The sequence below is a fragment of the Marinobacter zhejiangensis genome (assembly GCF_900114775.1).
Taxonomy (GTDB): Bacteria; Pseudomonadota; Gammaproteobacteria; order Pseudomonadales; family Oleiphilaceae; genus Marinobacter; species Marinobacter zhejiangensis.
On record NZ_FOUE01000005.1, the window covers coordinates 1 to 57,671 of the forward strand.

A 57,671-nucleotide genomic window follows, 5' to 3' on the forward strand; every position below is an offset into this window, starting at 1 on the left:
CGTTCAATCTGAGCCATGATCAAACTCTTCAGTTTAAATCATACAGAAGCCGAAGCTTCTAAATCTGCTCAAGACAAAACTCAATGTTCGACGAGTCACTGTCTTGGTATTTCATGTCCGAAATACCTCAGCCAGCGCCCACACGAATTACTTAGTTAACTTTTTAAAGAGCGTTTGAGCCGTTGCTCAATCAAGGCCGCGTATTCTACAGCGAACCGCTACCTTGTCAACCGTTTATTTTCAGTCGTTTTCGTGACCCGAAAACTGCCGAAACCAACCGGCTTCCTCGTTCAAGGAGGCGCGCATTCTACAGCAACCCGACCCCTTGTCAACCGCTGATTTTGAAGATTTCGAAAACTCAAAATTCTCAATACTTTCAGCCAGTTGCCTTTCGATTTCCAACCCGCCTCAGCGGCTTGTCCCTCGAAAGAGACGCGCATTCTACAGACCTCAGCGAGGCCGTCAACCGGGAATTTGAAATAAATCCGAAACACTTCGGTTTCCACCTACCCCAGACACCAAAACAGGGTGAAATCGATCAAATTCCACCCTGTTTATCAGTATAGCTCAGACCTGGGGCGAGGACCCCCGCTTAACTTTTCTAAAAAGAGCCCGAACAGGGCCGGAAAGCGCATAAAGCAGGAAGCCACTAAATAATACGGTACCCGGATCCAGCGCAATAACCACAAAAGCCAGAACAACAACGAGAATAGCCGCAAATGGTACCCGCCCCCGAAGATCAAGATCCTTGAAGCTGCGGTAAAGCACGTTACTCACCATCAATACCCCAGTACCACCCACCACCAACAATGTTAGTCCGGTCAACCAGGATGCCGGCTCCACGCCATTGAAGCACCACACCAATCCAGCCACGCAAGCTGCAGCAGCGGGGCTAGGCAAACCAACAAAAAACTTCTTGTCCACCGAGCCAATCTGGGTATTGAAGCGCGCCAAACGCAACGCGGCGCCAGCCACATAGATAAAGGTGACCGCCCAACCAACCTGGTCCAATCCGTTCAATGACCAGAAAAAGGCAACCAGCCCGGGAGCCACACCGAACGCAACCATGTCCGCCAGACTGTCATACTCTTCCCCGAACTTGCTCTGGGTGTTGGTCATGCGCGCAACGCGGCCATCCAACCCATCAAGGATCATCGACACAAAAATGGCAATGGCCGCATTATCAAACACACCATTTGCAGCAGACACAATCGCGTAGAAACCTGAAAACAGCGAAGCCGTCGTTAATGCGTTAGGCAGAAGATAGATTCCCTTGCGTCGCACAGGCGCCCCTCCAACCAACTCTTCCTCAACCACTTCTCCGTCGCTATGCTCATGCCCCTCTTCCACAGCATCAGCGCCCGCGACAATTTGTGTTTCAGCTGTTTCTTTATCGGTCATCATTCCTATAACCCTGAAAAACTTGTGGAAGAAAGTATAAACAAAAACGCGGCCATCATGGGCCGCGTTTTTGTTAACTGCAAGATGAATCAGTTCTTGGACTTGTCTACGATCTTGTTCGCAGAAATCCAGGGCATCATCTCACGCAGTTGCTCGCCTACCTGCTCAATCGGATGCGCAGCGTTGTTGCGACGGGCAGCGGTCATGGACGGGTAGTTGTGAGCACCTTCAGAGATGAACATCTTGGCATATTCACCACTCTGGATGCGCTTGAGGGCATTACGCATAGCGGCACGGGATTCGTCGTTGATCACTTCCGGACCGGTCACGTACTCACCGTACTCCGCGTTGTTGGAGATGGAGTAGTTCATGTTGGCGATACCGCCCTCGTACATCAGGTCAACGATCAGCTTCAGCTCATGCAGACACTCGAAGTACGCCATTTCAGGAGCGTAGCCCGCTTCTACCAGGGTGTCGAAACCGGCTTTTACCAGCTCAACCGCACCACCACACAGAACAGCCTGCTCACCGAACAGGTCGGTTTCGGTTTCGTCTTTGAAAGTCGTTTCAATGATACCGGTACGACCACCGCCCACACCGCTTGCATAGGACAAAGCAACGTTCTTGGCGTTACCGGACGCGTCCTGGAAGATCGCAATCAGGTCAGGAATACCGCCGCCCTTGACGAACTCGGAACGCACTGTGTGACCCGGAGCCTTCGGAGCGATCATGATAACGTCCAGGTCCGCACGGGGAACGATCTGGTTGTAGTGAATCGCAAAGCCGTGTGCAAATGCCAGCGTTGCACCCTGCTTCAGGTTTGGCTCGATTTCACCCTTATACAGCTGAGCCTGAAACTCATCCGGAGTAAGAATCATGACAACATCAGCCGCGGCAACGGCAGCCGGTACATCAGTAACCTTCAGGCCATGAGCTTCAGCTTTGGCAATGGAAGAAGAACCCGGACGCAGACCAACGGTCACGTCAACACCGGAATCTTTCAGGTTACAAGCATGCGCATGCCCCTGTGAACCGTAACCGATAACGGCAACTTTCTTGCCCTGGATGATGGAAAGATCGCAATCCTTATCGTAATAAACCTGCATGATAAACCTCTATGTAATATTGGCCCGCGGGCCAGTGATCATAACAAAATCTGTCAAACTGCTCAGATGCTCAGGATCTTCTCGCCACGCGCGATGCCTGATACCCCGGAACGCACCACTTCGAGAACTCCCGCCGTGCCCACAGCCTGGATAAAGCCATCAAGCTTTTCGCTGTCACCAGCCAACTGGATGGTATAGACCGAACTGGTCACATCCACGATCTGGCCACGGAAAATATCCACCGTGCGCTTGATCTCCGCGCGCTGGGAACCCGTGGCCTTCAGCTTGACCAGCATCAGCTCTCGTTCGATGTGGGAACCCTCGGTCAGATCCACCAGCTTGACAACTTCAATCAATTTATTGAGCTGCTTGGTGATCTGCTCGATAACCTTATCCGACCCTGTCGTAGTGACGGTCAGGCGAGACAGCGTCTCATCCTCGGTCGGCGCTACCGTGAGCGTTTCAATGTTGTAGTTACGCTGGGAGAACAGTCCAACAACCCGAGACAGCGCGCCCGGCTCGTTTTCCAGCAGTACAGAAATGATTCGACGCATGGTGATCAGACCCTCTCCGTCTTGCTGAGCCACATATCCTTCATCGAGCCCCGGGCAACCTGCATCGGGTATACGTGCTCAAAGCGATCAACGTAGATATCAAGGAACACCAGCTTGTCTTTCATCGCCAGGGCTTCTTTCAGTTTTGGTTCCAGATCTTCACGCTTTTCAATCCGGATTCCGACATGACCGTAAGCTTCCGCCAGCTTGATGAAGTCAGGGAGCGACTCCATGTAAGACTGGGAGTGACGGGACTCGTAGTTCATGTCCTGCCACTGCTTCACCATGCCCAGAGCCTGGTTGTTCAGGTTAACAATCTTCACCGGAAGGTCGTACTGCTTGCAGGTGGACAGCTCCTGAATATTCATCTGGATACTGCCTTCGCCAGTCACACACAGCACTTCCGCATCGGGATGCGTCAGCTTGACACCCATGGCTGCCGGCAGACCAAAGCCCATCGTCCCCAGCCCGCCAGAGTTGATCCAGCGATTAGGCTTGTCAAACTTGTAGTACTGAGCCGCAAACATCTGATGCTGGCCAACGTCGGAAGCAACATAGGCTTCACCATTCGTCAGGCGCCACAGGGCCTCGATGACCTCCTGAGGCTTGATGGCATCAGAGCTGGTTTCGTAGCGCATACCGTGGAATGCACGCCATTCTTCGATCTGCTTCCACCAGGCCGACAGCGCTTCCGCATCCGGCTTTTCCTTGGACTCTTTGACCAAGGCAATCATTTCCTTGAGAACCGCATCAACCGGGCCCACGATGGGCACATCGGCTTCAATGGTTTTGGAAATTGAGGCAGGATCAATATCGATGTGTACGATACGAGCACCCGGACAGAACTTCTCGGTCGCGTTAGTGACCCGGTCATCAAAGCGGGCACCCACACAGAGAATCAGGTCCGAATGGTGCATTGCCATATTGGACTCGTAGGTCCCGTGCATACCCAGCCAGCCAAGGTGCTGCTTGTCAGTTGCAGGGTAGCAACCAATCCCCATCAAGGTATTGGTAATGGGATAACCCAGCATCCGGGTCAGCTCTATCAGCTGATCAGAAGCCTGCCCCAGAATGACTCCACCACCGGCGTAGATCATTGGTCGCTTGGCCGCCAGCAGCATGTCCACGGCCTTTTTGATCTGGCCTGCATGGCCTCGCACGGCAGGATTGTAGGAGCGCAGTTTTACCTTTTTGGGGTAGGAATATTCATAGCGCTCGTTCGGCGTGGTCATATCCTTGGGAATATCCACGACGACAGGTCCTGGGCGACCGGTGGCAGCAATGTAATAGGCCTTGCGAATTACCTCCGGAATTTCTTCCGGGTGACGGACGCTGAGGTTGTGTTTTACAACGGGGCGGGAGACACCGATCATATCGGTCTCCTGGAATGCATCTTCACCGATCAGGGTCGATGCAACCTGGCCACACAGCACTACCATGGGAATGGAATCCATGAACGCTGTTGCAATGCCAGTAATCGTGTTGGTGGCTCCAGGACCCGAGGTCACCAGTACGGTACCTGGTTTTCCGGTCGCACGGGCATAACCATCGGCCATATGGACCGCGGCCTGCTCATGACGAACCAGGATATGCTTGACTTTGTCCTGCCTAAACAGCGCATCATAAATATGCAGCGCTGCACCACCCGGATAGCCGTAAATGTATTCAATGCCTTCATCCTGAAGGGACCGAATCAGCATGTCGGCGCCAGACAATAACTCCACGTTTTCTACCCTCTGCTACGAGTGAATGTTCCGGGAAGCAGTCCCGGTTGCCTGGGGGTCTGGTTATCAGGCTTCTTTTGAAAGCTGCTACAGACGTTCCGCCACACCGACTGACGAGAGGTTATCTCCTGGCCCGCCGCGCTCCTGAGGGTTGCGGAGAGCGGCCAATCAACGGGTTGCGGTATCGCAACAACCGTTCCGCGCCCACGACGCATAGTGTTCGGTGTGGTAATAAAAGGGGGATACTTGCACGGGATTGCCTGCCGTATTAACCCCTGTTTTCAGGCAATCGGTAATTCTGACAGCGCGAAACTCCCTGTCAATAGCGGCGCGCAACAGATTTAGCCGGCAAGGCTCCGAATCTCTGCCATACTTTGTCCGTTATGTGACATAGAAAATTGCGTCATAGCGCCAAAAACCTTCACAATAGCCCCAAATAGAGCATTCCATAAAAGGCATGTAAGTGCCTGCAATCAACCGGCGAATAAAGAGTATTGGCATGAAAAGCAGATCACTTATTTTGGCCCTCGCCGTCACTTTGGCGCCTGGGTTTGCAGTTGGCGAATCTGTCTACAAATGGACTGATGAAAATGGTGTCACACACTTTGGCGACAGGCAGCCCGTTGGCGCCCGCGCTGAGTCTGTCAACGTCAGGACCGGCAGAGGCTCCAACCCTCAAGCGGGAGAGCCAAGTCCACAGGAGAGTGTTGAAGCACTGGAGGGCAGGCAACAGGATGAAGCGGAACGACAACGCGTAGCCGCCGTCGAGGAAGCCAGACAAAAACAACGAGCCGCCAATTGTGAGGCTGCGAATACAAACCTTCGCATTCTCAATTCAACAAGCCGGATTCGTGTCGAAGAGGACGGCGAAGCCCGGTACCTCACCCCCGCCGAGATCGAGGAAAAGAGGAACAGCTTTCAGCAGATTGCTGACGAGAGCTGCTCCCCGGAAACTACCACGCAGTGATACTTGTCTAGCCCTGAAACAGGATTACACCTATTCCAGGGCTAGATTACCTCCTTTAGCCTTTACCAAACACCAGCTCGTGCTCTTTCACCGTCGCCCGAATGGTATCCCCCGGCACAAACTCGCCTTTCAACAACCTTTGTGCCAGCGGGTTTTCAATCATCCGCTGAATGGCACGTTTGAGTGGCCGGGCACCATACACCGGGTCATAGCCCACCTCAGCCAGTAGATCCAGAGCAGCGTCGTCCAGTACCAACGCCATGTCCTGATCTTTGAGGCGTCGGTTAAGCAACTCGATCTGAACCTTGGCAATTCCGTGGATCTGTTCACCGCCCAGCGGGTGGAAGACGACAACCTCATCGACACGGTTAATGAATTCCGGCCGGAAATGCGTACCAACCACCTCCATCACCGCAGCCTTCATTGTCTCGTAATTCTCGTCGCCCGCCTGCTGCTGGATAATGTCCGAGCCAAGGTTGGAGGTCATAACGATCACCGTATTCCGGAAATCCACCGTCCGCCCCTGACCGTCAGTCAACCGGCCATCGTCCAGTACTTGCAGCAGGATATTGAAGACGTCTGGATGCGCTTTCTCTACCTCGTCCAGCAACAGCACCGAGTATGGCCTGCGGCGCACCGCTTCCGTGAGGTAACCGCCTTCCTCATAGCCCACATAGCCAGGAGGCGCCCCGATCAGTCGGGCCACGGAGTGCTTCTCCATGAACTCTGACATATCGATGCGAACCATGGCGTCCTCGGTATCAAACAGGAACGAGGCGAGGGCTTTGCACAGCTCTGTCTTACCCACACCGGTCGGGCCAAGGAACAGGAAGGAGCCGTTAGGGCGATTGGGGTCCGACAAACCGGCACGGGAACGACGAACCGCATTGGATACGGCCTCAACTGCCTCGCCTTGCCCAATCACCCGCTGATGCAATGCCTCTTCCATCCGCATCAGCTTGTCCCGCTCACCTTCAAGCATTTTGGACACCGGAATTCCGGTCCACTTGGAAACCACTTCCGCAATCTCTTCGTCCGTCACCCGGTTACGCAGCAGCTTCATCTCCATCATTTCTGCCTGGCTGGCCATATCCAACTGACGTTCCAACTCCGGAATCCGGCCATACTGGAGTTCCGACATCTCCGCCAGGTTACCGGCCCGGCGCGCATTCTCCAGGTCAATCCGTGCCTGCTCCAGCTGGCTCTTGATTTTCTGGGAACCATGGAGGGCCGCCTTTTCGGTGTTCCAGACCTCTTCAAGATCAGCGTATTCCCGCTCAACACCGTTGATCACGCCCTTCAATTCTTCCAGGCGTTTCCTGGAGGCCTCATCGGTTTCCTTCTTCAAGGCCTCCCGCTCGATCTTGAGCTGGATCAGCCTGCGCTCCAAGCGATCAAGAGCCTCCGGTTTCGAGTCCATTTCCATGCGGATCTGGCTCGCAGCCTCATCCACCAGATCAATGGCCTTGTCGGGCAACTGACGGTCAGTGATATAGCGATGCGACAGCTTGGCCGCAGCGATGATCGCTCCGTCCGTCACCTCTACTCCATGGTGAACTTCGTATCGCTCTTTGAGCCCCCGCAGAATCGCAATCGTATCTTCTTCGCTGGGTTCGGAAACCAGCACCTTCTGGAAGCGACGTTCCAGCGCGGCATCTTTTTCGATGTTTTCCCGGTATTCATCCAGGGTGGTCGCCCCAACACAGTGGAGCTCTCCCCGGGCCAGTGCAGGCTTAAGCATGTTGCCGGCATCCATGGAACCCTCGGCTTTACCCGCACCAACCATCGTGTGCAACTCATCGACAAACAGGATGATCTGCCCTTCCTGCTTGGCCAGCTCATTGAGCACAGCTTTCAGCCGTTCCTCGAACTCACCCCGGAATTTGGCGCCAGCGATAAGCGCCCCCATGTCCAAAGACAACACCCGCTTGCCACGAAGGCCATCCGGCACCTCTCCGTTGACGATCCGCTGGGCCAGACCTTCAACAATGGCCGTTTTACCCACGCCCGGCTCACCGATCAGGACCGGGTTGTTCTTCCGCCGACGTTGCAGCACCTGAATCGTCCGGCGAATTTCGTCATCCCGCCCGATGACAGGATCAAGCTTTCCGGCTTCCGCACGTTCCGTCAGATCAATGGTGTACTTACCCAGCGCCTGTCGATTCTCTTCTGCCGAGGCGTCGCTAACGGACTCGCCTCCACGAACATCGTCAATAGCCTTTTCCAGGGCCGCTTTATCAAGGCCCTGCTCCCGCAACACACGCCCTAAGGTTCCGCGATCCTCCAGCGCCGCGAGCAGTACAAGCTCACTTGAAATAAACTGGTCCTGCCGTTGCTGGGCAAGTTTATCGGCGATATTGAACAGGCGCCCCATGTCGTTAGACATGGACACATCTCCGGCAGAGCCTTTGACTTCCGGAAGGTTCTCAATTTCGCGAGATACCGCCTGACGCAGTCGCCCCGGTTCCGCACCGGCCTGCTTCAGCAAGGGTTTGATCGAACTGCCGTCCTGGTCAAGCAAAGCCTGCATCAAGTGAAGCGGCTCAATAAAGTTGTGATCTTTGCCAACTGCAATGGACTGGGCATCTGCAAGCGCGGTTTGCAACCGACTGGTCAGTTTGTCAATTCTCATGATGTGGTTGTCCCCAATTAGATAGGCGCAGTCGTGTAAATCCACAAACAACAATCACAAACTGCTAGTTACTTTGACAGTAAATGTAGGGGCAATGATCAGGACTTCAAGGAGGAAACAGCGAAAACTGTCATTTTTTTGACGGACATCAGGTTAACCAGATGAAACTGGCCATCCGCCCAGTGACACCATCCCGTCGGTAGGAATAAAAGCGGTCGGACTCACGGTAGGTACAGATGCCACCACCATAGATGTCCCTGACACCCGCACCGGTCAACCGTTGCCGAGCGAGTAGATAAAGATCGGCTAAATAATGGCCCGGCCTGGAGCTTGAGGCAAAGGCCTGGTCTGCTGCGGTATCGACAGCCATGAACGCCTCGCGAACCTCCTCCCCGACTTCAAAGGCTTGCGGCCCAATGGCTGGCCCAAGCCACGCCATTAACCCCTCAGGGCCACAGGCGAACGTGTCCAGAGTCCGCTCCAGAACCCCCGCACAAAGGCCACGCCAACCCGCGTGGGCCGCCCCAACCTGGCTGCCGTCACGAGCACAGAACAACACCGGTAAACAGTCTGCGGTAAGCACGGTACAGACAACACCCTGGTGACGGGTTACGCTCGCATCCGCCTTGGGCGCTCCCTTTTTTTGTTCGCTGACGGCTTGCTCACTAACTGTCGGTGCCCTGGCGACAGAAACGCCATGCACCTGCTCAAGCCAGCAAAACGATTCTGGGGACACACCCGCCCACTGAGCCAGTCTGCGCCGATTTTCTGTCACATGTTCCAAATCATCCTGAACATGGTCACCCAGATTCAGGCTTTGCCATGGACCAACACTGGCACCACCCACTCGGGTACTGCAACCAGCCCGCACAGATGTCGGCGCGGGCCAGTCAGGGACGATGATATCCAGCTCAGAACTCACGCTGTTCCAACTCATCACGATGCTTCCGCAACGCCGCCAGCAGGTTCACCATATCCTCGGGCAGCTCGGTCTCCCAGCTCATTTCCTCTCCGGTCGCCGGGTGCATCAAGGTCAGCTTGCGAGCGTGCAACGCCTGGCGGTGGAACCGGGACAGCACTTCCCGAAGCTCCTCCGTCGCACCTTTCGGCAGGCGAAACCGTCCTCCATAGAGAGGATCGCCAACCAGCGGGTGCTTCACGTGTGTCATATGAACCCGGATCTGGTGGGTACGGCCGCTCTCCAGCTTGCAACGCACGTGGGTGTGCGCCTCAAAGCGCTCAATCAGCCGATAGTGGGTGACCGCCGGTTTGCCTGACGCCACCACCGCCATTTTCTTACGCTCCTGGGGGTGGCGGCCAATAGGCGCATCTACAACGCCACCGCCGGTCAGGGTTCCTACCACAACAGCTTCGTACTCCCGCCCCATGGTCCGGGTCTGCAGCTGGTCCACCAGCGAGGTGTGGGCAATCAGGCTCCGCGCCACCACCATGATGCCGGAGGTTTCTTTATCCAGCCGGTGAACGATGCCAGCCCTGGGCAGGTTTTCCACTTCAGGTGCGTAATGCAGCAGCGCATTGACCAAGGTGCCATCCGCATGTCCGGCCGCAGGGTGAACCACCAGTCCTGCCGGCTTGTTCAGAACAATCAGATGTTCGTCCTCATAGACAATATCCAGCGCTATAGACTCGGCTTGCCAGGTAACCTGGACTTCTGGCTCAGCATTCAGCTCCAGCCGGTCATCCAGCATCACCTTGTCCCGCGGTTTGCGCACTTCACCGTTGACCGTCAAAGCGCCACTCTTGATCCAGCTCTGGAGTCGGGAACGGGAGTGTTCGGGCATGAGTGAAGCAGCCGCCTGATCCAATCGGCGGTCGCTCAGTTCTGGGGGGATCACATAAGACTCGGTAATTCGATTTTCGGCGGTCATTCAGGGCCCGGTGTCGTCGATAAGTATTACAAAAATCAATCAAGGGAGGCTGGCCACTAAACAAGCGGAAGCATCCCCGCTACAATGGCCAGCCAATCAGTATCCAATCATTATACGGGATTCCGGCATGAGATCAGTTTTTCGCGTATTTGTACTGACCACCCTGGTTATTCTGGTCAGCGCCTGCGCCTCAACCCAACAGGAAGAAGTGCTGCCGGAAGAGGCCTACTATCAGCAGGCCCGGGATGCCATGAACTCAGGCAATTTCAACGAAGCCGAACGTAACCTGGACTTCCTTGAGACCTACTACCCGTTTGGCCGTTATGCGGAACAGGCGCAGCTCGACCTGATTTACGCCCGCTATCAGAACCTGGACCTTGAAGGCGCACGCGCCGCCGCCGACCGATTCCTCCGGCTGAACCCCCAAAGCAGTCACGCAGACTACGCACTGTACCTGCGAGGTCTGGCGTCCTATAACCTGGACATTGGCCTTGCCAGCCGCTTTTTCCCGATTGATACCAGCGCCCGCGATCCCGGCGAACAACGCCAGGCGTTCCGGGACTTTTCTACCCTGCTGAACCGCTACCCGGACAGCGAGTACGCTGCCGATGCCCGCCAGCGAATGATCGCGATCCGCAACCGCATGGCCAATCTGGAACTGGAAGCCGCCCGCTACTACATCAAGCGAGAAGCCTACCTGGCCGCTAACAACCGTGCTCGCTATATCTTTGAGAATTACTCATCAACACCGGCTGCCGAAGACGCGCTGATCATCATGGTCGAGACCTACCGCTTCCTGGGCATGGATGATGCGTCAAACGACGCCATTCAACTGCTTGCCATCAACTACCCGGACAGTGATGCGTTTGATGCCAATATGAAGTTTCAGCCTCACGTCCTGGAGCGACAAAACCGCTCGCTGCTGAACGTGGTTACCTTCGGGCTCTTCGGAAACGAGTAGACTGGATGGGGCTCCTCCTCAGGGAGCCCCGCCGGGACTTATTTACCAATCTTCCATTTATTGGTGATCGGATAACGTCGGTCCTTACCGAAGCCCCGCTCAGTTATGCGCACACCAATCGGTGCCTGACGACGCTTGTATTCGTTGATATCCACCAGTCTCACCGTACGCTCCACGTCCGCCCGCTCAAACCCCTCAGCAACAATCGCCTCTGCGCTGAAATCCCGCTCAACATAAAGGTTGAGAATCTGGTCCAGGGTATCGTAATCCGGCAGGCTGTCCTGATCCTTCTGGTCCGGCGCCAGCTCAGCCGAAGGTGGCCGCGTGATCACTCGCTCAGGAATAACCTGGGACAGCGTATTGCGATAGCGCGCCAACTGGAACACCAGGGTCTTGGGAACATCTTTCAGGACATCAAAACCACCAGCCATATCGCCATACAGCGTGGAGTACCCCACCGCCATTTCGCTTTTGTTGCCAGTGGTTAGAACCAAGGCGCCAAACTTGTTAGACAGTGACATCAGCAGCACGCCCCGCAGGCGGGCTTGCAGGTTTTCTTCAGTCGTATCCGGCTGGGTGCCAGAGAACGGCTTTTCGAGTGTCGCCATAAACGATTCGTACATGGGCTCGATGGAGAATACGTCGTACTGAACACCAAGCGCCCTGGCTTCAGCTTCAGCATCTTCCAGACTCATGCTGGAGGTGTACTTGAACGGCATCATTACCGCCCGAACCCGGTCTGCCCCGAGCGCATCAACTGCAACCGCCAGGGTCACCGCCGAGTCAATGCCGCCAGACAAGCCCAACACGACAGATTTGAAACCGTTTTTGTTGGTGTAATCCCGAACGCCAAGCACGAGCGCCTTATAAACGCTCTCCTCCAGGGTCAGTGGTTCTGGTCGCTGCTGGGAGACCGGCTGGCAATGGTGTTCGTACAGGAAGTCGACACAATACAACCCCTCTTCAAACCGGGGGGCCTCCATCGCCAGGTTACCGGAGTGGTCGTAAACCATGGAGCCACCATCAAACACCAGTTCGTCCTGACCGCCAACCAGATTGGTGTAGACAATAGCCACCTGATTCTCGGCTGACTTACGTTCAAGCAACGCCTTGCGACGTTCCTGCTTATCAGTATCAAACGGAGAAGCATTCAGGTTGATGATCAGTCTCGCCCCCGCGGCAGCGGCCTGCTCGACCGGTCCATCGTTCCAGATATCCTCGCAAACCGTGAGCCCTACCGGCACGCCACAGAGGTTGAATACGCAGCTGTCCTGCCCTGCAGAGAAATAGCGCTTCTCATCGAACACCTGGTAGTTCGGGCGAAACTGCTTGCAATACGTTTGGGTGATTTCCCCCGATTCCAGCACCAACGCGGCGTTATACAACAGGCCATTGCGACGAACCGGCGCCCCAAACACGATCGCAACCGGCAGGTTCGCCTGACGGAGAGTATCCAGGGATTCCTGGATACGGACATCCAGACTGGGGCGTAGCAGCAGGTCTTCCGGTGGATAGCCCGTCAGACAGAGTTCAGGAAACACCACGACATCAGCCTGATGCTGTGTGTGCGCCTGCCTTGCCGAGTCGATAACCAGCTGGGTATTCCCGGGAATATCCCCAACCAGAAAATCAATCTGAGCCATGACTACCCGTAGACTGGTAGCAGTGGTGCCTACGGGGTTCTGCCCTTGGGCGCGAGACATACGTTGCTCCTGTAACTCATTGCCGGTAAAAGGCTATTATAAACCCTACAGAGCCGCCGAAGAACCAACGACAACCATGCCCAATAACCAACCTGCATTTCTAACAACTTCGGGCACCCCCCAACCGAACCAGTCAACCCGCCTGTTCCGTATCTACAACCACTATCGTCTCGCAATCTGCATGATGCTGGTTGGCCTGCTTCTGGTAGACCCGGGGGACCTGGGCATTCAATTTCGAGCGCCTGAACTGTTCCAGATCGGCGTCTTCGCCTACCTGTCGCTAAACGTCTTCATTGCGCTGTTGCTGTTTGCGGGAATAAAACCACAACCACGGCATGTCATCGTCTCCATATCCCTGGACATCGCCTTCCTGCACGGCTTTGTGTACTGCACATCGGGCATCGAAAGCGGTCTTGCAAACCTGGTGATCATAGCGGTAGCCGCCGGCAACATTCTCACCCCCAGTCGCATTGGCACACTCTACGCAGCCCTCGCTGCCATAGGCTCGCTGCTACTGGCAGCCTGGAGCGTGCTGGTTCTGGACGACAAGGCAGATGCCATCGTTCGGGCTGGGACTCTGGGCATCCTTTACTTCGCCGCCGCGTTTATCCTGCAGTCGATCACCCGAAGGATGACCCGAAGTGAGGCCCTGGCCAGCTCACGAGCCCAAAGCATCCAACAGCTGGAGCAGATCAACCAACAAATCATTCAACGTATGCGGACTGGCATACTGGTAGTGGACCGCTTCGGAAATATCCGATTGGTTAACGCGGCCGCCGAAGAACTGCTATTCGGCATCCCCGGCGGCGCACTCGCCAAGCGCTCCCCCAAAGGTCAAGCCCTGCCCCGCCTTTTACGCCAGCGCCTTGAGGACTGGCTAAAAGCTCCAGAACTACGCACAGCTCCGTTTCAGGCGAGCCCTACGGCACCACTGGTCCAGGTCAACTTCACCCCTCTCGACCAAGAACACGGGGAGCTGATCCTGGTGTTTGTCGAAGATCTGGGCAAAGTCACTCAGCAAGCCCAGCAAATGAAGCTTGCAGCACTCGGCCGCCTCACCGCGGGTATTGCCCATGAGATTCGCAACCCGTTGGGCGCGATCAGCCATGCTGCCCAGCTGATGGAGGAGTCTGACAACCTCGGCCCCGGCGATCAGAAGATGCTGGACATCATTCACCGGCACTCCAAACGGGTCAACGGCATCATCGAGAACGTTCTGGACCTTTCCCGGCGCCGGGAAGCAAGCAGCGAACTGATTGACATCAAAACCTGGCTGCCGGAGTTTCTGGATAATTATCGGCATACAGCTCGTGATGACTCCAGCCCGACACCCAATATTCAGCTGGGTGTAGACGACAACCTGCCAGCGGCACGTTTTGACCCCAGCCAGATCGAACAAGTCATGGTCAATTTGTGCGACAACGGTCTTCGCTACAGCTTTCAAACTGTGGGCGAAGCGACGTTGCAAATTCACGCCGGCATTACCAGTGACGGTGAACGGGCATTTATTGATATTCGAGATCAAGGCCCCGGCATTCAGAAAGAGAATCACGGTGCGGTTTTTGAGCCGTTTTTCACAACCGATAAAAGCGGCACCGGTCTGGGCCTTTATCTCGCCAGGGAACTGTGCGAGGCTAACCAGGCCCACCTGTCGTTACTGAACGACGATCAGCCAGGGAGCTGTTTTCGCATTACCTTCGCCCACCCGGGGCGGTTGATCTGATGGCACCAACACCACTTGATACGATGGACCCGCAAGACCCCATGACCACACCTACTGCGTTGATTGTCGACGATGAGCCCGATATTCGCGAATTGCTCGACATCACCCTGAGCCGCATGGGCATTGACACTCTGACCGCCCCGGATGTCGCGACTGCGAAACGGCTGTTACAGGGCTCATCCCCCCAACTTTGCCTGACTGACATGAACCTGCCAGACGGCGACGGCATTGAACTGGTCAGCTGGATTCAAACCCACAGCCCTTGCACACCGGTCGCGGTGATAACGGCCTATGGCAGCATGGATACGGCCATACAGGCACTCAAGGCCGGCGCCTTTGATTTCGTCTCCAAGCCAGTGGAGCTCAACCGGTTACGTGAACTGGTCAACAGTGCCCTGAAGCTATCCACAGCGCCAGAAACCCAGGAATCGTCGCCGGACGACCCCGGCTTGTTGCTGGGTAACTCAGCTGAGATTAAGCGGTTACGTAACCAGGTTCGCAAGCTTGCCCGCAGCCAGGCCCCGGTGTTTATCAGCGGCGAGTCCGGCAGTGGTAAAGAGCTGGTCGCCCGTATGATCCACCTTCAAGGCCCTCGAAGCGAAGGCCCGTTCATCGCGGTCAACTGCGGTGCAATCCCATCGGAACTGATGGAAAGCGAATTCTTCGGTCACAAGAAGGGCAGCTTCACCGGCGCCGTCGACAACAAGGATGGCCTATTTCGGTCGGCCAATGGTGGCACCCTGTTCCTGGATGAAGTCGCCGATTTGCCGTTAGCCATGCAGGTTAAGCTTTTGCGAGCCATTCAGGAAAAAGCGGTCCGCCCTGTCGGCGACACCAAGGAAATCCCGGTCGATATCCGGGTACTGAGCGCAACCCACAAGAACCTCCCCGAACTGGTAGCCGAAGGAAGTTTCCGTCAGGATCTGTTTTATCGAATCAACGTCATAGAGCTGATGGTACCGCCACTCAGGCAACGCAAAGACGATGTCGAACTGCTCGCCAACCACATTCTTCAACGGGTTGCTAAAGAGTATGAATGCGACCCTGCGGAGCTAACCCCCGACGCCATCGGACGCCTGCAAAGCTACGACTTCCCCGGTAACGTTCGTGAACTGGAAAACATCCTGGAACGGGCGTACACCCTGTGCGACAACGACGTCATTGCCGGTGGTGATTTGCAGCTGGGCAATGGGCACCAAGGCCACTCAATTTCCATTGATTACGGCAACGATAGCGATGCTCCCATGGAGCTTCCAGATGGCGACATGGACCTTGAAGGTTATTTGGAATCCATCGAAAAACAGGCCATCAATAGGGCACTGGAAGCCACACGTTGGAATAAAACCGCTGCGGCGAAGCGCTTGGGCATCAGTTTTCGGGCCTTGCGGTATAAGTTGAAGAAGTTGGGAATGGAGTAAACTCCACTTCGGCATTAGCTGTTCTGGCGAACGGATTCGTCAGAATTTCAAGGCTGTTGAAAAAGATCATTAACTCACGAAGGATTCAAGGATGAACCATTCGACAACCAGCTCCGGGGTTACCCTGGTGGAGCTGCTTATAGCCATAACCATCATTTCTATTGCAACCACCTTCGCCCTTTCTAATTGGTCGCGCTGGATCAATGATGTTCGTCATCGAGCCCAGATCAATGCCTACGCCGAGCTGTTCAACTACGGGCGTTGGATGGCCGCCAGCCAAAACCGGCTGGTTACATTATGCCCGTTAAACGAGGCAAACCACTGCGAAGACGACTGGAACCGGCCTGTATCGGTATTCCCCGACAGCGATAACAACAAGCAGCCGGACAACGGGACGGTATGGCGTATCCTGGAGGCACCTGCGGAACCATTTACGGTACGCTCTCGAACCGGAGGCCGAGGCTATCTGCAATTCTCCGCCTCTGGAATGGTACATGGAGCATCAGGGGGCCTGGTGCTATGCCCGAAGACTGATAGCTCAGGTGGCAAGATGAGTTATCTCGCAATCAATCGCGGGGGAAGGTTCCGCGCCGAACACGATTTGGATGGAGACCGGCACCTAAGGCTCTCATGGGGCACAGATATTTATTGCGCCCCTTAGCTTTAGCATCAGCAATGCCTGTATAGTCGGCTCGCTATACAGGCATTGCCAAACACCAGTGTACTACTTGCCCCAGCGGTTCTCGCCAGTATCAACCACACCGTCATTGTCAGCATCCCACCAGCGAACCCCAGTAGACGAAAGCTGAAGAACGCCATTCCCCGCTTGCCCACCCTTTGGTGTAGCGCGAATGGTGTACGTCGTGGCATTGGTCGGGGCGACAATTCTCAGGTCATAGTACTTGACGCTACCATCCAAAGGCGCTTCATCCGGGTACGTTGCCGGAGCGCCAGTGTCTGCGCCGCCCGTTGCAGCCCCTTCGTACGTGTTGTTCACGGTGAAGTGTCGCTCCATCGCATTGGCCAACCCCATAAGAGCTCCTTGAGCCTCTGACCGTCGGGTTTTTTGGACATGGTCCTGATAATTTGGATAGGCAATCGCAGCCAAGATTCCAACAATCGTCACGACGATCATTAACTCTATCAAAGTGAAGCCTTTATTCTTCAATGCTCCAACTCCTTTCATTATTCTTCATACCAATAGGTTTCAACGACACCTGTGAGCGTATCAACAGGCATACATTCGGCCCCGACACAAACAATGTCTTTACCATCTACCCTCATACGTTGCGGATCTGGCGGCAACCCCAAGGTAGACAGTGCCACTTCCCGGTCAGGCGTGGTTAGCTCATCAGACTCACCAACGCCATCGTAGTTGATCACCGGCTGACCATCTTTCACGTAGATATGATAGAGCCTTGACTGCCCAGCTGACGGGTAACAGGACGTCAGGTTCGGCGACGGCTCATAGGTTGTGATAAAGGTTTGACCATTGACAGTCTGGCTCGTGGAAAGCACCTTTTCCCCATCTCTCACCAAGCGGATATACCAACCATCTGCAGCCGCCAGAGCCGTCTGGGCTGTTGCTACTTCGGCCGCATTACCCTGCCCAATAAGGTTATCTGTCGTATCGTACAGATCCGACTCGGTGAGCTTGGTATAAAGCACCTGAGTCACATCATTCGGGTCTTTCGGCGATTCGGTGACATCAGCGATACGGATCATATAAATCCGATCATCAATGATCTTGTCCAGCGGATGAGCCTGATATCCAGAACCGATAACCATTCCCAGATAGCGGCTTCCACCAACGTTCAAGCCAAACAGATCCGGAGCGTGGTAGAACCGGCGATTCGAGGCAGCATCATCACCCGCGAGATCGGCGATCACTCCTGCGGTGATCAATGATGAGGCCTGATTACCATTAGTGATGTCAAAACGCCAAATCTGACCGCCCATATCACCAACATAGATTTGGTTGGCTAACCGGTCACCACTCACGTCCAGCACTTTCGGCGCGGACGGAATGCTGAAACGCATGTCGGCGAGCTCCAGGTTCGCACCACTACCAGTGGGACCCGCCCACCATAACAGAGCGCCAGTTGTTGCATCCACGATATAGAGTGCCCGCCCAACAGTATCTGCTGTTCTGACGGTTACGTTGTCTTGCTGGTTATCGTAACCACCGGCAAATATCAGCACGTCTTTTACGGCATTCTGAATCTGTATTTTGGTCTTGACCGGTTTGGACCAGGTTTCTCCCAGCTCTGTAAAATCGCCTGCCCCACCTTGGATCTGCCACAGCATAGTTGGGCTGGTACGGTTCGTTACATCCAGCGCATAGTAGCTTCGCCCACCTCTCCTCATACCACCATAGATATAGACATGGTCACCATCATCGGCATTAATCTGGTTGTCGAAGTTTTCGTCGTGACTCCAACTAACGACAGAACCGTCCATGCCATAAATATGTGAAGTAACGTCATCCTGGTTTGCCAGGAGGCCAGCTTGATTGGCTAATAGCTCCGAAGGAATAAAGGAGAAGTAGGAGGCTCCGGTGCCACCATCAATAGCGTGAATAAACCCTTGGTTATCACCGAAGAAAACTGTCGTATCCGGTGCATCTGCAGTACCTCCAAAGATCACCAGATGGGGCACTGAATGCAGTGGGTCAGCGATATACTTGCGGGCATCGCTTGTTAGTGAGTCCCCGTCCTCATCCTCCACATCCAGCCCACGCGTCCAGTTAATGAGCTTTTGATGCTCTGCATCAGTCATGTTCGCGTTGCCAAACATCGTCTTGGTCAAGTTCGATATGTTGGCCACATCGACGGAGTTGGTGGCAGCCGTGAGGTCAGAATTGCCGCCACTGAAATACGTGTAAACGTTCCTCGTACTGTTGTCGTCAGGCTGTTCATTCGAGGCACCGCCCATGGATACATTCGGGCCATCTGCCTCGTCACTCCAGAAACTTTGCGCTGTCCCTTTGAAGAACCCGGTATTGCTTTCCACCGCAGCCAGATCGTTGGCATCATAGACGATGCCATCAGCACCGAGGCGATAGCGCTTGAGGTTTCCATCCCAACGAGTTGCGACATCCGGTTGAAACACAGAGAAGTACAAAGCATCCAAATGGTTCAAACGGTTAAACGTATTTACAGCGACACCAGGCGCGACAAAGGTGGTATTCACCGCCAGAACCTCACGCACAATGTTTTTGAAGGCCGTCTCTAAAGACTCCGTATTATTGGCTGTATAGTATTCACCACCGCCCAGGCTTGCCGCGCCACTCAGCAAAGTAGCGTCAACTTCCTGGTCAAAGCCAACGGTGTATGTTTTTACCGTGATATTTTCGTTAAAACCTGCATCCATACCTGTTGAATACATATAGCCGGCAATCTCATCCAGACAGTTGCCTGAACAGTTGCCAACCACGCCCTGAATCGTAGTTCGGGACGCACCGTCTTCCTCTTCGTTATACGTACCGGACAACCTCGCATCGTAGGTTGGCGTCCCATCAGTCAACAGGATAACGTTGTTGGACTGGCATTCGTATTGGACTGGGCTGATGTAGTTTCCTTCTTCATCAACCGTACCGGTAACTGGGTTAGTATCGAGAAAAGGAGCGTCTCCCTGGAAATAACGACTGGCCCCAAACAGGGTTTCAGACAGAGGCGTCCATGTCTCGTGATCCAGCGCGTTAACCGCTGCCTTGAAAGCCGTACGGTTGTCATCCACATTAGCAATTGGAACCAGTACTCGCCCACCTTGCCTCTGACGGTCGTCAGTATTAAACGCCATCAGGCCGATGTTAACGCCGGAGAGACTATCCGCCATGCCTGCGGCCACGGACTGCATAATCTGCAGTCGGGTGCGCGTTTCCGACACCCGGTGATCCGTAAACCAATTTACGTAATTTGCGGAATAGATATCCGACCGCCCGATATCTGCCCAGTTAATCTCCTGGCTCGAACTCCCCCACTGCCTAGAATGGTTACGGGCATACTTGTCGGCTGCCCCAGAAGTTTCTCCATGAACCCCACGGTCTGCATAACATTCGAGAATATTACCGGTGTCGTCGTAAAAAGCATTCGCAGTCCGCCAGCGCAAGGTATTGGAGCGATTGGAATTTCTCCACATTGCCATCCGGTATTCGGTTACATAACCTGACTGACTCAATCGGGTGAGAAGGTCACTACATTTATTACGGCTTTTTGCTACTGGTACAAGATAATCGTCCCCGTTCCACCTCTCGATAAAGTAGATGTAATCATCGGAGTAATCGCCGGTGTAGCTCTGGGTATTATCGTAGCTTGAGGTAGTTGTGACCTCAGCATCCATGCTTCCGGAATTGTCCAGAACAAACAGGATATTCGGTCTGATTTCTGTTGCATCTGTATTGAAGAAGATTTCAGTATCGTCAGCCTGCAAAGTTCCGCTTAGTCCGGCAAGGGCCAGCAGCCCGCTATAAGCAACCGATTTCAGTTGATTACTCATCACGTTCGCCCCCTGTTACCTCAAAATAACTCACTTTTTCCACCATGCTGGTATCAGCGTCATAGGTGATGGTTGCCGCTCTTTTACCCAACTCCTGGACCACATCCAAACTCAGTCGACGATTTCCCATAAAAAACTGAATATCCCGAGCTGGCAGTAACCGAGCCTGGGTGCATAGACGCTCACTTTCACAGGCATTGACCTGTACGACTTCACCCGCAGAGTTAAAAACCACTTCGACTCTATCTGCTTCGATAGCCCCCTGTTCCAGAATCATCGGTTCCGGCCCCCGCGGCTCTATCAGAACGCTACCAGCCGGAAGTCCTGCATATAGATGCCCGCTATACACCATCGATACCGCAGAAAAAAACGCAATCAGAAAATGCCTACTCATAATGTTCCCCCTAACTTCAAAATACCTACCTGACGGAGGCACTCCGAAAAATCAGTAGTACTCTATTCCCTTGAAAATGGTTGTGGACGCCCCCGTTGCGTTGATTGTAGACGCGCCACTCAATTCAAAGCGGTACCCTTTCAACAACGTTGTACTCTCACTAGCATCCATGGAACTGCCGCTGGAAACTATAATCTCGCCTAGATAACGAGCCTGGTATGTAGAGGCTATATCAGCCCCACCAATGCTGTAAGTTACTGCATCACTCATTTGGTTCTCGGTGCCCATTGCTTGCTGCAAAAGGCTCAGGTTTCCGCCCATTAGGATGTTGGTCAACACTCCCACCGAGCTTTCTGCCGCCTGGAATGTACGGTTGACGTTCTGTGCATTGGCAGCCATTCGCTCCTGCATCAGGGAGGAGTTCATCCCGGCCACTCCCAGTAGCGTAATAACCAGCAAAACAACCAGACTTACAATCAACACAGCCCCTCGCTGGCGCCGGGCAGCAGTTTCAATGAATCTCTTTGTCACTGTCATGCTTCAATTCTCACTCAGTCTCGGATTCGGTTTCGCAGATTAACCGACGTTTCAAAAGTCTTGCGCACCCTTAAATCACCCGCATGTGTCACGGTGGCGCCAGCAGCTCCGGCCGGCGCAATGTTCTGTCCGGGCAATGCGTAGGTCAGGTTGTCGGCAACGTCTCTCGTCCCCTCAGGGTCGCTGATCAGCAACCCAATTTTTACGGCCACCACATTGGCCATATCCAGTCCCACAGTATCCGCAGGAACAAAGCGGATATTATCGGTGGACAATCGTTCTCCATAGAGAATCTGCATGCTGTCAACGCCCTCAACCAATTCGTCCCTGGTGAAGCTTGCCGCTCCAGTGTTAAGCATGTTGTCGGTTTGGCGGTAAAGCGCGTAAATTGGATTTCCGCGAGTATCGTCCCGACCAGTATCAGCCACGTAGTAAACTGTTGAACTGAAACGCATGATTCTCGCGCTGTCGTTATACAGCTGGCTCAGGCGGTTATCGTTATTTGAGTTCGCCCCATTGGCATGCGCCCATGTGCCAGAAGTCGGCTCACTGGTAATCCGAAACAAGTCAGCGTTTTCGCAATCCGAAATTAGTACGATATCGTTCTGCTCAAACAACCCCAGCTCTCCTTCGACCTGAAGGTTGGCATTTGGAACATTCATATTGCCTGTCAATGAGATGGGCACGGTCTCTCCTCGTTGGACCGCGAGCACATCACTTCCCTGGCGGGCACGGGTTTCAATGGCGGTGTCATCAAACTCCGTGCCATCAGCCCAATTACTGTCGTCTACTTCCCAGCCCCGCAAACCTGACTGAGCAAAATCGAGAGTTGGAGGGAACCGCGCAATGATATTCATCCCGATTGACATTGGGTCCGCGCACCCCTGAAAGCCCACCATGCGGATGTCACGAGCCATAATATCCACGCCAATCCGCCCTGACTCTTGGATACGAGCCAAAGATGTACTCACCCGGGATGTCTTATTAGAGTCCAGATAAACTGTCATCACCCCCAAAATCAGTACCGTACTCAGCGCAAGCGCAACCATCAACTCAACCAGCGACAACCCACGCTGGCCAAACTCCCGAGACAACTCGAGGGTGGCAAATCGACGCTCTCTGATCATGACTGCCCTCATATCCTGAATACCACGTCAAATTGCTGTGTCACTAAAGCCTTGGCACCAGCAGCTTCGTCCCACTGAGTTTCCTGCCAACTCACAGACACGGTGATGTTTCCAGAAGAGTCAGCTCCGATGGTGCCTACACCACTGGGCAGCAAAGCACTTCCATTCCCGATGCCTTGTATTTCCCGCGTCCACTCGGCCTTATCCAGAGTGACGCGGTCTGCGGCTGTGCAGCCGGTCGCGGCTGTCACACACGTCGGCAAAGAGGTAATCGCCCCATTTCCTGCTGTGGAATAGCCCGAATACATACCCACCCGGGCCTGGCCCCGGTTCAAGCGGATTCGATCTGCCATGTCATAGGCCAATATACTCGCCTGAGTACGAAGGTAGGCACTCTGGTTGTTACGCAGACCATCCATCATCAACCCGGCCAAACCCAACAGTCCGACAGCCAGAATGACCAGCGTCACTAAAAGTTCAATCAAACTGAAACCTGCTTGATCATTTCCCGCTCTTTTGCCCAGACTCTTTTTCATTCTCACCTTTCCCCCGCTCCCGTTATGGGCAGGAAACGTTGTTACCAGCATGATTGTTGGGAATTCCATCCCCGTTGGTATCCCGCGCCAGACGCGTCTGACCAGACTCCATAACGACAACATTTCTGGACACTTCAGCGCCACGGCTATCACATAATGTAAATGTGCCTGAAGCCCCTGCACCTAACGAGGGAGGAACGGGTTCCCCATTCCCGAAAAACTGGACATAGTTGGTATTGGTTAGTCCCGACACTCTCAGAGTGTTCCCCCCGCTAATTGGTCCCGCCGTATACAGCACTGCATCACCGTCGCCAGCGTCGACGACCCGGTCGCCATCTATATCAACGAAGATAACCCAGCCCTGCTCCCAATTTGCGGATGCAGCACAGGTCGCTAAATCTGCGGACGGACAGGTTGTAATGACAACATTTGGCCGTTTAGCGGCTTCACTGCGAGCAAAACTCACCAAACTGGTGACCAGGTTGATCTGAGAAGCCATTCTATTGTTCTGAATCATCTGCCGGAACGAAGGCACAGCAAGCGAAACAGCAACAGCAAGAACAAACAGAGCAGTAAGAAGCTCAATAACCGTAAATCCGGCATTTTTTTTGACAGTCAACATAGCCCACTTCCATTCTGACGTATTTGAAGGCTACCCAAGAAATGAGCGCCGAGCCACTGAAGCTGGATGAGCGGCAAAACAAAAGGGACAAACGGCCTTAGAAACAACAAAGCGTGACATTAGTCACGCTTTGTTGTGTTACGAGGAATCAACTCCAAGGGCGGCGATCAGTCGATGGAGACCGCCTCAATCCTCAATTCCTTCGGCATGGAAAACACCACATTCTCCTCACGTCCGGCAACTTCCTGGGGTTCGTCGCCACCCAACTCTTTCAGGCGCTTAACCACATCCGCAACGAGCACTTCCGGCGCGGAGGCTCCGGCGGTAATGCCCACTGCGGTTTTACCGGCTAACCATTCAGGCTCAATCTGTTCGGCATTATCGATGAGGTGAGCGGTGGTTCCCATGCGCTCGGCCAATTCCCGCAGACGGTTGGAGTTGGAGGAGTTGGGAGAGCCCACGACGAGCATCAGATCGCAGTCCCCTGCCAGCTGTTTGACGGCATCCTGGCGATTCTGGGTGGCGTAGCAGATGTCATCCTTTCGCGGGCCCTGAATTTGAGGAAAATGGCGACGGAGTGCATCAATTACCTTAGCGGTGTCGTCCATGGAAAGCGTCGTCTGGGTAACATACGCCAGGCGTGAGGGATCTTTGACCTGCAACTTCGCAACATCCACCTCATCTTCCACCAGGTACATGTCACCACCGCTGCTGTGGTCGTACTGCCCCATAGTGCCTTCCACCTCCGGATGACCGTGATGACCAATCAGCACACACTCCCGGCCATCCCGGCTGTATCGCACAACTTCCATATGGACCTTGGTCACCAGCGGGCAGGTCGCATCAAACACTTTCAAGCCACGTCGGGCGGCCTCATTCTGCACCGCCTGCGACACACCGTGGGCACTGAAAATCACCAGATGGTCATCCGGAACCTCATCCAGCTCATCGACAAAGACAGCGCCACGCTCCCGCAAGTTGTCGACAACAAATTTGTTGTGGACAACTTCATGACGCACATAAATCGGCGCCCCAAAAACATCCAGGGCACGATTAACGATTTCGATGGCTCTATCCACACCGGCACAGAAACCACGGGGGTTGGCGAGACGAATCTGCATTCTGAAGTCCTGCTTTAACGGATCTGGATAGGCAATCAGTGAGTCGGCCCGGCGGGCTCTACATCAATGATCTGCACTTCAAAGATCAGTGTACGCCCGGCCAGCGGGTGGTTGAAGTCGACCGTCACTTCGTCGCCCTCTACTTTACTGACAACACCTGGAAGCTCAGTCTGACGAGCGTCGGCGAACGAAATCATCACACCGGGCTCAAGCACCATGTCCGCGCTGAATTCTGAACGTTTGAAGACCTGTACATTGTTCGGGTTCGACTGACCAAAGCCCTCTTCCGGCGGGATTTCATAGCTCGCCTGCTCACCGGCCTTCATCCCCATCAGATAGGCTTCGAAGCTCTCTGGCAGGTTCTCGTCACCGATACTCAGGCTGGCCGGCTCTTTTTCAAAGGTGGTGTCAACAACCTGGCCATCGTTCAGTTTGAGGGCAAAATGCAGGGTAACGCGAGTTCCCTTGTCCACGGGCAGCTCATTCATTTAGGGTCACTACTCCTTCCGGCATCTTCGGATGGTTTACGAAACATATCGAGGATCAGCATCCCCGCACCAATGGTGATAGCGGTATCGGCCAGGTTAAAGGCAGGGAAATGATAGTCCTGCCAATAGAAGTGCAGAAAGTCTACAACATAGCCGTGAACGACCCTGTCATAGACATTCCCCAGAGCCCCCCCGAGAATCAGGCAGATAGCAATGGCCGTCCAGGTTTCATGGCGCCCCAGTCCACGCAGCCACCCCACCAGCACTACACTCACCACCAGCGCCAGAATCACAAAAAACCAACGCTGCCAGCCCGCTGCATCCGCCAGGAAACTGAACGCCGCACCCGTGTTATGCAACAGGGTGAAGTTGAACAGGGGCATGACCGGCACCGGCACCCCATAGGTCAACGCTGCACTGGCAATCGCCTTCGTTCCCAAATCCAATGCAATCACAAATACCGCCAGCCACAACCAGCGCAACTTTGAGCCTGCAACGCCTTGGTCAGTCATAACAGCATCCATCAGGCGTACGAGCGGGCTTCGCCCGGCCCTTCCACATTGGTCACACAGCGACCACAGAGGTCGGCGTACTGCTCATTCGCACCAACATCTTCACGGTGATGCCAGCAGCGCTCGCACTTGCTGTGCCCGGTGGCCTTAACCTTCACCAGCAAGCCTTCATGGTTTGACTGCTCGGCACCGTCCGCCTCTGACACAGGCTTGACCGTCGCCTCGGAGGTGATCAGCACAAAGCGAAGCTCGTCACCCAGTCGCTTGAGATCCTCAGCCAACTGCCCTTCGCAATACAGGGTCACTTCCGCACTCAGGGAACCCTTGATCTCTCCTCGGGCACGAACGTCCTCCAGGCATTTGTTAACGGCTTCCTTAACGCTGTAGATTTCACGCCAGTAATCACGACCAAACTCTTCCGAATCCGGCAGCGCCGTCAAACCCTCATACCAGGTTTCATAGAACACAGTATCGCCGCGTTCACCCGGCAAATGCTGCCAGATCTCATCCGCGGTAAAGCTGAGGATCGGGGCAATCCAGCGAACCAGCGCTTCTGCCACATGGTACATAGCCGTCTGGCAGGAGCGGCGAGCCAGGCTGTCCGCCTGAGTGGTGTACTGTCGATCCTTGATGATGTCGAGGTAGAAGCCACCCAGGGTTGCCTCACAGAAGCTATAGACCTTCTGGAAGATCCTCAGGAAAGCATAGTTCTGGTAATCCTCGTTCAGCTCCTGCTGCAGTTGCAGGGCACGGTCAACCATCCAGCGATCCAGCGCGATCATATCGTCTGCCGCCACCAGGTGCTCGCTCGGCTCGAAGCCATTGAGGTTGCTCAACAGGAAGCGGGCGGTGTTACGGATTCGGCGATAACCATCAGCGGTCTGCCGCAGGATGTCCTTCGACACCGTCATTTCGCCACTGTAATCCGTCGCGGCGACCCACAGCCGCAGGATGTCCGCACCAAGTTCGTTCATGACTTCCTGAGGCGCAATCACGTTGCCCAGGGACTTGGACATCTTGCGCCCCTGCCCATCGACCGTGAAGCCGTGAGTCAGCACCTGCCGATACGGCGCCACACCGTTCATGGCGATGGAGGTCTTCAGTGACGACTGGAACCAGCCACGGTGCTGGTCCGAACCTTCCAGGTACAGGTCCGCAGGGAACTGCCCCAGTTCCGGGCGAGGCCTCAGAACTGAGTCGTGGGTAACACCGGAGTCAAACCAGACATCCAGGGTATCCAGCACTTTCTCATACTGGTCGGCCTCAGCACCCAGCAGCTCAGCCGCATCAAGGTCGTACCAGGCATCAATACCACCCTTGTCGATTTCTTTGGCCACCGCTTCAATCAGGTTTGCAGTGTCAGGGTGCAGCTCCTGGGTTTCCTTGTGGATGAACAGGGTGATCGGCACCCCCCAGGTCCGCTGACGGGAGATACACCAGTCCGGCGACTGCTCGAACATGGCTTCAATACGATTCTGTCCCCAGGCAGGCACCCAACGCACACCTTTGATGGCTTCCAGGGCATCTGCACGAAGGTTTTCTTTCTCCATGCTGATAAACCACTGCGGCGTAGCCCGGTAGATCAACGGGGTTTTGGTCCGCCAGCAATGGGGATAGCTGTGACGGAACTTTTCAGTGAAGACCAGTTTGCCTTCACGGGTCAGCGCCTCACAGACCGGCTCATCAGCCTTGTAGACGTGAATACCGGCGAACTCTCCGGCAGCAGAGGTGTAGGTACCATCAGCCTGAACAAGATTCAGGGTACCAATACCGTAGTGCTGACCGACCACAAAGTCTTCCATCCCGTGATCCGGCGCGGTATGAACTGCGCCGGTACCCGCATCGGTAGAGACATGATCACCAAGAACCACCGGCACCTGCTTGTCAAAGAACGGATGCCGCAGAGCCACGTGCTCCAGCTCGTTGCCGCGACAGGTCGCCAGTACTTCATAGTTTTCCAGAGACCAGCGCGCCATGATGCCTTCAACCATGTCGGCCGCCAGGATCATTCGCTCTGGGCCATTACCGGCATCCACCTGCACCAGGGCGTAGTCCAGGTCGGCATTCAATGACACCGCCTGGTTGGCTGGGATGGTCCAGGGAGTAGTTGTCCAGATCACGATGGACACATCACCTTCACCGCCTTCGGTGCCAAATACACCCAAGACCTTGTCCTGATCCACAACGGTGAAACGGACATCGATCTGAGTCGAGGTCTTGTCCTGATACTCTACTTCCGCTTCCGCCAGCGCCGACTGACCGACCACACTCCAGTACACCGGCTTGTAGCCGCGCACCAGATGGCCCTTGGCCACAATTTTGCCCAGCGCCCGGACGATGCCAGCTTCAACTTTGGGGTCCATGGTCAGGTAGGGCTTATCCCATTCCCCCATGACACCCAGGCGTATAAAGTCCGCCTTCTGTCCCGCCACCTGCTTTGCCGCGTAATCCCGGCAGGCCTGGCGGAAGGTTTTGTAGTCCACTTTGACCCCGGCCTTACCGATGTCCTGCTCAACCTTATGCTCGATCGGCAACCCGTGGCAGTCCCAACCCGGCACGTAGGGCGCATCGTAGCCCATGAAACTGCGGGACTTCACAATCATGTCCTTGAGAATCTTGTTAACCGCGTGACCGATGTGGATGCTGCCGTTGGCATAGGGAGGGCCATCATGCAGGATAAACTTGTCACGGCCTTCGCGCTGCTTTCGCAGGTTGCCGTAGACATCCAGCTCCTGCCAGCGCTTGAGCATTTCCGGCTCACGGTTGGCCAGGTTGCCGCGCATCGGGAAGGCGGTTTCAGGCAGATTCAGGGTATGCTTGTAGTCGCTCATGGTTACCTGTGGGTACTTTTTACGGTTAAGTACATGTCGATTTAGTACAACTTACGTTAGGTACAACGCACGTGGTTAAGTACTGACGTCTTCAATCGTTGGGTTAGTGTTCAGCCAGCCAAAGTCGGGCGTTGTCAAAATCCCGGGCGATCTGAACTTTCAGGGCATCGACAGACGAAAACTTCTCTTCGTTTCGCAACGGATGGCGGAAGGTCACCCTTATACGCTGGCCATACAGTGTGCCAGCAAAGTCAAACAGGTGCACTTCCAGTGACGGCTGACGACCGTCCACGGTGGGGCGCAAGCCGATATTGGCGACGCCATCACAAACCCGGCCATCGGGAAGGTCCGCCTGGATCACATAGACGCCCTGAAGCGGCGCCAGACGCTTGAGGCGAATATTAGCGGTAGGCGCGCCAATTTCCCGACCAAGCTGCCGCCCATAGGTGACCTTGCCAGCAATGGCATAGGGCCGCCCCAACAGCGCTTCGGCCAAGTCCAGCTGGTTGTGGGTCAACGCCTCCCGGACCGCGGTACTGCTGACCCGCTCGCCAGCCACGGTGATCGTGCGGGTATTCTCAACGGAGAATCCTTTCGCCTCACCGACCCTGTTTAACAGCTCAAAATCGCCGGATCGGTCACAACCGAAACGAAAATCATCACCGACAACCAGGTGGCGTACGTTCAGCCCCTGAACCAGCAAATCATCGATAAAGCCCATCGCCGAGTAACTGCGAAACTGCTCATCAAAGCGAAGGCACAGCACGACATCAATACCGGCATTGAGAAGCAAGCAACACTTCTCACGAAACCCAGTCAGCCGCGGAGGCGCCTGATCACCTTGAAAAAACTCCCGGGGCTGAGGCTCAAACACCATGGCCACCGCGGGCACACCCAACGCACGGGCTTTCTCCCGCACCTGATTAATAATGGCTTGGTGTCCCAAGTGGACACCATCAAAGTTGCCGATGGTTGCCACACAGCCATCGGCCAACGGAGACGCCGCATTCCGAGACAACAATTGCAGGCTGGTCAGCCCTCGAATCAGCCGCATTCAGTGCGCACCCTTGGATCACATGTCTTCCAACAACACCCCACCGGTAGAGCGCTGCGGTTATCAACAGGCCAGCACACAAAGCGGCTGGCGAGAAAACGAGCGATTATAACCTACCTGTGGCGAAAATGTCTTACCCGCACCCCAACCGCCGCCAGCACCAGGAAATAGGCAACCACCCCCGCCCCTACAAGCACAGCCATACTGGCGGCGCGCTCCAGCCCCGCCATCACGAGCCATTCACTCGTTGGCTGGCCTAGCCAAAGAATCACAGTCGCCAGGGCACCATTGGCTGCAGTTAGCTGAAACAGGAACCGCCCCCATCCAGGCTGCCCTTTCCAGGCACCATCCTTCCTTAGTCCACGCCAAAGCAGAAAGGCGTTGAGCCAGGCCGACAGCGACGTCGCAAGCGCCAGGCCCACATGGGCCAGTGGCCAGATCAGCACCAGGTTGAACACCATGTTCGCCACCATGGCGATCACCCCGATTTTTACGGGTGTACGGGTATCCTGGCGGGCAAAGAAACCCGGCGCCAACACCTTGATCAGCATGAACGCCAGCAATCCCATGGAATAGGCACGCAGGCTGCCACCGGCCATCATCACGTCGCGATCAGTGACCTCACCGTAATGGAACAGCGTCGCAATCAACGGCTCAGCCAGCAGTGCGAGCGCCACGGCCGCTGGCACACCGATAAGTAACACAGCCCGTACGGCCCAATCCAACGTATGGGCAAACTGGTCCACCGACTCTGCCGCGTGCTTGCGGGAAAGGCTTGGCAGGATCACGGTCGCAATGGCTATCCCGAACACCCCCAACGGCAACTCAGACAGCCGGTCGGAGTAGTACAGCCACGACACCGACCCCGTTTGCAGCATAGAGGCCAGAACAGTGTCCAGGAGCAGGTTGATCTGACTGACCGACACCCCAAACAGTGCCGGCGCCATCAACTTCAGTATCCGCCGCACACCCTCGTGGCGATAATCCACTTTCGGCCTCGGCAACAGGCCCAGGCGCATCAGGAAGGGCAATTGGAAAAACAGCTGCAGGGCACCCGCGATAAACACCCCCCAGGCTAACGCAAGCACAGGGGATTCCATCAACGGGGACAGGAAAATTGCGGCCCCAATCATCGACAGGTTGAGCAATACTGGCGTAAAGGCCGGCACGGCAAAGCGGTCATAGCTGTTGAGAATCGCGCCGGCAAAGGCGGTCAACGAAATAAGGAGCAAATAAGGAAAGGTGATTCGCAGCATGTCGCTGGCCAGACCGAACTTCACCGGTTCATCAAGAAAGCCTGGCGCAAAGACTGCCGTCAAGGCCGGAGCCCCAACGACGGCGACCAACGTCACCCCGAGCAACACCAAACCGAGCGTCCCGGACACCGCGTTGACCAGCTTCCGAACGTCAGAGACCGAGCCGGTCTCACGGTACGAGGACAGCACCGGAACGAAAGCCTGCGAAAAAGCGCCTTCTGCAAACAGGCGACGCAGGAAATTGGGGATTTTGAAGGCGACGAAAAACGCGTCCGCACCGGCACCCGCACCAAAATAGCGCGCAATCACCATATCCCTGACCAGCCCCAGCACTCGGGACAGCATGGTCATCATGCCAACCACCGCCGATGAGCGAAGCAGACCTGGCGCTTTACGGGCGCTCGGGGGCGATGATTCTGGTTGCGGCGAGTCAGCGCTCATTCAGGTCACGGTCCTTTTACGTACGGTCACGGATCAGCGAACTCTGGAGCAAGCTCTTCGGTTCGCCCCGGCATTTCGGAAATCCACTAAAGACCCCTCTACCCGGATATAACGAGCGGCGAGTTTATCACAGCACCTTCTGAATACGGCATGAATTCAGCGACAGCCTTGACTTTTTGGGGCGTTGGCGGCATAGTTCCGCGTCATTTATTTCGACGCGCTGTTTGTTTGGCGCGCACGCGATTTCTTACAAATCGTTTCAGCAACGAATAGCAGATTTTCAGGAGTTACACGGTGGCAAATTCCCCACAAGCCAAAAAGCGCGCACGTCAGAACGAAAAGAACCGCAAGCATAACGCCAGCCTGCGTTCCATGGCGCGCACTTACCTCAAGAAAGTAAATGCCCAGATCGAAGCCGGCAGCTACGAAGGTGCTCAGGAAGCCCTGAAGACCGCTCAGCCGATCATCGACAGCATGGTCAACAAGGGCATCTTCGCCAAGAACAAGGTTGCTCGCCACAAGAGCCGCCTGAATGCCAAGATCAAGGCCCTGAAAAGCGCCTAATTCTGGCTAGCACAAAAAAACCGGCGAAAGCCGGTTTTTTTGTGCCTACAGGAAACCCGCCGAGCGGCGAAGCGTCAAACAATCACCATATTATCCCGGTGAATGATTTCCTCATCCGAGATATAACCCAGCAACTCCTGAATCCGATCACTGGAACGACCAGCAATCGCTCTCGCCTCATCCGAACCGTAGTTCACCAGGCCACGAGCCACTTCGCGCCCACCCTCATCAACACAAGACACCATCTCACCGCGACGGAACTGACCGCTCACACCCTTAACCCCAACGGGCAACAGGCTGCGTCCGCCCCGGCACAAGACCTTCACCGCCCCCGCATCCAGCGTTAGCACACCACGGGTCTTCAGGTGACTGGCCAACCACTGCTTACGGGCCGCGATACGACCCTGCTCGGGAAGCAGCAGGGTGCCAAGCAATTCCCCACCAACCAGTCGCGACACCACGCCTTCAATTCGCCCACCCACAATCACCGTGAAGGCACCGGACCGAGCCGCCAGACGAGCTGCCCTGACCTTCGTCAGCATGCCACCACGACCCAAAACCCCGGCACCACCAGCAGCCATGACATCCAATTCAGGATCCCCAGCCTTGCGCTCCAGCACCAAGCTTGCATCAGGATTCTTGCGTGGATCTTGATCAAACAACCCCAGCTGATCCGTCAGAATGATCAGACCGTCGGCCTCGATCAGGTTCGCAACCAAGGCCCCCAGCGTGTCGTTATCACCAAAGCGGATTTCGTCGGTCACCACCGTGTCATTCTCATTCACAATGGGAATAACACCGTAATCCAGCAACGTCCGCAGAGTGCTTCGCGCATTCAGGTAACGTTTACGGTCTGACAGATCATCATGAGTCAGAAGAATCTGGGCCGCATGACGCCCATGGCGCCGAAACTGATCCTGCCAAGTCTGCACCAACCCCATCTGCCCCACAGCTGCAGCCGCCTGAAGCTCATGCAGCTGCTCGGGACGACTCCGCCACCCCAGCCGACTCATCCCCTCCGCCACAGAGCCGGAGGAAACCACCACCACCTCAACTCCCGCGGCAATCAGGGCGGAAATCTGGTCTACCCAGCGACCAAGCGCGTCAACATCGAGCCCCTGCCCATCATTCGTCAGCAGGGCACTACCAATCTTGACCACCAGGCGTCGGGCCTGAGACAGCTGGGAACGTTCACTCATGGGGATCTAATTACTCCGGTGCATACACCACTTCGACGTCATAATCGTCTTCATCGTCGTCGAAATCGTCGTCATCATCGTTATTCTTACGTGCCGCCCGACGAGCTGCGCGGTCAGCCTCAATCCGAGCCCGCGCCTCCTCATCCATACGTACTCGACGCGCACGCTCCTGCTCCGCCGCCTCGGGGTCCTGAGCCTCTTCCTCGGCCCGCTGCTCAATCCAGCGCATAACCGCCTGAACCAACGGTTTTGTCCCCTCGCCACTGAGCGCCGAAATACGGAAAACCGGCCCAGTCCAGTTGAGTTCGTCAATAATGGCCTGACAGTGCGCCTCGCGATCCTCTTCAGCCACCATATCGACCTTGTTCAACACCAACCACCGATCACGTCCGGCCAGCGTCTCACTGAACTTTTCCAGCTCATGAGCAATTGCCCTGACGTTGTCGGCCGGCGAGGAGCTGTCATAGGGGGCGACATCGACCAGATGCAACAGCAAACGAGTACGCACCAGATGCTTGAGGAAACGGATTCCGAGACCAGCCCCCTCAGCCGCACCTTCGATCAAACCAGGAATATCCGCAATCACAAAACTCTGGTGCGCCTGAACACTTACTACCCCGAGATTGGGAACCAGGGTGGTAAACGGATAATTCGCCACTTTCGGCTTGGCCGCTGACACCGCACGAATAAAGGTCGACTTACCCGCATTCGGCAAGCCGAGCAGACCCACATCCGCGAGCACTTTCAATTCCAGCCGCAAATTACGAGCTTCACCCTCGGAACCCGGCGAAGTCTGCCGCGGCGCCCGGTTCACCGAAGACTTGAAACGGGTATTCCCAAGTCCGTGAAAGCCCCCCTGGGCCACCTTGAGCTTCTGCCCTTCAGCGGTCAAATCCCCCAGCACCTCGTCGGTATCCATATCGACCACTGTCGTGCCTACAGGCACCGGCAGAAACAGATCCTCGCCCTTGCTACCGGAACAGTTACGACCAGCGCCAGGCTCACCATTCTGCGCCCGGAACTTACGCTGAAAGCGATAGTCGATCAGAGTATTCAGGGAACTGTCGGCTTGCAAATACACCGACCCACCGTCACCACCATCACCCCCATCGGGCCCACCCTTCGGGACGTACTTTTCCCGCCGGAAACTGAGGCAACCATGCCCGCCTTTTCCTGCTTCAACAATGATGGTGGCTTCGTCTACAAATTTCATGCTTCAACCCTTGGCGCTCACTGCGCTCAAACTAAAAAGCCCCGCAGCCTCTAAGAAGCATTGCGGGGCTCCGGATTGCTCTGACAGACCAAATCTTATCAGAGCAATCCCCGGCTCTACAGAACCTGAGATCGCCGCGGCTTAGGCAGCCGGAACGATGCTCACAAACTTACGGTTCTGAGGACCTTTGGTCTCGAACTTGACCTGACCGTCTGCTTTTGCAAACAGTGTGTGGTCTTTGCCCAGGCCTACGTTGCTGCCGGCGTGAAAACGGGTGCCACGCTGACGAACGATGATGCTGCCTGCAGAAACAGTCTCACCACCGAAGCGCTTGACACCAAGTCGTTTAGACTCGGAATCGCGACCGTTACGGGTACTACCTGCTGCCTTTTTATGAGCCATTGCTAGCCTCCTGTTACTGGGACCTGTTTAAGAGCCTTAGCCCTTAATGCCCGTGATCTTGACTTCAGTAAACCACTGACGGTGGCCCTGACGCTTCATGTGATGCTTACGACGACGGAACTTGATGATCTGAACCTTGTCGTGACGACCGTGGCTAACCACTTCAGCGGTAACCTTGGCACCGTCAACAACCGGAGCGCCAACCTGAATGTTGTCGCCATCAGCAATCAGAAGAACGCGGTCGAATTCAACATTGCCACCGGTTTCCACTTCCAGCTTTTCCAGCTTCAGGGTTTCGCCTTCTTTCACACGGTGCTGCTTACCACCGCTAACAATTACTGCGTACATGGATAATCTCCGCTATGGACCCATCCCTGCTCTTATCCACCTGGTTCTAAGGGAAGCGCTCTGGCAACCCTATAGCAGGGAGCGCAGGTTGGGATGAGTTGGGGCGCGAATTGTACGAAAACCGCCCACGTATTACAAGCGCGCCTTCAGCCCATGTTGACACCTACCCCGCCAATACCTAGCATTGCGGCGTCCCGCCTTACTTTTCAACAGACCGGAACCGCCCGCATGACAGCGCAGCGCATTTACGACACCGTCGCGGAAGACTTCAGCCGCGTCAATAAGCTTATTATCCGCCGACTTTCTTCCGATGTCCCTCTGGTCGAGAAAATCGCCCATTACATCATCGAAAGCGGTGGCAAACGACTGCGCCCACTACTGGTTCTGCTCAGCGCCAAAGCATTGGGCTATGACCGGGATGATCATCTGAAACTGGCGGCGGTGATTGAGTTTCTTCATACCGCAACCCTGCTTCACGACGATGTGGTCGATACTTCGGATCTCCGCCGCGGCCGCTCCACCGCAAACGCCAAGTGGGGTAACGCCCCCAGCGTGCTGGTAGGGGATTTCCTCTACGCCCGCGCCTTTGAAATGATGGTTGAACTGAAAAGCCTGCCCATCATGGAGGTTCTGTCCCACGCCACCGCCGTCATTGCCCAGGGTGAAGTACTGCAGCTGATGAACGTTCGCAACCCGGACGTCAGCGAAGCCCAGTATATGGAAGTGATTCACAACAAGACCGCGAAACTGTTTGAGGCCTCGTCCCATGCCGGCGCCCTGCTCTGCGGCGCCGAAGCATCCCAGGAAACAGCGCTGCGCGATTACGGCAAGCATCTGGGCATGGCGTTCCAGCTGGTGGATGATGTCCTGGATTACCGGGGTGATGCTGAGACCATGGGCAAGAACGTTGGCGACGACCTGGCAGAAGGCAAACCAACCCTGCCGCTGATTCACGCCATGGCAAACAGCAGCGAGAAAGAAAGCAGCCTCATCCGCCAGGCAATTCGCAAAGGCGGGCTGGAGCAGCTGGAGCAGATTGTCTCGATTGTCGACCGCTCAGGCGCCCTGGAATACACCATGGACCGCGCACGGGAGGAAGCAACCAAGGCAAAAGACTGCCTTCAGTACCTCCCCTCCAGCCCCTCAAGAGAAGCCCTCGAACTGCTGACAGAGATCGCGGTGGCCCGGGTCAACTGACCCAGGGCCCCTCAATTCCATTCCCCCCGACACCCCAGAACACCGGCACAACACCCCGACTCAAACAAAGTCTGCGCCAAGCGCACCGCGCCCATGGGACGCCATAAAGTCCAGTTCTGGCCCCACAGGTACAATCTGTGTCGGGTTAATGCTTCGCTGACTGACGTAGTAATGCTGCTTGATCTGATCAAGATCGACGGTTTCGGCCACGCCCGGCACTTGGTAGAGGTCGCGAAGGTAGCCAGAGAGGTTCGGGTAGTCCCTGATTTGGCGCCGATTGCATTTGAAGTGACTGTAATAGACAGCGTCGAATCGGACCAAGGTGGTAAACAACCGCCAATCAGCCTCGGTTAGCCGGTTCCCAACCAGGTAGCGCTGCCCGGCAAGGCGCTCGTCCAACCAGTCCATGCATTCAAACAACGCCCCGAACGCCTGCTCATAAGCAGCCTGACTCGTTGCAAATCCGGTGCGATAGACCCCGTTATTTACAGCCTCATAGACACCGCTGTTTACCTCATCAATCTCTTGCTGCAGTTCAGCCGGATAGAAATCCCGGTCACCACGAACACCATCGAGACCGTCAAACGCCTGATTCAGCATGCGAATGATGTCGGCAGACTCATTGTTCACGATAGTCTCAAGCTTCTTGTCCCAAAGCACCGGCACCGTTACCCGGCCACTGTATGTTCGGTCAACCCGGGTATAGAGCTGGTGCAGGTAGCTCAGGCTGTACAGGTCATCACGATAACGGCTATCTGTCGGCACAAACTGCCAGCCCTGTTCGAGCATGTCCGGGTGCACCACCGAGACCGTAATATGCTTGTCCAGCCCCTTCAGGCTGCGGATGATCAGGGTGCGATGAGCCCAGGGGCACGCCATGGAGACATACAGGTGATAGCGTCCAGACTCGGCTTTGAAGCCCCCGCTACTGTCGCCATCTGGCGTGATCCAGCGGCGGTAACGAGATGCCTCACGTTCGAAGCTTCCACCGGTTTTCGCGGTATCGTACCAGCGATCATGCCAACACCCATCTACCAACACCCCCATAACGCTCTCCCCGTCCGGATAATTTCAGACAATTCACCCATTAATGAGAAGACAGAATAACCAGCGGCCTGATACGCTCTCAAACAATCAATTTTGGCCAACATCGTCAGATAAACTGAACATGCACAGCGAAATAACCATTGATGCCCTCAAGGTGCTGGATGCCATTGACCGCAAGGGCAGCTTTGCCGGGGCGGCCAATGAGCTGTTCAGAGTCCCTTCCGCCATCAGTTACACCGTTCAGAAACTGGAAGAGGACCTGAATGTCAGCACTTTCGACCGAAGCGGACACCGCGCCACCCTGACGCCTGCGGGACGATACCTGCTAGAAGAGGGGCGAAGCTTGCTGGAGGCCGCCCGGAACCTCGCTCACACCACACGGCAGGTTGCCCAAGGCTGGGAAACCCGGCTAAAAATTGCAGTCAACTCGTTGGTGCCGTTACAGGCCCTATTCCCGGCCATCAAAGCATTCTACGAACTCGGTGTGCCTGTCGATGTGCAACTGATTGAGGAAGTCTTTGCTGGCACTTGGGATGCCTTGCAAAGCCGTCGTGCCGACCTGGTGGTTGGTGCCGACCAGTTCAGCAAACCCGCCGGCAACTTCACCACCAAGAAACTTGGAAACATGCCGTTTGTTTACGCGGTCGCGCCTGAGCATCCCTTAACCCAGGTACCCCAACCCCTAACCGAAGAAGATATACAGCAGTACCCCGCCGCTGTGGCCGCAGACACATCTCGTCGCCTGCCCGTTGGGACCGCTGGCATTTTTAGCCGGCAAAAAACCCTGACCGTTTCCAACCTTGATCAGAAAATCGCCGTGCAGGAAGCCGGGCTCGGTGTTGGCTGGCTACCGGTAGCCCGCGTACGCACACAACTGGACGACGGTCGACTAATCCCCCTCGAGGTTAAGGACACACGCCAGAACGTCGAGCTCTTCCTCGCCCGCCATAGCGAAGACCGGGGCAAGGCACTCATGTGGTTCTGGGAGTGCCTGGGGGAAGACCCCCATCTGCAAAAGCACATCACCGGCGAATACCCCTGAAGGTGTCGAGAACAACCAATGAACAGCGGCGAATGAGCCAACCGGGGGCCTGCTTCCCCGGTTTATAATGCAGCCAAACAACGCTAACAGGAGCCCATTGATGAGGCAGCTATCGGAGCTGGATGCTTCGTTTCTCTACCTGGAGTCGGTTACCGCCCCCATGCATATCGGCGGAGTCTACCTGTTTGATGCTCGTGACCGCGATGAACCGCTTGCGTTCAGCACTTTTGTGGCCTATTTGCAGAGCCGCCTCCACGTCATCCCTCTTTTTCGGCAAACGCTAAGGGAGATCCCCTTGCGCCTAGGCCTCCCCTATTGGGTGGACGACACAGAATTCAACCTGGATCGTCACCTGGCGTATGTCAGCCTCGGCGGCCAGGGTGAGCAAGATACCCTGCGCGGCCTCGCCGCACGTATTCTTGAGGAACCCCTGAAGCGCGACCGTCCGCTCTGGCACATCACCTTTGTGGACGGATTCCGTTACGATCCGGACGACCCAGCCAGCACCGGTTTCGCCCTTATCATCAAGCTTCACCACGCAGCTATTGATGCCTTCAGCGGCGAGGAGATCATCGGCAAGCTCCTCGAATACAGCCCCGACCCCAGCCCCATCTCTCCCCCCCAGCCCTGGGAGCCCGGACCTGCGCCTTCGGAAGAAAGAGTCTATCTGCAGACTGGCGTCAACCTGGTTCGCAAGCCGTTCCAGATTGCCAACCTGGCGATCAACGCCGCCGAAGCAACAGCGCGGGGTTTGATCCAGAAGCACCTGCACAAACTGCCATTGCCGTTCCCGCTGTTTTCTGCGCCGCATAGCCCTTTTAACCGGCAAATCACAGCAAACAGAAAAATCATCTCTACAACGGTGTCCCTCGCAAGACTCAAGGCGATCAAAGCCAGCCTTGGAGACGTTACACTCAATGACGTGGTGCTGGGGCTTTGCGCCGAGACCCTGCGACGCTATATGGAAAACTGCAATGCCGACGTCACCCGGTCACTGGTTGCCATGACGCCGATTTCTGTCCGCTCCAAGAGCCTGCGGCGCTCTACCGGAAACCAGATGTCTGCCATGCTCCTGAACCTCGCCACCGACGAGGCCGATCCGGCGAAGCGAATCAAGAAGATTCACTGGAACGCAGTTGCCTCCGAGCCTTACCAAGAAGCCATTGCCGCAGATCGCCTTACGGAGTTGCTACCAACCAACCTGCTGGCACTGTCCGCACGACTCTACTCGGAACTCCAGATCGCTCAACGCTACCAGCCCGTGTTCAATGTGCCGATCACCAACGTACCCGGACCTCAGGTTCCCCTATATCTACAAGGCGCGAAACTGAAGTCCCAGTACAATACGGCACCACTGTTTGACAGCATGGGGCTGGTCATCGTCGCGGTCAGCTACCAAGGAAGCCTGACGGTGAACTTTACGTTATGCCCGGATGTGGTTCCGGGTGGGGAGTCGCTAGGCCCGCTCCTGCAGGAGAGTTTGACCAGCATCGAGTCGGCAGCGGCAGAGCTACCATCAGACAGGCAGATAACAGAGACACACAACGAGCCACAACCAACGCTGACAGAAGATGCACTGACTCTGATAGAAGGGATTTTGAAGAAGACTGTGCAACGATTCAGGGGCTGAACCACCCCTGAATCGTCATCACGGGTGTGAAGGGTTACTGAAAGGCCCAGCGCAGGAATTCACGCTTCTCATCGGCGCTTGCACGCTCCCACAGCACCTTAAGACCATCAAGAGCATTCAGGTCTCCACCAGGAACCATGGGCACGACAGGAACACTTCCCGGCATGCCAGACACACCCGTTGTCGCAACAGCGTCAACAGGCTCACGATAGGCTTCAGAACTGGCTACAATCCGCCCGCTGCCATCTGCCAGCTGTGCTCTAAAGTTCTGAGCCATCGCTTCTGCTTCACGATAATTCTGCGGTTCAGGCAGGACGAAGCTGTACTCTTCCCCTGCACGCACATCCAGAACAAACTGCTGAGGGCCTGACTCCACGATATTGACCTTAGACTCGCCTCTCTCAACAGCCGTGTTCTTGCTCCAAATGGTCTTGTACTGGAAAACGATCACGTTCTGGCCCGGCAGCAGCTCATAGTCCAGCGCTAAATCTTCAAGCAGAAAATTCCCGACATCATGACCATTGACCTCAACCACCTCAATTTGGCCAGGCGCTTTCAGAATGGCCAACTGCGATGCATCGACATCGCCACCTTCCCAGGTCTGAACCCGCTTTAATGTGCTGCTACACCCACTTAGAGCAGTCATAACGACAGCGATGAAAACAAGGGCATACCCGCGGATGCCAGCAGGCGACGTCCCGTAACGATTCCTTTGGTGCATTGGAAGCCTCTGTAATGTGTGTCAAAAGCAGGGGGCTAATCATAGGTTCCCCGGCCCAGCATTCTGACGACCGGCGCCCGCCAGCGCAAGGACTGCCGGCGATGGAAACACCGAGGGGCCACAAAACGGCACCCTGCAAAACGTAACGAAACGTAAAAAAAGTTTAATTTCTGTAAGATTTGATTTAATTTTAAACAAATCGGCTAACAGAGTTTTCGCACTGCCCACCGACAACAACCAATAATAATCTTGCCGGGCACAGGAGGCCTAATGGACATTCAGCATCGGACCGGGGAAGACGGCCCCGTTCCATTTCGAAGCAGCCGTTTTTTCTGCGTGGGGAGCAAGTGGTACTTCACAACCCGGGAAGGCTTTGACAGTGGCCCGTTTGCCTCACGGCAGCGTGCTGAAGTTGGCCTCAAACGGTTTCTGAGCGTTGTTCGCCTGCTGCCAGCGGAAGCACAGGTGCATTAACGATTCAGGTAGCTGCAGCGTTAGCTACAACCACCCTGCCGGCAACCACAGCATCGCCAGGTAGTAGACTCCTAGTGCCATAACGCCCGCCAGTATATCGTCAAACATGATTCCCGCCCCCCCGGGCATGTGACGATCAAACCAACGAATCGGCCAAGGCTTCAGAATATCGAACACACGAAACAACAAAAACGCCAGCACAATGCCCACGACACCCGCTGTCGGCTGGAACAACCCCAGGGCAATCCACATGCCGACAAACTCATCCCAGACAATTCCACCGTGATCATGGACGCCCAAGTCCCTGGCGGTACGTCCACACAGCCAGATTCCAATAACCGAGGCCAGTGCCACCACCAGCCAGTAGGCCCAGGGTGGCACCCAGAAAAACAGCGCCCAAACCGGAATCGCAGCGAGGCTGCCCCAGGTACCTGGCGCAACCCTGGCCGCACCGCTGCCCAATCCAAACGCCAATAGGTGAATCGGGTCGCGCAAAAACCCCTTCGGCAAGGCTTGGTCCTTCAGCGCTGAAACGTCACTTCCTGTCATTGAACCTCTCCAAAATGGTCATACCCACCAGTACCATTGAGGTCTTCCCCATGGTCCATACGCACACCATGCCCGACAACAACAGTTCCAATCACCGTCAACTGGCACTTCACCGTCTCGGCAAGGGACCGCCAGGACTGTGGTGGCATAGTGACACACAGTTCGTAGTCATCCCCGGCGACAACGGCCGCACGCAACCCGCCACGACCCATCATCCGACAAAGGCTCTCGGACATCGGTATCAAGTCAGCATCAAGCTGGGCGCCCACACCGGAAGCGTCAAGGATATGGCCAAGGTCAGCCAACAGCCCGTCCGATACGTCGATAACTGCTGAGGCAAGCCCGCGAAGCGCCTTCCCGAGCTCCAGACGAGGGCTGGGAAAATGGTAGCGGTTCAACAGCACGGCAACATCGGGCGAAGGATCAGGGTGGTCAAGAAATTTCAGGGCCGCCCCGGCATCGCCGACGCTACCAGACACGCACACCAAGTCCCCCGGTTGAGCGCCTGACCGCAACAGAGCTTGCCCTGCGGGCACGCTGCCATGGACCTGAATCGACAGCGTCAGTGGCCCCCGGGTTGTATCTCCCCCGGCGAGCGCAATACCAAAGGACTTTGCGGCGGCTCCCAGCCCCTTTGCAAAGGCTTCCAGCCACTCCCGCCGAGCCTCGGGCAGCGTCAGCGCCAGCGTAAAACACTCTGGATCCGCCCCCATCGCGGCCAGATCACTGACGGCGACCGCCAGTGAGCGCCAACCCAGCTTTTCGGCATCGTAGTTTTTGGGGAAGTGGACACCTTCAACCAAGGTGTCGATGGAAAATACCAGCTCCCGACCAGGCGCCAGACGTTGGATTGCACAGTCGTCCCCTGGCCCTAACAACAATGCCGCTGAACCGGATTGACCGGCCAGCGGCATGAAGATCTGACGAATCAGCTCAAATTCACCCATCACTCACCGTGAACGGGTTTCAGCAAGCCGCAAACGTCCACTCAACTTGTCGAGGAGGCTGTTGACGAACTTATGGCCTTCAGTACCGCCAAAGCGCTTGGCCATTTCAATGCCTTCGTTAATCACCACCTTGTATGGCACATCAATCCGGTGCTTCAGCTCATAGGCACCCAGACGGACGATCGCCAGTTCAATGGCGTCCACTTCCTTGATGGGACGGTCCAGGAACGGCTCAATCAGCTTGTCGAGCTCGTCTTGCTCACGGTGAACACCACGGAGCAAGTCACGGAAATAGGCGGTATCGACGTTACTCATGTCGTTATCAACCATAAACTCCGCTTCGATATCAGTCACCGGCGTCTTACTGAAGTGGCGCTGGTAAAGTGCCTGCATCGCGAGTGCACGGGCCCGACGACGTTCTCCAGGCTTTGGCTGGCCGGCAGGTTTGGCGGCGGTATCGTCAGTGGTGCTCATTACTCACCCAGCTTGTTGAACAGGCTGACCATCTCCAGAGCGGTAATCGCAGCTTCCGCACCTTTGTTCCCGGCCTTGGTTCCAGAACGCTCAATGGCCTGCTCAATGGAATCGACGGTGAGCACACCGAAGGCAACCGGTACGTCGGTATCGAGGCTCACGGCACCCAGACCACTGGAGGCCTCGCCAGCGACATAGTCAAAATGCGGAGTACCGCCGCGGATAACCGCACCCAGCGCAATGATCGCATCGTAGTTGCCAGTTTCAGCCACACGCTTGACCGCCAGCGGCATTTCGTAGGCACCGGGCACCCGTACCACCAGGATATCGTCTTCAGGGATACCGTGGCGGAGCAACGTATCAATCGCACCATCAACCAGGCTTTCAACGACAAACTCGTTGAACCGACCAACCACCAGGGCGTAACGGCCGGAGCACTGAGTAAAATCACCTTCCAGAATATTGATCTCTGCCATGTTTGGCTCCTGTCATGGCCCCGTATCGAACAGGGCCGGTTTTAGTCAGTTTGGGTTATAAGGAACGTATTCCACAACTTCCAGATCAAATCCGGAGATCGCTGAAAACTTGATGGGTGCACTCAGCAGGCGCATTTTGCCAACCCCGATGTCCTTCAAAATCTGCGAACCGGTGCCGACGGTAAAGTAGACACCGGAGCGGCCTTTGACCGCAGGAGAACTGCCTCCGCCGAAGAATTCGTGGATGCGGTCCTCGAGCTCGTAGCTGTCCTCTGCACTATTCAGCAGAACCACCACGCCACAGCCGGATTCCGACACCGCTTTCAGAGCATGGTGCAGCGGCCAGCTACGCGAGCCTTCGCGCCGGGCTCCCAATAGGTCCCGCAGGGTATCGGTGATATGCACCCGCACCATCGCAGGCTCATCGGCGGAGATATCCCCCTTCACCATGGCCAGATGGGTCGCGCCCTGAATGCTATCGTGGTAGGTACGGAGGTTGAATACGCCAAACTCCGTATCCAGGTCGTATTGCTCCACGCACTCAATCGTCCGCTCATTGGTCGTACGATAATGAATCAGGTCTGCAATGGTGCCAATCTTGAGGTTATGTGTCTCGGCAAACGCTTCCAGGTCTTCCCGCCGGGCCATGGAACCGTCATCGTTCATGATCTCGCAGATAACACCAGCCGGCTCAACGCCAGCCAGGGCAGCCAGGTCGCAGGAGGCTTCGGTGTGCCCAGCACGACTGAGTACCCCACCGGGGTCGGACATCAATGGGAAAATATGGCCAGGCTGGACCAGATCACTGGCTTTGGCATCCCTGGCAACGGCAGCTTGAACGGTACGGGCCCGGTCAGCCGCAGAAATGCCGGTTGTCACACCTTCTGCCGCCTCGATGGACAGGGTGAACTTGGTACCAAATCCAGAGGCATTTTTCTGGACCATCAATGGCAGCCCCAGCTGCTCACAACGGTTCCGTGTCATCGGCATACAGATCAGGCCACGGCCATATTTGGCCATGAAGTTGATGGCCTCGGCATCGCAGAATTCTGCCGCCATCACCAGGTCACCCTCATTTTCCCGATCTTCGTCATCCATCAGGATGACCATCTTGCCCTGACGAATATCCTCAATGATGTCTTCAATGCTGTTCAGTGCCATGCTGTTTGCACCCTTTCGTCCAACTGGCGTGACTTATCTTTGCCAGCAGCCGTGTATTTAAGTCAAATCGTTCAGGCCAGCGTCAGAATCAGGCGCTGGTCAGCACCCACCTGGCGCCGGTCACGTACTTGCCAGTGTACTTTATTCGCCATGCTTTCCAGTGGCAGGTGCGCTGTTGGGCGCCCGGTGCTGCCAAGAAAAACCGGCGCCTGATAGAGCCAGAGCTCATCAAGCAACTGTTCGCTGATGAAGGTCCCAGCCAAGGTCGGCCCCGCTTCTACCAGCAGTTCGTTGATGCCCAGCTCACCCAGCGCATCCAGCGCTTCGCCAAGATCAATTCCATTATCCTTCCAGCCCACACCACTGACGCTCACCCCCAGTGCCGCCAGGTCCTGAGCCGGTGTCGTCGGCAAAGTTTCCGACGCGCAGAATATCCGGATATGACCGCCACGCAGAATCTTGGCGGTGGTGGGTGTGCGCGCATCCCGATCGGCGATCACCCGTAACGGTTGCCTGGCCGGATCGGTGGCTTCACCAATATCGCCCAATTCAGCACGCCGGACCGTCAGGGATGGATCATCGCTCAGTACGGTACCGACGCCCGTCAGTATGGCATCACTCATGGCCCTCAGGCGCTGCACATCCTGACGCGCCTCGGGTCCGGTAATCCACTGGCTCTCACCAGAGGCCATGGCAGTCCGCCCATCCAGGCTGGCGGCCATTTTGACACGCACATAAGGGCGGCCGGTGCGCATCCGTTTCATAAATCCGGGGTTCAGTGCCTGCGCCTCATCAGCCAGCACACCCTCAACCACCTCGATACCCGCCTCTCGCAGCTGGTCAAGGCCACGACCGGATACCGCCGGGTTGGGATCCGTTGAACCAACAACCACACGGGAAACCCCTGCTTCAATCAATGCGCGGGCACACGGCGGCGTGCGTCCGAAATGACTGCAGGGTTCGAGGGTAACGTACGCGGTCGCACCACGTGCATCTGCGCCAGCCTGGCTCAAGGCGTGAACTTCGGCATGAGCCTCACCGGCGCGTTCATGCCAGCCTTCCCCGACAACGTCACCATCCCGGACGATGACACAGCCCACACGGGGATTGGGGTGCGTGGAATATCGGCCACGCCATGCCAGTTGAATGGCCCGGGCCATGATCCGGGTATCGAATTCGCTACTCATGCCTTGCCTTTGGCTGGCACAGTTTTCCCTTCTCCAGCCAGAGCCTTGGCGACGTCCACCGGGTCCGGGCTGTCGTTACCGTTGACTGACAGGCGTTCGATCTCTTCCTTGAATTCGTTGATGTCCTGAAAACTGCGGTAAACCGAGGCAAATCGCACGTAGGCGACCTTGTCCAACTGACGCAACTCGGTCATAACCTCTTCACCCAGCTGCATGGACTTCACTTCCCGCTCACCTGCGGCCCGCAACCGGAACTTGATGCGGTTTAGCGCTGCTTCAATTTCCTCAATGCTGACCGGGCGCTTTTCCAAAGCCTTCATGATACCGGAGCGCAACTTCTCCTCATCAAACGGCTGGCGGCTGCCATCCTGCTTGACGACTCTGGGCATCACCAGCTCGGCGCTCTCGAAGGTGGTAAAGCGCTCCCTGCAGGACAGGCATTCCCGTCTGCGGCGCACCTGATCCCCTTCCGCCACGAGGCGGGAATCAATGACCTTGGTATCGGCTTCACCACAGAACGGACAATGCATGTTTTGGAACTCCCTCAAGGGCCGGGCGTCACCTCAGGTGGCCGCCCAGGAGGTAAAAGCTTAGGCAGCGTACACCGGGAAACGCTTACACAGGGCTTCCACCTGCTCACGCACCCGGCTATTCACCGCGTCGTCTTCCAGGTTATCGAGGATATCGCACATCCAGCCTGCCAATTCGCGACACTCGGCTTCACCGAAACCACGAGTGGTCACTGCAGGGGTACCTACACGCAGGCCTGAGGTGACGAACGGAGAACGTGGATCGTTCGGAACCGCATTCTTGTTGACCGTGATGTTGGCGCGGCCCAGGGCGGCGTCCGCATCTTTACCGGTGATGTCCTGCTTGATCAGGCTGACCAGGAACAGGTGGTTGGTGGTACCACCGGAAACAACGTCATACCCACGATCAACGAATACATTGGCCATGGCAGCAGCGTTTTTCACAACCTGCTGCTGGTAGGTTTTGAACTCGTCGCTCATGGCTTCCTTGAAGCAGATCGCCTTGGCAGCAATCACGTGCATCAAGGGGCCACCCTGGCCACCAGGGAATACCGCTGAGTTCAGTTTCTTCTGAATGTCTTCGTCGTCACACGCCAGGATCAGGCCGCCACGGGGGCCACGCAGGGTTTTGTGAGTGGTGGTGGTGACCACATGCGCGTGAGGCACAGGGTCCGGGTATACGCCAGCCGCCACCAGGCCTGCCACGTGTGCCATGTCTACGAACAGGTAGGCGCCAACCTTGTCCGCAATTTCGCGGAAACGAGCAAAGTCGAGGGCCTGGGAGTAGGCAGAGAAGCCCGCAATGATCATCTTGGGCTTGTGCTCAACCGCCAGCGCTTCCACTTCGTTGTAGTCGATCAGTCCGGTTTCCGGGTTCAGGCCATACTGAACCGCGTTATAGATCTTGCCGGAGAAGTTAACGCTGGCACCGTGGGTCAGGTGTCCACCGTGGGCAAGGCTCATACCCAGTACAGTGTCGCCCGGCTTGACCAGCGCCATGAAGACCGCTGAGTTGGCCTGGGAACCGGAGTGGGGCTGAACGTTCGCGTAGGCGGCACCAAACAGTTCCTTGGCGCGATCAATCGCCAGCTGCTCTGCCACATCCACATATTCACAACCACCGTAGTAACGCTTGCCGGGATAGCCTTCCGCGTACTTGTTGGTGAGGTCGCTGCCCTGGGCTTCCATAACCCGCGGGCTGGTGTAGTTCTCGGACGCGATCAGCTCGATATGGGTTTCCTGACGTTTGCTTTCCGCCTGCATGGCGTTCCAGAGCTCGTCGTCAAAGCCGGCGATTTTCATTTCACGATTAAACATGGATGCGCTGCCCCTGTAGTGCTGCGTCTGCCCAGCAGACCTAGTTAGAAAGCGGGTCGGGAACCGCAAATGCCGGCGGGTTTCAGCCCAGCGTCAGCTCCCGGAAAAAAGGCCGGACATTCTACCGTATTCCGGGGTGGAAAATCACCCTTTAGCCCTCAACAGGCACGGGCTCTGTCCCGGTGTTCCCGGATTGCTATAGCGGGGCGCTTTCGCTACCTTACATGCCTGATTGAACACTAGGTGCCTTCAACCACGTCAGGCTTCCGCCCTTCAACATTGGCAGAACCCACCCAGACGTCCGACCAAGGCCCCACAACCCAGAGGAAATCGCCAGCTATGGCTCAGTACGTATACACCATGAACCGCGTGGGCAAGGTTGTTCCCCCCAAGCGTGAAATCCTCAAGGACATCTCCCTGAGCTTTTTCCCGGGCGCCAAGATCGGCGTGCTCGGCCTCAACGGGGCCGGTAAATCGACCCTGCTTCGCATCATGGCCGGTGTTGACCAGGATTACATTGGCGAAGCCCGCCCCCAACCGGGCATCAAGGTCGGTTACCTGCCCCAGGAACCGCAGCTTGACGACAGCAAAACCGTCCGCGAAGTCGTTGATGAAGCGGTTTCCGGCGTTCACGACGCTCTCGCCGAACTGGACCAGGTCTATGCGGCCTATGCCGAGCCAGATGCTGACTTTGACGCCCTTGCCAAACGCCAGGGCGAGCTGGAGGCTTACATTCAGGCCAGCGAAGGCCACGACATCGAACGCAAGCTGGACGTCGCAGCAGATGCCCTGCGCCTGCCCGCCTGGGACGCCAAAGTTGGCAACCTGTCCGGCGGTGAGCGGCGCCGGGTAGCCCTATGCCGCCTGCTGCTGTCCAGCCCGGACATGCTGCTGCTGGACGAGCCGACCAACCACCTGGATGCGGAATCCGTTGCGTGGCTGGAGCGTTTCCTCCACGACTACACCGGCACCGTGGTCGCCATTACCCACGACCGCTACTTCCTCGACAATGTCGCCGGCTGGATACTGGAACTCGACCGTGGCCACGGCATTCCCTACGAAGGCAACTACAGTAATTGGCTGGAAGCCAAGGAGAAGCGCCTGGAGATCGAAGCCAAGCAGGAAGCCGCTCACCAGAAAGCCATCAAACACGAACTGGAATGGGTGCGCTCCAATGCCAAGGGCCGTCAGTCCAAGAGCAAGGCCCGCTTGGCACGCTTCGAGGAAATGAGTTCCCAGGAATTCCAGAAACGCAACGAAACCAATGAACTCTACATCCCACCCGGACCTCGTCTGGGCGACAATGTCATCGATGTAGATAACATCAGCAAGTCCTTCGGCGACCGACTGCTCTATGAAAACGTCTCCCTGCGGGTACCGCCGGGTGCGATTGTCGGCATCATCGGGGGCAACGGCGCCGGTAAGTCCACCCTCTTCCGGATGATTGCCGGCAAGGACCAGCCGGATTCCGGCACCATCACCGTGGGCGAAACCGTTGAACTGGCTTTCGTCGACCAGATGCGAGACCTCGACGGCAGCAAGACCGTGTGGGAGGAGCTGAGCGACGGCCAGGACATCATCAAGGTCGGCAACTACGAAACGCCTTCCCGGGCTTATGTGGGCCGGTTCAACTTCAAGGGCACCGACCAGCAGAAGCTGGTGGGCAACCTCTCTGGCGGGGAACGCAACCGACTTCACCTGGCCAAGCTGCTGAAAGAGGGCGGCAACGTGCTGTTGCTTGACGAACCCACCAACGACCTCGACGTAGAAACCCTGCGCGCGCTGGAAGAAGCCCTTCTGAACTTCCCCGGCGCCGCCCTGGTCATTTCGCACGACCGCTGGTTCCTCGACCGGGTCGCCACCCACATCCTGGCGTTCGAGGATGATGGTGAGGTGGTCTATTTCGAGGGCAACTTCAGCGAATACGATGAGGACCTCAAGAAGCGTAAAGGTGACTCCGCCATCGTGCCCAAGCGCATGAAGTACAAGAAGCTCGCCTGAGTCATGGCCAAAGCAAAGACGGCTTACGTCTGTACAGAGTGCGGTGCCGACTACTCCAAGTGGATGGGGCAGTGCACCGCCTGCCAGGCCTGGAACACCGTCAGCGAAGTACGGGGCATCTCCGGAAACGGCAAAGCCAGCCGGGGCGCCCGCTTCGACGGCTTTGCCGGCAGCCTGTCGTCGGTGCAAAGCCTGGACTCGGTCAGCCTTAGCGAGCAAAGCCGAATCAGCTCTGGCATGCAGGAGCTGGACCGGGTGCTCGGTGGCGGCCTGGTGGAAGGTTCTGCCATCCTGATGGGCGGACACCCGGGTGCCGGTAAAAGTACACTCCTGCTACAAACGGTTTGCCAACTTGCTGGCCAGTACCCCGCCCTGTATGTGACCGGTGAGGAATCACTGCAGCAGGTGGCCATGCGCGCCAAACGACTTGGGTTACCGACCGGGGATCTGAAGATCCTGTCGGAAACCAGCGTCGAGCGCATCGTCCAGATTGTCGAGACCGAAAAACCCCGCATCCTGGTGGTTGACAGTATTCAGGTCATGCACGTCAGCGACATTGAGTCAGCACCGGGCAGCGTCTCCCAGGTCCGGGAAAGCGCAGCGTTCCTGACTCGAATGGCGAAACAGACGGGCACGATCCTGTTCCTGGTCGGCCATGTCACCAAGGATGGCAGCCTTGCCGGCCCCAAGGTCCTGGAACACATGATCGACTGCTCGATCCTGCTTGAGGGCTCCAGCGACAGCCGCTACCGCACCCTCCGAGGGATCAAAAATCGCTTTGGTGCCGTGAACGAGCTCGGCGTCTTTGCCATGCTTGAACAGGGGCTAAAGGAAGTAAAAAATCCCAGCGCGATCTTTCTCAATCGCGGTGAAGAGGCGGCGCCCGGCAGCGTGGTCATGGTGGTGTGGGAAGGCACTCGCCCCATGCTGATCGAAATCCAGGCGCTGGTGGATGTGGCGCAGGGTGGTTACCCCCGCCGAGTGGCGGTTGGCCTGGACCAGAACCGGTTAGCCATGCTGTTGGCGGTGCTGCATCGCCATGGTGGCATGCATATAGCCGATCAGGACGTCTTCGTGAATGTCGTCGGCGGCGTCAAGGTCAACGAAACCAGTGCCGACCTGGCGCTACTGGCATCAATCGTTTCCTCGTTCAGGGATCGCGCCCTACCCCAGGATCTGGTCATCTTTGGTGAGGTTGGGCTCTCTGGGGAAATACGGCCGGTACCCAGCGGGCAGGAACGGGTTTACGAGGCTTCCAAGCACGGCTTTACCCGCGCACTGGTGCCCAAGGCCAACGTACCGCGAAAACCCATCGAAAACATGAAAGTGATCGCCGTCAGCAAACTGAGCGATGCGCTGCAGGCTCTGGACGATCTCTGAACCAGGAGACGCGGATCAGGACTCAATCAGGTGATTGAGTTCCCGCTCCAGCAATGCCGGCTCACCCAGATTCAATTCAACCAGACGCCTGAGGTGGGTGGCACTATCAAGGTCGATATACTGGCATTTGAAGCCGAGCTTTTCCCCTTCCACATGCCGCAAAGCCACTGCCATCACAATCGCAGCACCATGGCCATCCAGGTGAATCACCACCTCACACGGCTCATTTAGAGGCACATTCCACTCCTGGGGCAGCTTGACCAGCAACCCTTTCAGCGAAATATCCAAAACCTCTGTCGACCAAACCGCATCCTGCCAATGAATGTCACAGGGGGCATCAAACAGAATGCGGTGAAAGCGGCGTTTTTCCGACGAAGGGTGGGACAAGCAACGACTCCTGATTCACTTGGTCACAATTCAATGACTATAGCTGCCAGCACCGTCGCCTTCCATAGCAACCCTCGACATTCAGACGTGGTAGGCAGAACTCAGTTCAACCACCGCTTCGATAAAGGCACCTGCGTTGGCCGGATCAACATCGGGCGTGATGCCATGACCCAGGTTGAACACATGGCCACTGCCATTTCCGAAACGCGCGAGGATATCAGCCACTTCTTCGCGGATACGGGCCGGAGGGGCATACAGCATCGCGGGGTCCATGTTGCCCTGTAGGGCCACCCGGTCGCCAACACGCTGGCGAGCCTGGCCGATATCGGTGGTCCAGTCGAGGCCAAGCGCATCTGCGCCGGTATCCGCCATGGACTCCAGCCACTGTCCGCCATTCTTGGTAAACAGGATGACCGGAATCCGGCGACCTTCATGCTCGCGGATCAAACCATCAACGATCTGCTTCATGTAAGCCAGCGAGAACTCCTGGTAAGCCCAAGTGCTCAAGGCGCCGCCCCAGGTATCAAAGATCTGTACTGCCTGGGCACCCGCCCGAATCTGGCAGTTAAGGTAATCCGTAACCGCCGTCGCCAGTTTGGCCAGCAACTGATGCATGACCTCCGGCTGTGCGTACATCAGCTTCTTGGCTTCGCGGAAGTCCTTGGAAGAGCCTCCTTCGACCATGTAAGTTGCCAAGGTCCAGGGACTACCAGAGAAGCCAATCAGCGGCACCCGTCCATTGAGGGCGCGACGAATGGTAGAAACCGCATTCATGACGTAATCAAGGTCGACACTGGAATCAATTTCCGGCAGCGCCTGCACATCCGCCGCAGTGCGGACAGTCTGACGGAAACGGGGGCCTTCACCCGTTTCGAAGTACAACCCAAGACCAAGGGCGTCCGGGATGGTCAGGATGTCTGAAAACAGGATGGCAGCATCCAGTGGGTAACGCTCCAGTGGCTGGAGCGTTACTTCGCACGCCAGCTCAGCGTTCTTACAGAGGCTGAGGAAGTCACCTGCCTGGGCCCGGGTTGCGCGGTACTCCGGTAGATAGCGGCCCGCCTGACGCATCATCCAAACCGGCGTCCGATCTACCGGTTGGCGCAGCAGTGCCCGGAGAAAGCGGTCGTTCTTCAACTCAGTCATAGTCAATGTCTCGGTCATCAGATTAAGGCTGCAATGATAGCGTTTCTGCGCCAATAAAAAAGGGCGGAGCGCTTTTTGTGCGCTTCGCCCTTAGTCGCGTACCCGGAACAGGGTGACCCCGCTCCGGGTTGCTGCAGACGCCATTAAACGTCCAGGTAGTCCAACATCGCTTTTGCCGCTTCACGACCTTCCCAGATTGCAGTAACAACAAGGTCTGAACCACGGACCATATCGCCACCCGCAAAGATCTTGGGGTTGTTGGTCTGGAAGGCAAACTCACCGGCTTCCGGAGCAGTCACACGCCCGGAGTCGTCGGTCTTCACGCCCAGATCACCAAACCAGTCGGCTGGGCTCGGACGGAAGCCAAAGGCGACCAGAACCGCATCGGCAGGAATCACCTCCTCACTGCCCGGCACCACTTCCGGGCGCTGACGACCATTCTCATCCGGCTCACCAAGACGGGTCTGAACCACCTTCACACCCTCGACCTGATCTTCACCAATGATGGCGATCGGCTGACGGTTGAACAGGAACTTCACGCCCTCTTCCTTGGCGTTGGCCACTTCCCGGCGGGAACCCGGCATGTTCCCTTCGTCACGACGGTAGGCACAGGTCACACTTGAAGCCTGCTGGCGAATCGACGTACGGTTGCAGTCCATGGCGGTGTCACCACCACCCAGCACAACGACGCGCTTGCCTTTCATGTCGATGAACTCATCGGCCGACTTCTCGAAGCCCAGGCGACGGTTCACATTGGAAATCAGGAACGGCAACGCGTCGTACACGCCTGGCAAGTCTTCACCCGGGAAGCCGCCTTTCATGTAGTTGTACGTGCCCATGCCCATGAACACCGCATCATATTCATCAATGATGTCCTCGAGCATGACGTCCTTGCCGATCTCCGTCGACAGGCGGAACTCCACCCCCATTTCCTCAAAGACCTGACGCCGGCGACTCATGACCGACTTCTCAAGCTTGAATTCAGGGATTCCGAAGGTCAGCAGGCCACCGATTTCCGGGTAACGATCAAACACCACCGGCTTGACGCCGTTGCGAACCAGGACATCGGCACAGCCCAGCCCAGCCGGACCCGCACCAATCACCGCAACTTTTTTGTCACTCCACTGGACATTCGACATGTCCGGCTTCCAACCCAGCGCAAAGGCAGTATCGGTGATGTACTTTTCCACAGACCCGATGGTTACTGCCCCAAAACCATCGTTAAGGGTACACGCCCCTTCACAGAGCCGGTCCTGCGGACAAACACGGCCACAGACTTCCGGCAACGAGTTGGTCTGGTGGCACAACTCTGCAGCCTTCAGGATGTTGCCTTCGGAGACCAGCTTGAGCCAGTTCGGAATATAGTTGTGAACCGGGCACTTCCACTCACAATATGGGTTACCACAGGCCAGACAACGATGCGCCTGGGTGGACGCATCGTCCGGCTTGAACGGCTGATAGATTTCGCCGAATTCTTTCTTGCGCTTCTTGGCCGGCACCTTGGCCGGATCAACACGGCCAACCTCTACAAACTGGAAGTCGTTACTCAAACGTTCTTTCATCATGATGCTCTCATCATCTCAATTTCGATGGGGGCGCCTCGAACCCGGTCACCCCGTCCCTGTCTTTACGCCGAGTTATTCCGGGCGGGCTCGGGTACTGGCCAGAAGGCTCCGGAGGTTAGCCGCCTTGGGCTTAACCAACCAGAAACGACCAATGTAGTCATCGAAATTGTCAAGAATGTGGGCAGCCCACTCACTTTGGGTTTCAGCCACATGCTCACGGATCACGCTGCGCAGGTAGTTGCGATACGGCTCCATGTCCTCGCTGGAAATGCGCTGGATCTCCACCAGTTCGTGGTTGTAGCGGTCCACGAAGGTGTTGTGCTCATCCAGTACATAAGCGAAGCCGCCGGTCATGCCCGCGCCAAAGTTATGGCCGGTTGCGCCCAGCACGGTGACCAAACCGCCGGTCATGTATTCGCAGCAGTGATCACCAGCCCCTTCAACAACCGCATGGGCACCGGAGTTGCGAACCGCGAAGCGCTCACCCGCAGTTCCAGCTGCAAACAATTTACCGCCGGTTGCCCCATAGAGACAGGTGTTACCAGCAATCGAGGTCTCCTGGGTTTTGAAGCTGCTGCCTTTCGGAGGACGGATAACCAGCTTGCCACCGGTCATACCTTTACCAACATAATCGTTGGCATCGCCTTCAAGGTTCAGGTTCAAACCAGCAACGTTCCAGACCCCGAAGCTCTGGCCAGCCGTCCCGGTGAGTTCCAGCGTGATAGGCGCATCTGCCATCCCCTGGTCACCGTGGAGAGCAGCAATCTCACCAGACAGACGAGCGCCGATAGAGCGGTCGCAGTTGGTGACTTTATAGGACCAGGTACCACCGGCCTTGCTGGCGATTGCAGCGGCCATGTCAGCCACCATTTGCTCAGCCAGCTTACCCTCGTCAAATGGCACGTTACGCTCAACCTGACAGGTATGCGGCTTGTCTGCCGGCACATGATCATTGGACAGCAGCGGCATCAAGTCCAGCTTCTGCTGACGCGGGGTCTGGCCTGGCAGCATCTCCAGCAGGTCCACCCGACCCACCAGTTCCTCCAGGGTGCGAACACCCAGCCTGGCCATCCACTCACGGGTTTCTGCAGCAACAAACTTGAAGAAGTTCATCGCCATGTCCACCGTGCCCTTGAAATGCTCCTCCCGCAGATAATCATTCTGGGTCGCAACACCGGTGGCGCAGTTGTTCAGGTGACAGATACGCAGATATTTACAACCCAACGCAACCATCGGCGTGGTGCCAAAGCCAAAGCTCTCGGCACCGAGAATGGCCGCCTTGACCACGTCCAGACCGGTTTTGATACCACCGTCAGTCTGCAGCCGGATCTTGCCTCGCAGATCGTTGGAGCGCAGCGCCTGTTGAGCCTCACTCAGACCCAGCTCCCACGGGGAACCCGCATAGCGGATCGAGGTCAGTGGGCTGGCCGCGGTACCACCGTCGTAGCCGGAAATGGTAATAAGGTCCGCATAGGCTTTCGCCACACCAGCGGCGATCGTGCCAACACCGGGCTCAGAAACCAGCTTGACCGATACCAGTGCCTCCGGGTTGACCTGTTTGAGGTCAAAGATCAGCTGGGCGAGATCCTCAATGGAATAGATATCGTGATGAGGTGGCGGCGAAATCAGTGTTACGCCCGGCACGGAGTAGCGCAGGCGCGCGATCAGGTCGTTGACCTTACCACCCGGCAGCTGCCCCCCTTCCCCAGGCTTGGCGCCCTGGGCCACTTTGATCTGCATGACTTCCGCGCTACGCAGGTATTCTGCGGTCACACCGAAACGGCCAGAAGCCACCTGCTTGATCTTTGAACGGCGCTCAGTGCCATAGCGGGCAGAGTCTTCACCACCCTCACCGGAGTTAGAGCGCCCACCCAGTGTATTCATGGCAACCGCCAAAGCCTCATGGGCCTCTGGCGACAGTGCCCCGAGGGACATAGCCGCGGAGTCAAAGCGGGGGAAAATGGCTTCTACCGGCTCGACATCACTCAGGTCGACAGGCTGGATACCTTGACGGAAACCCAGAAGATCCCGAAGGGTTGCCACCGGACGCTCATTTACCAGAGCAGCGTATTCCTGATACTGCCCGTAATCACCACTGGTCACCGCATCCTGCAGGGTACGAACCACGTCCGGGTTAAAGGCGTGGTATTCCTCGCCATGGACATACTTCAACAGACCGCCCTGTGAAATCGGCTTGCGACGCTTCCAGGCAACCGCAGCGAGCGCTTCCTGATCTTGCTGGAAGTCGTAGAAGCCTGCGCCCTGGATGCGGCTGGCCACGCCCTTGAAACAGAGTTCAACCACTTCGTCAGAGAGACCAATCGCTTCGAACAACTGCGCACCGCGATAGGACGCGATGGTCGAGATGCCCATCTTCGACAGGATCTTCAGCAGCCCTTTGTTGATACCCTTGCGATAGTTGTTCTTCGCTTCGATCGGGTCCATCAGCACCTCACCGGTGCGGATCAGATCGTTCATAACCTGATAGGCAAGGTACGGATAGACCGCCGTTGCACCAAAACCGAACAGCACGGCAAACTGGTGAGGGTCACGGGCCCAGCCGGTTTCCACAATCAGGTTGGAATCGCAACGCAGGCCTTGCTCGACCAGGTGATGATGAACGGCAGCCGTCGCCATCACAGCGTTGACCGGCAGCTCGCCTTCAACCAGGTCCTTGTCGGAAAGGATCAGCAACACCTTGCCATTACGCACCGCCTGCGCGGCTTCATCACACACATTGCGAATGGCCTGTTCCAAACCGACTTCCGGTCGGTAGCTCAAGCGCAGGGTAGCCACCTCAAAACCCGGGCGTTCGTTATTGACGATCCTCAGGAACTTCGCAGGCGACAGTACGGGCGTGGACAGGATAATCCGGTTGGCGTGATCCGGCGTTTCCTCAAAAGCATTTCGCTCCGCCCCGAGACAGGTTTCCAGGGACATGACGATCGCTTCCCGCAGGGGATCGATCGGCGGGTTGGTTACCTGAGCGAATTTCTGACGGAAATAATCAGCAACATGGCGCACCCGGCTCGACAACACCGCCATTGGCGTGTCATCACCCATAGAGCCCACCGCTTCCTGACCACTCTCAGCGAGGGGGCGCAGCACCTGGTCACGCTCCTCGAAGGACACCATGAATGTCTTCTGGTGAACCAGCAACTCATCGGTTTCCATGAGTTTGAATTCAGGTGTGGCCTGGTTGAGGGTCGCCTCGACCCGC

General features: G+C 56.3%; 51 protein-coding genes (1 of these 51 running past the window's edge). 12 read left to right on the plus strand and 39 right to left on the minus strand.

Annotation, left to right across the window (positions count from 1 at the left end):
* Positions 1-567 precede the first annotated feature (567 nt).
* The 4 genes from pssA to BMZ67_RS14985 form a co-directional block, all read right to left on the minus strand.
* A complete protein-coding gene (gene pssA, locus BMZ67_RS14970) occupies positions 568-1,404 on the minus strand; it encodes a CDP-diacylglycerol--serine O-phosphatidyltransferase (RefSeq protein ID WP_092024186.1) in 837 nt (278 codons plus the stop codon).
* An 86-nt stretch (positions 1,405-1,490) separates the two neighbouring features.
* Complete coding sequence (gene ilvC, locus BMZ67_RS14975; RefSeq protein WP_092024188.1) at positions 1,491-2,507, minus strand: ketol-acid reductoisomerase; 1,017 nt, start codon at positions 2,505-2,507, stop codon at positions 1,491-1,493.
* 62 nt (positions 2,508-2,569) lie between these two features.
* Positions 2,570-3,061, minus strand: coding sequence for an acetolactate synthase small subunit (ilvN, locus tag BMZ67_RS14980; protein ID WP_092025538.1), 492 nt, complete (start codon positions 3,059-3,061; stop codon positions 2,570-2,572).
* Positions 3,062-3,066: 5 nt separating this feature from the next.
* On the minus strand, positions 3,067-4,785 hold the full coding sequence (locus tag BMZ67_RS14985) for an acetolactate synthase 3 large subunit (RefSeq protein ID WP_092024190.1): 1,719 nt from the start codon (positions 4,783-4,785) through the stop codon (positions 3,067-3,069).
* A 499-nt stretch (positions 4,786-5,284) separates the two neighbouring features.
* Here BMZ67_RS14985 and BMZ67_RS14990 point away from each other — a divergent pair, with 499 nt between their 5' ends.
* Positions 5,285-5,752: a DUF4124 domain-containing protein gene (locus BMZ67_RS14990; RefSeq protein ID WP_092024192.1), complete on the plus strand. Its 468-nt coding sequence runs from the start codon at positions 5,285-5,287 to the stop codon at positions 5,750-5,752.
* A 55-nt stretch (positions 5,753-5,807) separates the two neighbouring features.
* Here BMZ67_RS14990 and clpB read toward each other — a convergent pair whose 3' ends face one another.
* From clpB to rluD, 3 genes are all read right to left on the minus strand, one after another.
* Positions 5,808-8,384 (minus strand): ATP-dependent chaperone ClpB, encoded by a 2,577-nt coding sequence (gene clpB, locus BMZ67_RS14995; RefSeq protein ID WP_092024194.1) that lies wholly within the window; start codon positions 8,382-8,384, stop codon positions 5,808-5,810.
* Positions 8,385-8,532: 148 nt separating this feature from the next.
* Positions 8,533-9,321 carry a peptidoglycan editing factor PgeF gene (gene pgeF / locus BMZ67_RS15000; protein ID WP_092024196.1) on the minus strand — a complete coding sequence of 263 codons (789 nt, stop codon included), beginning with the start codon at positions 9,319-9,321 and terminating at the stop codon, positions 8,533-8,535.
* On the minus strand, positions 9,296-10,273 hold the full coding sequence (gene rluD, locus BMZ67_RS15005; protein ID WP_092024198.1) for a 23S rRNA pseudouridine(1911/1915/1917) synthase RluD: 978 nt from the start codon (positions 10,271-10,273) through the stop codon (positions 9,296-9,298). Before rluD ends, pgeF begins: the two co-directional genes overlap by 26 nt.
* A gap of 127 nt (positions 10,274-10,400) precedes the next feature.
* Here rluD and BMZ67_RS15010 point away from each other — a divergent pair, with 127 nt between their 5' ends.
* Positions 10,401-11,234 (plus strand): outer membrane protein assembly factor BamD, encoded by an 834-nt coding sequence (locus BMZ67_RS15010; RefSeq protein ID WP_092024200.1) that lies wholly within the window; start codon positions 10,401-10,403, stop codon positions 11,232-11,234.
* A 38-nt stretch (positions 11,235-11,272) separates the two neighbouring features.
* Here the strand turns inward: BMZ67_RS15010 and BMZ67_RS15015 are convergent, their stop codons facing one another.
* Positions 11,273-12,937 (minus strand): NAD+ synthase, encoded by a 1,665-nt coding sequence (locus BMZ67_RS15015; protein WP_092024202.1) that lies wholly within the window; start codon positions 12,935-12,937, stop codon positions 11,273-11,275.
* A 76-nt stretch (positions 12,938-13,013) separates the two neighbouring features.
* Here BMZ67_RS15015 and BMZ67_RS15020 point away from each other — a divergent pair, with 76 nt between their 5' ends.
* From BMZ67_RS15020 to BMZ67_RS15030, 3 genes are all read left to right on the plus strand, one after another.
* Entirely contained in the window at positions 13,014-14,660 is a 1,647-nt protein-coding gene (locus BMZ67_RS15020) for a sensor histidine kinase (RefSeq protein ID WP_092024204.1), read from the plus strand.
* A 41-nt stretch (positions 14,661-14,701) separates the two neighbouring features.
* A complete protein-coding gene (locus BMZ67_RS15025) occupies positions 14,702-16,078 on the plus strand; it encodes a sigma-54-dependent transcriptional regulator (protein WP_092024206.1) in 1,377 nt (458 codons plus the stop codon).
* Positions 16,079-16,169: 91 nt separating this feature from the next.
* Positions 16,170-16,739 carry a GspH/FimT family pseudopilin gene (locus BMZ67_RS15030; RefSeq protein WP_092025541.1) on the plus strand — a complete coding sequence of 190 codons (570 nt, stop codon included), beginning with the start codon at positions 16,170-16,172 and terminating at the stop codon, positions 16,737-16,739.
* Positions 16,740-16,802: 63 nt separating this feature from the next.
* Here BMZ67_RS15030 and BMZ67_RS15035 read toward each other — a convergent pair whose 3' ends face one another.
* From BMZ67_RS15035 to murJ, 13 genes are all read right to left on the minus strand, one after another.
* On the minus strand, positions 16,803-17,264 hold the full coding sequence (locus BMZ67_RS15035) for a type IV pilin protein (RefSeq protein WP_092024208.1): 462 nt from the start codon (positions 17,262-17,264) through the stop codon (positions 16,803-16,805).
* Positions 17,264-20,575, minus strand: coding sequence for a pilus assembly protein (locus BMZ67_RS15040; protein ID WP_092024211.1), 3,312 nt, complete (start codon positions 20,573-20,575; stop codon positions 17,264-17,266). Before BMZ67_RS15040 ends, BMZ67_RS15035 begins: the two co-directional genes overlap by 1 nt.
* Positions 20,568-20,969, minus strand: coding sequence for a hypothetical protein (locus BMZ67_RS15045; RefSeq protein WP_139214390.1), 402 nt, complete (start codon positions 20,967-20,969; stop codon positions 20,568-20,570). Before BMZ67_RS15045 ends, BMZ67_RS15040 begins: the two co-directional genes overlap by 8 nt.
* A gap of 51 nt (positions 20,970-21,020) precedes the next feature.
* Positions 21,021-21,506, minus strand: a complete 486-nt coding sequence (locus BMZ67_RS15050) for a PilX N-terminal domain-containing pilus assembly protein (protein ID WP_092024215.1) — start codon at positions 21,504-21,506, stop codon at positions 21,021-21,023.
* 14 nt (positions 21,507-21,520) lie between these two features.
* Positions 21,521-22,633: a PilW family protein gene (locus BMZ67_RS15055; protein WP_092024217.1), complete on the minus strand. Its 1,113-nt coding sequence runs from the start codon at positions 22,631-22,633 to the stop codon at positions 21,521-21,523.
* 8 nt (positions 22,634-22,641) lie between these two features.
* A complete protein-coding gene (gene pilV / locus BMZ67_RS15060) occupies positions 22,642-23,169 on the minus strand; it encodes a type IV pilus modification protein PilV (protein ID WP_092024219.1) in 528 nt (175 codons plus the stop codon).
* A 22-nt stretch (positions 23,170-23,191) separates the two neighbouring features.
* On the minus strand, positions 23,192-23,791 hold the full coding sequence (locus BMZ67_RS15065) for a GspH/FimT family pseudopilin (RefSeq protein ID WP_092024221.1): 600 nt from the start codon (positions 23,789-23,791) through the stop codon (positions 23,192-23,194).
* Positions 23,792-23,958: 167 nt separating this feature from the next.
* Entirely contained in the window at positions 23,959-24,912 is a 954-nt protein-coding gene (gene ispH, locus BMZ67_RS15070; protein ID WP_092024223.1) for a 4-hydroxy-3-methylbut-2-enyl diphosphate reductase, read from the minus strand.
* Positions 24,913-24,947: 35 nt separating this feature from the next.
* Positions 24,948-25,400: an FKBP-type peptidyl-prolyl cis-trans isomerase gene (gene fkpB / locus BMZ67_RS15075; RefSeq protein WP_092024225.1), complete on the minus strand. Its 453-nt coding sequence runs from the start codon at positions 25,398-25,400 to the stop codon at positions 24,948-24,950.
* Positions 25,397-25,924 (minus strand): signal peptidase II, encoded by a 528-nt coding sequence (gene lspA, locus BMZ67_RS15080; RefSeq protein WP_092024227.1) that lies wholly within the window; start codon positions 25,922-25,924, stop codon positions 25,397-25,399. Before lspA ends, fkpB begins: the two co-directional genes overlap by 4 nt.
* Positions 25,924-28,743 (minus strand): isoleucine--tRNA ligase, encoded by a 2,820-nt coding sequence (gene ileS, locus BMZ67_RS15085; RefSeq protein ID WP_092024229.1) that lies wholly within the window; start codon positions 28,741-28,743, stop codon positions 25,924-25,926. Before ileS ends, lspA begins: the two co-directional genes overlap by 1 nt.
* A 103-nt stretch (positions 28,744-28,846) precedes the next feature.
* Positions 28,847-29,797 (minus strand): bifunctional riboflavin kinase/FAD synthetase, encoded by a 951-nt coding sequence (gene ribF / locus BMZ67_RS15090; RefSeq protein WP_092024231.1) that lies wholly within the window; start codon positions 29,795-29,797, stop codon positions 28,847-28,849.
* A 113-nt stretch (positions 29,798-29,910) separates the two neighbouring features.
* Positions 29,911-31,494, minus strand: a complete 1,584-nt coding sequence (gene murJ, locus BMZ67_RS15095) for a murein biosynthesis integral membrane protein MurJ (protein ID WP_092024233.1) — start codon at positions 31,492-31,494, stop codon at positions 29,911-29,913.
* Positions 31,495-31,788: 294 nt separating this feature from the next.
* Between murJ and rpsT the strand changes: the two genes are divergently transcribed.
* Positions 31,789-32,058 carry a 30S ribosomal protein S20 gene (gene rpsT, locus BMZ67_RS15100; RefSeq protein ID WP_092024235.1) on the plus strand — a complete coding sequence of 90 codons (270 nt, stop codon included), beginning with the start codon at positions 31,789-31,791 and terminating at the stop codon, positions 32,056-32,058.
* A 74-nt stretch (positions 32,059-32,132) separates the two neighbouring features.
* On the opposite strand, the gene proB is transcribed toward rpsT, so the two are convergent.
* The 4 genes from proB to rplU all read right to left on the minus strand — a co-directional run bounded on the left by proB (position 32,133) and on the right by rplU (position 35,220).
* Entirely contained in the window at positions 32,133-33,257 is a 1,125-nt protein-coding gene (gene proB / locus BMZ67_RS15105) for a glutamate 5-kinase (protein ID WP_092024237.1), read from the minus strand.
* A gap of 10 nt (positions 33,258-33,267) precedes the next feature.
* Positions 33,268-34,470, minus strand: coding sequence for an Obg family GTPase CgtA (gene cgtA, locus BMZ67_RS15110; RefSeq protein WP_092024238.1), 1,203 nt, complete (start codon positions 34,468-34,470; stop codon positions 33,268-33,270).
* Between the two features lie 141 nt (positions 34,471-34,611).
* Positions 34,612-34,872 (minus strand): 50S ribosomal protein L27, encoded by a 261-nt coding sequence (gene rpmA, locus BMZ67_RS15115; RefSeq protein ID WP_092024240.1) that lies wholly within the window; start codon positions 34,870-34,872, stop codon positions 34,612-34,614.
* A gap of 36 nt (positions 34,873-34,908) precedes the next feature.
* Positions 34,909-35,220 (minus strand): 50S ribosomal protein L21, encoded by a 312-nt coding sequence (rplU, locus tag BMZ67_RS15120; protein WP_092024242.1) that lies wholly within the window; start codon positions 35,218-35,220, stop codon positions 34,909-34,911.
* Between the two features lie 228 nt (positions 35,221-35,448).
* Between rplU and ispB the strand changes: the two genes are divergently transcribed.
* Positions 35,449-36,417 (plus strand): octaprenyl diphosphate synthase, encoded by a 969-nt coding sequence (gene ispB / locus BMZ67_RS15125; RefSeq protein WP_092024244.1) that lies wholly within the window; start codon positions 35,449-35,451, stop codon positions 36,415-36,417.
* Between the two features lie 60 nt (positions 36,418-36,477).
* On the opposite strand, the gene BMZ67_RS15130 is transcribed toward ispB, so the two are convergent.
* The gene (locus BMZ67_RS15130) at positions 36,478-37,464 is read right to left on the minus strand and encodes a glutathione S-transferase family protein (protein WP_092024246.1); all 987 of its coding nucleotides are present in this window, start codon (positions 37,462-37,464) and stop codon (positions 36,478-36,480) included.
* A 121-nt stretch (positions 37,465-37,585) separates the two neighbouring features.
* Between BMZ67_RS15130 and BMZ67_RS15135 the strand changes: the two genes are divergently transcribed.
* Entirely contained in the window at positions 37,586-38,506 is a 921-nt protein-coding gene (locus tag BMZ67_RS15135) for a LysR family transcriptional regulator (protein ID WP_092024248.1), read from the plus strand.
* Between the two features lie 100 nt (positions 38,507-38,606).
* Positions 38,607-40,136, plus strand: a complete 1,530-nt coding sequence (locus BMZ67_RS15140; protein WP_092024250.1) for a WS/DGAT/MGAT family O-acyltransferase — start codon at positions 38,607-38,609, stop codon at positions 40,134-40,136.
* A gap of 34 nt (positions 40,137-40,170) precedes the next feature.
* Here the strand turns inward: BMZ67_RS15140 and BMZ67_RS15145 are convergent, their stop codons facing one another.
* The gene (locus BMZ67_RS15145) at positions 40,171-40,704 is read right to left on the minus strand and encodes a DUF2057 family protein (RefSeq protein ID WP_245750011.1); all 534 of its coding nucleotides are present in this window, start codon (positions 40,702-40,704) and stop codon (positions 40,171-40,173) included.
* 423 nt (positions 40,705-41,127) lie between these two features.
* Here BMZ67_RS15145 and BMZ67_RS15150 point away from each other — a divergent pair, with 423 nt between their 5' ends.
* The gene (locus tag BMZ67_RS15150; RefSeq protein ID WP_092024254.1) at positions 41,128-41,331 is read left to right on the plus strand and encodes a DUF6316 family protein; all 204 of its coding nucleotides are present in this window, start codon (positions 41,128-41,130) and stop codon (positions 41,329-41,331) included.
* A gap of 24 nt (positions 41,332-41,355) precedes the next feature.
* On the opposite strand, the gene BMZ67_RS15155 is transcribed toward BMZ67_RS15150, so the two are convergent.
* From BMZ67_RS15155 to glyA, 8 genes are all read right to left on the minus strand, one after another.
* Positions 41,356-41,880: a phosphatidylglycerophosphatase A family protein gene (locus BMZ67_RS15155; RefSeq protein WP_092024256.1), complete on the minus strand. Its 525-nt coding sequence runs from the start codon at positions 41,878-41,880 to the stop codon at positions 41,356-41,358.
* Positions 41,877-42,827, minus strand: a complete 951-nt coding sequence (gene thiL / locus BMZ67_RS15160) for a thiamine-phosphate kinase (protein WP_092024258.1) — start codon at positions 42,825-42,827, stop codon at positions 41,877-41,879. The genes BMZ67_RS15155 and thiL overlap by 4 nt, the downstream gene beginning before the upstream one ends.
* Before the next feature lie 3 nt (positions 42,828-42,830).
* Complete coding sequence (gene nusB / locus BMZ67_RS15165) at positions 42,831-43,301, minus strand: transcription antitermination factor NusB (protein ID WP_092024260.1); 471 nt, start codon at positions 43,299-43,301, stop codon at positions 42,831-42,833.
* Entirely contained in the window at positions 43,301-43,777 is a 477-nt protein-coding gene (gene ribH / locus BMZ67_RS15170) for a 6,7-dimethyl-8-ribityllumazine synthase (protein ID WP_092024262.1), read from the minus strand. Before ribH ends, nusB begins: the two co-directional genes overlap by 1 nt.
* A gap of 45 nt (positions 43,778-43,822) precedes the next feature.
* Positions 43,823-44,938 (minus strand): bifunctional 3,4-dihydroxy-2-butanone-4-phosphate synthase/GTP cyclohydrolase II, encoded by a 1,116-nt coding sequence (gene ribBA / locus BMZ67_RS15175; RefSeq protein ID WP_092024264.1) that lies wholly within the window; start codon positions 44,936-44,938, stop codon positions 43,823-43,825.
* Between the two features lie 71 nt (positions 44,939-45,009).
* Positions 45,010-46,125 carry a bifunctional diaminohydroxyphosphoribosylaminopyrimidine deaminase/5-amino-6-(5-phosphoribosylamino)uracil reductase RibD gene (gene ribD / locus BMZ67_RS15180; RefSeq protein WP_092024266.1) on the minus strand — a complete coding sequence of 372 codons (1,116 nt, stop codon included), beginning with the start codon at positions 46,123-46,125 and terminating at the stop codon, positions 45,010-45,012.
* Positions 46,122-46,655, minus strand: a complete 534-nt coding sequence (gene nrdR, locus BMZ67_RS15185) for a transcriptional regulator NrdR (protein WP_092024268.1) — start codon at positions 46,653-46,655, stop codon at positions 46,122-46,124. Before nrdR ends, ribD begins: the two co-directional genes overlap by 4 nt.
* Before the next feature lie 60 nt (positions 46,656-46,715).
* Positions 46,716-47,972, minus strand: a complete 1,257-nt coding sequence (gene glyA / locus BMZ67_RS15190; RefSeq protein WP_092024270.1) for a serine hydroxymethyltransferase — start codon at positions 47,970-47,972, stop codon at positions 46,716-46,718.
* 339 nt (positions 47,973-48,311) lie between these two features.
* On the opposite strand from glyA, the gene ettA reads away from it, so the two are divergent.
* Both ettA and radA read left to right on the plus strand, forming a co-directional pair.
* Complete coding sequence (ettA, locus tag BMZ67_RS15195; protein ID WP_092024272.1) at positions 48,312-49,973, plus strand: energy-dependent translational throttle protein EttA; 1,662 nt, start codon at positions 48,312-48,314, stop codon at positions 49,971-49,973.
* Between the two features lie 3 nt (positions 49,974-49,976).
* Positions 49,977-51,353 (plus strand): DNA repair protein RadA, encoded by a 1,377-nt coding sequence (gene radA, locus BMZ67_RS15200; RefSeq protein WP_092024274.1) that lies wholly within the window; start codon positions 49,977-49,979, stop codon positions 51,351-51,353.
* A 15-nt stretch (positions 51,354-51,368) separates the two neighbouring features.
* On the opposite strand, the gene BMZ67_RS15205 is transcribed toward radA, so the two are convergent.
* The 4 genes from BMZ67_RS15205 to gltB all read right to left on the minus strand — a co-directional run.
* The gene (locus BMZ67_RS15205) at positions 51,369-51,740 is read right to left on the minus strand and encodes a PilZ domain-containing protein (RefSeq protein WP_092024276.1); all 372 of its coding nucleotides are present in this window, start codon (positions 51,738-51,740) and stop codon (positions 51,369-51,371) included.
* Positions 51,741-51,821: 81 nt separating this feature from the next.
* On the minus strand, positions 51,822-52,886 hold the full coding sequence (gene hemE, locus BMZ67_RS15210) for a uroporphyrinogen decarboxylase (protein WP_092024278.1): 1,065 nt from the start codon (positions 52,884-52,886) through the stop codon (positions 51,822-51,824).
* Between the two features lie 143 nt (positions 52,887-53,029).
* Positions 53,030-54,448 (minus strand): FAD-dependent oxidoreductase, encoded by a 1,419-nt coding sequence (locus BMZ67_RS15215; protein ID WP_092025544.1) that lies wholly within the window; start codon positions 54,446-54,448, stop codon positions 53,030-53,032.
* 75 nt (positions 54,449-54,523) lie between these two features.
* Positions 54,524-57,671 carry the 3' portion of a glutamate synthase large subunit gene (gene gltB / locus BMZ67_RS15220; protein ID WP_092024280.1) on the minus strand. 1,301 nt of this gene lie beyond the right edge of the window, so the window shows 3,148 of its 4,449 coding nt (coding positions 1,302-4,449); its start codon lies beyond the right edge, outside the window; its stop codon occupies positions 54,524-54,526.

What these genes read in the sequence shown, in the direction of transcription:
- BMZ67_RS14990 (WP_092024192.1), top strand. Translation starts at nt 5,285, where the DNA reads ATGAAAAGCAGATCACTTATTTTGGCCCTCGCCGTCACTTTGGCGCCT.
- BMZ67_RS15215 (WP_092025544.1), bottom strand. Translation starts at nt 54,448, where the DNA reads ATGAAAGAACGTTTGAGTAACGACTTCCAGTTTGTAGAGGTTGGCCGT.
- glyA (WP_092024270.1), bottom strand. Translation starts at nt 47,972, where the DNA reads ATGTTTAATCGTGAAATGAAAATCGCCGGCTTTGACGACGAGCTCTGG.
- ribF (WP_092024231.1), bottom strand. Translation starts at nt 29,797, where the DNA reads ATGCGGCTGATTCGAGGGCTGACCAGCCTGCAATTGTTGTCTCGGAAT.
- ispH (WP_092024223.1), bottom strand. Translation starts at nt 24,912, where the DNA reads ATGCAGATTCGTCTCGCCAACCCCCGTGGTTTCTGTGCCGGTGTGGAT.
- nusB (WP_092024260.1), bottom strand. Translation starts at nt 43,301, where the DNA reads ATGAGCACCACTGACGATACCGCCGCCAAACCTGCCGGCCAGCCAAAG.
- BMZ67_RS15015 (WP_092024202.1), bottom strand. Translation starts at nt 12,937, where the DNA reads ATGTCTCGCGCCCAAGGGCAGAACCCCGTAGGCACCACTGCTACCAGT.
- proB (WP_092024237.1), bottom strand. Translation starts at nt 33,257, where the DNA reads ATGAGTGAACGTTCCCAGCTGTCTCAGGCCCGACGCCTGGTGGTCAAG.
- pilV (WP_092024219.1), bottom strand. Translation starts at nt 23,169, where the DNA reads ATGAAAAAGAGTCTGGGCAAAAGAGCGGGAAATGATCAAGCAGGTTTC.
- BMZ67_RS15130 (WP_092024246.1), bottom strand. Translation starts at nt 37,464, where the DNA reads ATGGGGGTGTTGGTAGATGGGTGTTGGCATGATCGCTGGTACGATACC.
- ettA (WP_092024272.1), top strand. Translation starts at nt 48,312, where the DNA reads ATGGCTCAGTACGTATACACCATGAACCGCGTGGGCAAGGTTGTTCCC.
- rpmA (WP_092024240.1), bottom strand. Translation starts at nt 34,872, where the DNA reads ATGGCTCATAAAAAGGCAGCAGGTAGTACCCGTAACGGTCGCGATTCC.
- BMZ67_RS15025 (WP_092024206.1), top strand. Translation starts at nt 14,702, where the DNA reads ATGACCACACCTACTGCGTTGATTGTCGACGATGAGCCCGATATTCGC.
- murJ (WP_092024233.1), bottom strand. Translation starts at nt 31,494, where the DNA reads ATGAGCGCTGACTCGCCGCAACCAGAATCATCGCCCCCGAGCGCCCGT.
- ileS (WP_092024229.1), bottom strand. Translation starts at nt 28,743, where the DNA reads ATGAGCGACTACAAGCATACCCTGAATCTGCCTGAAACCGCCTTCCCG.
- nrdR (WP_092024268.1), bottom strand. Translation starts at nt 46,655, where the DNA reads ATGCATTGTCCGTTCTGTGGTGAAGCCGATACCAAGGTCATTGATTCC.
- thiL (WP_092024258.1), bottom strand. Translation starts at nt 42,827, where the DNA reads ATGGGTGAATTTGAGCTGATTCGTCAGATCTTCATGCCGCTGGCCGGT.
- BMZ67_RS15050 (WP_092024215.1), bottom strand. Translation starts at nt 21,506, where the DNA reads ATGACAGTGACAAAGAGATTCATTGAAACTGCTGCCCGGCGCCAGCGA.
- ilvC (WP_092024188.1), bottom strand. Translation starts at nt 2,507, where the DNA reads ATGCAGGTTTATTACGATAAGGATTGCGATCTTTCCATCATCCAGGGC.
- BMZ67_RS15040 (WP_092024211.1), bottom strand. Translation starts at nt 20,575, where the DNA reads ATGAGTAATCAACTGAAATCGGTTGCTTATAGCGGGCTGCTGGCCCTT.
- BMZ67_RS15155 (WP_092024256.1), bottom strand. Translation starts at nt 41,880, where the DNA reads ATGACAGGAAGTGACGTTTCAGCGCTGAAGGACCAAGCCTTGCCGAAG.
- BMZ67_RS15140 (WP_092024250.1), top strand. Translation starts at nt 38,607, where the DNA reads ATGAGGCAGCTATCGGAGCTGGATGCTTCGTTTCTCTACCTGGAGTCG.
- cgtA (WP_092024238.1), bottom strand. Translation starts at nt 34,470, where the DNA reads ATGAAATTTGTAGACGAAGCCACCATCATTGTTGAAGCAGGAAAAGGC.
- ribH (WP_092024262.1), bottom strand. Translation starts at nt 43,777, where the DNA reads ATGGCAGAGATCAATATTCTGGAAGGTGATTTTACTCAGTGCTCCGGC.
- BMZ67_RS15135 (WP_092024248.1), top strand. Translation starts at nt 37,586, where the DNA reads ATGCACAGCGAAATAACCATTGATGCCCTCAAGGTGCTGGATGCCATT.
- ilvN (WP_092025538.1), bottom strand. Translation starts at nt 3,061, where the DNA reads ATGCGTCGAATCATTTCTGTACTGCTGGAAAACGAGCCGGGCGCGCTG.
- BMZ67_RS15020 (WP_092024204.1), top strand. Translation starts at nt 13,014, where the DNA reads ATGCCCAATAACCAACCTGCATTTCTAACAACTTCGGGCACCCCCCAA.
- ispB (WP_092024244.1), top strand. Translation starts at nt 35,449, where the DNA reads ATGACAGCGCAGCGCATTTACGACACCGTCGCGGAAGACTTCAGCCGC.
- rluD (WP_092024198.1), bottom strand. Translation starts at nt 10,273, where the DNA reads ATGACCGCCGAAAATCGAATTACCGAGTCTTATGTGATCCCCCCAGAA.
- clpB (WP_092024194.1), bottom strand. Translation starts at nt 8,384, where the DNA reads ATGAGAATTGACAAACTGACCAGTCGGTTGCAAACCGCGCTTGCAGAT.
- pssA (WP_092024186.1), bottom strand. Translation starts at nt 1,404, where the DNA reads ATGATGACCGATAAAGAAACAGCTGAAACACAAATTGTCGCGGGCGCT.
- BMZ67_RS15010 (WP_092024200.1), top strand. Translation starts at nt 10,401, where the DNA reads ATGAGATCAGTTTTTCGCGTATTTGTACTGACCACCCTGGTTATTCTG.
- ribD (WP_092024266.1), bottom strand. Translation starts at nt 46,125, where the DNA reads ATGAGTAGCGAATTCGATACCCGGATCATGGCCCGGGCCATTCAACTG.
- BMZ67_RS15030 (WP_092025541.1), top strand. Translation starts at nt 16,170, where the DNA reads ATGAACCATTCGACAACCAGCTCCGGGGTTACCCTGGTGGAGCTGCTT.
- rplU (WP_092024242.1), bottom strand. Translation starts at nt 35,220, where the DNA reads ATGTACGCAGTAATTGTTAGCGGTGGTAAGCAGCACCGTGTGAAAGAA.
- ribBA (WP_092024264.1), bottom strand. Translation starts at nt 44,938, where the DNA reads ATGGCACTGAACAGCATTGAAGACATCATTGAGGATATTCGTCAGGGC.
- fkpB (WP_092024225.1), bottom strand. Translation starts at nt 25,400, where the DNA reads ATGAATGAGCTGCCCGTGGACAAGGGAACTCGCGTTACCCTGCATTTT.
- BMZ67_RS15045 (WP_139214390.1), bottom strand. Translation starts at nt 20,969, where the DNA reads ATGAGTAGGCATTTTCTGATTGCGTTTTTTTCTGCGGTATCGATGGTG.
- lspA (WP_092024227.1), bottom strand. Translation starts at nt 25,924, where the DNA reads ATGGATGCTGTTATGACTGACCAAGGCGTTGCAGGCTCAAAGTTGCGC.
- radA (WP_092024274.1), top strand. Translation starts at nt 49,977, where the DNA reads ATGGCCAAAGCAAAGACGGCTTACGTCTGTACAGAGTGCGGTGCCGAC.
- BMZ67_RS15065 (WP_092024221.1), bottom strand. Translation starts at nt 23,791, where the DNA reads ATGTTGACTGTCAAAAAAAATGCCGGATTTACGGTTATTGAGCTTCTT.
- BMZ67_RS15150 (WP_092024254.1), top strand. Translation starts at nt 41,128, where the DNA reads ATGGACATTCAGCATCGGACCGGGGAAGACGGCCCCGTTCCATTTCGA.
- pgeF (WP_092024196.1), bottom strand. Translation starts at nt 9,321, where the DNA reads ATGAGTTGGAACAGCGTGAGTTCTGAGCTGGATATCATCGTCCCTGAC.
- BMZ67_RS15035 (WP_092024208.1), bottom strand. Translation starts at nt 17,264, where the DNA reads ATGAAAGGAGTTGGAGCATTGAAGAATAAAGGCTTCACTTTGATAGAG.
- BMZ67_RS15055 (WP_092024217.1), bottom strand. Translation starts at nt 22,633, where the DNA reads ATGATCAGAGAGCGTCGATTTGCCACCCTCGAGTTGTCTCGGGAGTTT.
- hemE (WP_092024278.1), bottom strand. Translation starts at nt 52,886, where the DNA reads ATGACTGAGTTGAAGAACGACCGCTTTCTCCGGGCACTGCTGCGCCAA.